48 protein-coding genes and 1 pseudogene (2 of these 49 cut by a window edge) are annotated in these 57671 nt (G+C 43.9%); 25 read left to right on the forward strand and 24 right to left on the reverse strand.

What is annotated here, in order from left to right:
- Both DYH63_RS09580 and DYH63_RS09585 read left to right on the forward strand, forming a co-directional pair.
- A protein-coding gene (locus DYH63_RS09580) for a PQQ-dependent sugar dehydrogenase (RefSeq protein ID WP_116788594.1) crosses the window boundary here: on the forward strand, positions 1 to 199 show its final stretch. The gene continues 986 nt to the left of window position 1, outside the view; 199 of the gene's 1185 nt are visible here — the last part of the coding sequence; its start codon lies off the left edge, out of view; its stop codon occupies positions 197 to 199.
- A 10-nt stretch (positions 200 to 209) separates the two neighbouring features.
- Positions 210 to 1181, forward strand: a complete 972-nt coding sequence (locus DYH63_RS09585; protein WP_116788595.1) for a gluconolaconase — start codon at positions 210 to 212, stop codon at positions 1179 to 1181.
- Positions 1182 to 1375: 194 nt separating this feature from the next.
- On the opposite strand, the gene DYH63_RS09590 is transcribed toward DYH63_RS09585, so the two are convergent.
- The 4 genes from DYH63_RS09590 to glf all read right to left on the reverse strand — a co-directional run bounded on the left by DYH63_RS09590 (position 1376) and on the right by glf (position 6541).
- On the reverse strand, positions 1376 to 1975 hold the full coding sequence (locus DYH63_RS09590; RefSeq protein WP_116790795.1) for a YciE/YciF ferroxidase family protein: 600 nt from the start codon (positions 1973 to 1975) through the stop codon (positions 1376 to 1378).
- Positions 1976 to 2000: 25 nt separating this feature from the next.
- Complete coding sequence (locus DYH63_RS09595; protein ID WP_116788596.1) at positions 2001 to 4157, reverse strand: catalase; 2157 nt, start codon at positions 4155 to 4157, stop codon at positions 2001 to 2003.
- Between the two features lie 135 nt (positions 4158 to 4292).
- Positions 4293 to 5435 carry a hypothetical protein gene (locus tag DYH63_RS09600; protein ID WP_205528305.1) on the reverse strand — a complete coding sequence of 381 codons (1143 nt, stop codon included), beginning with the start codon at positions 5433 to 5435 and terminating at the stop codon, positions 4293 to 4295.
- Positions 5432 to 6541, reverse strand: a complete 1110-nt coding sequence (gene glf / locus DYH63_RS09605; RefSeq protein WP_116788597.1) for a UDP-galactopyranose mutase — start codon at positions 6539 to 6541, stop codon at positions 5432 to 5434. Before glf ends, DYH63_RS09600 begins: the two co-directional genes overlap by 4 nt.
- Here glf and DYH63_RS09610 point away from each other — a divergent pair.
- The 8 genes and pseudogenes from DYH63_RS09610 to DYH63_RS09645 all read left to right on the forward strand — a co-directional run.
- Complete coding sequence (locus tag DYH63_RS09610; RefSeq protein ID WP_116788598.1) at positions 6504 to 7091, forward strand: glycoside hydrolase family 2 TIM barrel-domain containing protein; 588 nt, start codon at positions 6504 to 6506, stop codon at positions 7089 to 7091. The genes glf and DYH63_RS09610 overlap by 38 nt on opposite strands.
- A gap of 199 nt (positions 7092 to 7290) precedes the next feature.
- Positions 7291 to 7872 carry a flavodoxin family protein gene (locus tag DYH63_RS09615; RefSeq protein WP_116788599.1) on the forward strand — a complete coding sequence of 194 codons (582 nt, stop codon included), beginning with the start codon at positions 7291 to 7293 and terminating at the stop codon, positions 7870 to 7872.
- 38 nt (positions 7873 to 7910) lie between these two features.
- Positions 7911 to 8594 carry a DUF421 domain-containing protein gene (locus DYH63_RS09620; protein ID WP_116788600.1) on the forward strand — a complete coding sequence of 228 codons (684 nt, stop codon included), beginning with the start codon at positions 7911 to 7913 and terminating at the stop codon, positions 8592 to 8594.
- A 1-nt stretch (position 8595) separates the two neighbouring features.
- The gene (locus DYH63_RS09625) at positions 8596 to 9264 is read left to right on the forward strand and encodes a DUF421 domain-containing protein (RefSeq protein ID WP_116788601.1); all 669 of its coding nucleotides are present in this window, start codon (positions 8596 to 8598) and stop codon (positions 9262 to 9264) included.
- A 72-nt stretch (positions 9265 to 9336) separates the two neighbouring features.
- The gene (locus tag DYH63_RS09630) at positions 9337 to 11550 is read left to right on the forward strand and encodes a hypothetical protein (protein ID WP_116788602.1); all 2214 of its coding nucleotides are present in this window, start codon (positions 9337 to 9339) and stop codon (positions 11548 to 11550) included.
- A 298-nt stretch (positions 11551 to 11848) separates the two neighbouring features.
- Positions 11849 to 12262 (forward strand): response regulator, encoded by a 414-nt coding sequence (locus DYH63_RS09635; RefSeq protein WP_205528306.1) that lies wholly within the window; start codon positions 11849 to 11851, stop codon positions 12260 to 12262.
- A 25-nt stretch (positions 12263 to 12287) separates the two neighbouring features.
- The gene (locus DYH63_RS09640) at positions 12288 to 13421 is read left to right on the forward strand and encodes a sensor histidine kinase (protein ID WP_116788604.1); all 1134 of its coding nucleotides are present in this window, start codon (positions 12288 to 12290) and stop codon (positions 13419 to 13421) included.
- Positions 13422 to 13718: 297 nt separating this feature from the next.
- Positions 13719 to 13835 (forward strand): annotated as a pseudogene (locus DYH63_RS09645) (helix-turn-helix domain-containing protein); the annotation flags it as partial.
- A gap of 281 nt (positions 13836 to 14116) precedes the next feature.
- Here the strand turns inward: DYH63_RS09645 and DYH63_RS09650 are convergent.
- Together DYH63_RS09650 and DYH63_RS09655 are read right to left on the reverse strand one after the other, a co-directional pair.
- On the reverse strand, positions 14117 to 15097 hold the full coding sequence (locus DYH63_RS09650) for a PorP/SprF family type IX secretion system membrane protein (RefSeq protein WP_116788605.1): 981 nt from the start codon (positions 15095 to 15097) through the stop codon (positions 14117 to 14119).
- 18 nt (positions 15098 to 15115) lie between these two features.
- The gene (locus tag DYH63_RS09655; RefSeq protein WP_116788606.1) at positions 15116 to 23470 is read right to left on the reverse strand and encodes a PKD-like domain-containing protein; all 8355 of its coding nucleotides are present in this window, start codon (positions 23468 to 23470) and stop codon (positions 15116 to 15118) included.
- A gap of 272 nt (positions 23471 to 23742) precedes the next feature.
- On the opposite strand from DYH63_RS09655, the gene DYH63_RS09660 reads away from it, so the two are divergent.
- The 4 genes from DYH63_RS09660 to DYH63_RS09685 all read left to right on the forward strand — a co-directional run bounded on the left by DYH63_RS09660 (position 23743) and on the right by DYH63_RS09685 (position 30601).
- Positions 23743 to 24027, forward strand: coding sequence for a DNA-binding protein (locus DYH63_RS09660; RefSeq protein ID WP_116788607.1), 285 nt, complete (start codon positions 23743 to 23745; stop codon positions 24025 to 24027).
- 1086 nt (positions 24028 to 25113) lie between these two features.
- On the forward strand, positions 25114 to 26433 hold the full coding sequence (locus DYH63_RS09675; protein WP_116788609.1) for a TolC family protein: 1320 nt from the start codon (positions 25114 to 25116) through the stop codon (positions 26431 to 26433).
- 5 nt (positions 26434 to 26438) lie between these two features.
- Positions 26439 to 27497 (forward strand): efflux RND transporter periplasmic adaptor subunit, encoded by a 1059-nt coding sequence (locus DYH63_RS09680; RefSeq protein ID WP_116788610.1) that lies wholly within the window; start codon positions 26439 to 26441, stop codon positions 27495 to 27497.
- Between the two features lie 8 nt (positions 27498 to 27505).
- The gene (locus DYH63_RS09685) at positions 27506 to 30601 is read left to right on the forward strand and encodes an efflux RND transporter permease subunit (protein WP_116788611.1); all 3096 of its coding nucleotides are present in this window, start codon (positions 27506 to 27508) and stop codon (positions 30599 to 30601) included.
- A gap of 77 nt (positions 30602 to 30678) precedes the next feature.
- Here DYH63_RS09685 and DYH63_RS09690 read toward each other — a convergent pair whose 3' ends face one another.
- Both DYH63_RS09690 and DYH63_RS09695 read right to left on the reverse strand, forming a co-directional pair.
- Positions 30679 to 31404, reverse strand: coding sequence for a LytR/AlgR family response regulator transcription factor (locus DYH63_RS09690; RefSeq protein WP_116788612.1), 726 nt, complete (start codon positions 31402 to 31404; stop codon positions 30679 to 30681).
- Positions 31401 to 32480, reverse strand: coding sequence for a sensor histidine kinase (locus DYH63_RS09695; protein ID WP_116788613.1), 1080 nt, complete (start codon positions 32478 to 32480; stop codon positions 31401 to 31403). Before DYH63_RS09695 ends, DYH63_RS09690 begins: the two co-directional genes overlap by 4 nt.
- 268 nt (positions 32481 to 32748) lie before the next feature.
- Between DYH63_RS09695 and DYH63_RS09700 the strand changes: the two genes are divergently transcribed.
- The 3 genes from DYH63_RS09700 to DYH63_RS09710 all read left to right on the forward strand — a co-directional run bounded on the left by DYH63_RS09700 (position 32749) and on the right by DYH63_RS09710 (position 34054).
- A complete protein-coding gene (locus tag DYH63_RS09700) occupies positions 32749 to 33201 on the forward strand; it encodes a hypothetical protein (protein ID WP_116788614.1) in 453 nt (150 codons plus the stop codon).
- Positions 33201 to 33740, forward strand: coding sequence for a DUF6268 family outer membrane beta-barrel protein (locus DYH63_RS09705; RefSeq protein WP_116788615.1), 540 nt, complete (start codon positions 33201 to 33203; stop codon positions 33738 to 33740). The genes DYH63_RS09700 and DYH63_RS09705 overlap by 1 nt, the downstream gene beginning before the upstream one ends.
- A gap of 65 nt (positions 33741 to 33805) precedes the next feature.
- Positions 33806 to 34054 (forward strand): hypothetical protein, encoded by a 249-nt coding sequence (locus tag DYH63_RS09710; protein WP_116788616.1) that lies wholly within the window; start codon positions 33806 to 33808, stop codon positions 34052 to 34054.
- A 156-nt stretch (positions 34055 to 34210) separates the two neighbouring features.
- On the opposite strand, the gene DYH63_RS09715 is transcribed toward DYH63_RS09710, so the two are convergent.
- Positions 34211 to 36169, reverse strand: coding sequence for a heavy metal translocating P-type ATPase (locus tag DYH63_RS09715; RefSeq protein ID WP_116788617.1), 1959 nt, complete (start codon positions 36167 to 36169; stop codon positions 34211 to 34213).
- Positions 36170 to 36483: 314 nt separating this feature from the next.
- On the opposite strand from DYH63_RS09715, the gene DYH63_RS09720 reads away from it, so the two are divergent.
- The 3 genes from DYH63_RS09720 to DYH63_RS09730 all read left to right on the forward strand — a co-directional run bounded on the left by DYH63_RS09720 (position 36484) and on the right by DYH63_RS09730 (position 38113).
- Positions 36484 to 36990 (forward strand): helix-turn-helix transcriptional regulator, encoded by a 507-nt coding sequence (locus DYH63_RS09720; protein WP_116788618.1) that lies wholly within the window; start codon positions 36484 to 36486, stop codon positions 36988 to 36990.
- Between the two features lies 1 nt (position 36991).
- The gene (locus tag DYH63_RS09725) at positions 36992 to 37657 is read left to right on the forward strand and encodes a nucleotidyl transferase AbiEii/AbiGii toxin family protein (protein WP_116788619.1); all 666 of its coding nucleotides are present in this window, start codon (positions 36992 to 36994) and stop codon (positions 37655 to 37657) included.
- Between the two features lie 186 nt (positions 37658 to 37843).
- A complete protein-coding gene (locus tag DYH63_RS09730) occupies positions 37844 to 38113 on the forward strand; it encodes a DNA-binding protein (RefSeq protein WP_116788620.1) in 270 nt (89 codons plus the stop codon).
- A 234-nt stretch (positions 38114 to 38347) separates the two neighbouring features.
- On the opposite strand, the gene DYH63_RS09735 is transcribed toward DYH63_RS09730, so the two are convergent.
- The 4 genes from DYH63_RS09735 to DYH63_RS21625 are packed head-to-tail and all read right to left on the reverse strand — an operon-like array spanning position 38348 to position 40882.
- Positions 38348 to 39931, reverse strand: a complete 1584-nt coding sequence (locus DYH63_RS09735) for a recombinase family protein (RefSeq protein ID WP_116788621.1) — start codon at positions 39929 to 39931, stop codon at positions 38348 to 38350.
- A gap of 21 nt (positions 39932 to 39952) precedes the next feature.
- Complete coding sequence (locus tag DYH63_RS21295; RefSeq protein ID WP_162926983.1) at positions 39953 to 40129, reverse strand: hypothetical protein; 177 nt, start codon at positions 40127 to 40129, stop codon at positions 39953 to 39955.
- 36 nt (positions 40130 to 40165) lie between these two features.
- Positions 40166 to 40444, reverse strand: coding sequence for a hypothetical protein (locus DYH63_RS09740; protein WP_240409090.1), 279 nt, complete (start codon positions 40442 to 40444; stop codon positions 40166 to 40168).
- Positions 40445 to 40447: 3 nt separating this feature from the next.
- Positions 40448 to 40882: a hypothetical protein gene (locus DYH63_RS21625; RefSeq protein WP_240409091.1), complete on the reverse strand. Its 435-nt coding sequence runs from the start codon at positions 40880 to 40882 to the stop codon at positions 40448 to 40450.
- Between DYH63_RS21625 and DYH63_RS09750 the strand changes: the two genes are divergently transcribed.
- Both DYH63_RS09750 and DYH63_RS09755 read left to right on the forward strand, forming a co-directional pair.
- On the forward strand, positions 40883 to 41107 hold the full coding sequence (locus DYH63_RS09750; protein ID WP_205528307.1) for an ankyrin repeat domain-containing protein: 225 nt from the start codon (positions 40883 to 40885) through the stop codon (positions 41105 to 41107). It begins immediately after the preceding gene.
- 7 nt (positions 41108 to 41114) lie between these two features.
- Positions 41115 to 41708 (forward strand): flavodoxin family protein, encoded by a 594-nt coding sequence (locus tag DYH63_RS09755; protein WP_116788624.1) that lies wholly within the window; start codon positions 41115 to 41117, stop codon positions 41706 to 41708.
- Positions 41709 to 41773: 65 nt separating this feature from the next.
- On the opposite strand, the gene DYH63_RS09760 is transcribed toward DYH63_RS09755, so the two are convergent.
- From DYH63_RS09760 to DYH63_RS09770, 3 genes are read right to left on the reverse strand one after another with little or no spacing between them, the layout of a single operon-like run.
- Entirely contained in the window at positions 41774 to 42505 is a 732-nt protein-coding gene (locus DYH63_RS09760) for a DUF72 domain-containing protein (protein WP_116788625.1), read from the reverse strand.
- Positions 42502 to 43233: an endonuclease gene (locus DYH63_RS09765; protein ID WP_116788626.1), complete on the reverse strand. Its 732-nt coding sequence runs from the start codon at positions 43231 to 43233 to the stop codon at positions 42502 to 42504. Before DYH63_RS09765 ends, DYH63_RS09760 begins: the two co-directional genes overlap by 4 nt.
- A 50-nt stretch (positions 43234 to 43283) precedes the next feature.
- Complete coding sequence (locus tag DYH63_RS09770) at positions 43284 to 44225, reverse strand: YihY/virulence factor BrkB family protein (RefSeq protein ID WP_116788627.1); 942 nt, start codon at positions 44223 to 44225, stop codon at positions 43284 to 43286.
- A gap of 191 nt (positions 44226 to 44416) precedes the next feature.
- Between DYH63_RS09770 and DYH63_RS09775 the strand changes: the two genes are divergently transcribed.
- Positions 44417 to 44884, forward strand: a complete 468-nt coding sequence (locus DYH63_RS09775; RefSeq protein ID WP_116788628.1) for a hypothetical protein — start codon at positions 44417 to 44419, stop codon at positions 44882 to 44884.
- 204 nt (positions 44885 to 45088) lie between these two features.
- Here the strand turns inward: DYH63_RS09775 and DYH63_RS09780 are convergent, their stop codons facing one another.
- The 3 genes from DYH63_RS09780 to DYH63_RS09790 all read right to left on the reverse strand — a co-directional run bounded on the left by DYH63_RS09780 (position 45089) and on the right by DYH63_RS09790 (position 47699).
- Positions 45089 to 46246, reverse strand: a complete 1158-nt coding sequence (locus DYH63_RS09780) for a zinc-dependent alcohol dehydrogenase (protein WP_116788629.1) — start codon at positions 46244 to 46246, stop codon at positions 45089 to 45091.
- Between the two features lie 80 nt (positions 46247 to 46326).
- Positions 46327 to 46656, reverse strand: a complete 330-nt coding sequence (locus DYH63_RS09785; protein ID WP_205528308.1) for a hypothetical protein — start codon at positions 46654 to 46656, stop codon at positions 46327 to 46329.
- A 41-nt stretch (positions 46657 to 46697) separates the two neighbouring features.
- Positions 46698 to 47699 carry an SDR family oxidoreductase gene (locus DYH63_RS09790; protein ID WP_116788630.1) on the reverse strand — a complete coding sequence of 334 codons (1002 nt, stop codon included), beginning with the start codon at positions 47697 to 47699 and terminating at the stop codon, positions 46698 to 46700.
- A gap of 337 nt (positions 47700 to 48036) precedes the next feature.
- Between DYH63_RS09790 and DYH63_RS09795 the strand changes: the two genes are divergently transcribed.
- Together DYH63_RS09795 and DYH63_RS09800 are read left to right on the forward strand one after the other, a co-directional pair.
- Positions 48037 to 50319: a PAS domain-containing sensor histidine kinase gene (locus tag DYH63_RS09795; protein ID WP_116788631.1), complete on the forward strand. Its 2283-nt coding sequence runs from the start codon at positions 48037 to 48039 to the stop codon at positions 50317 to 50319.
- A gap of 2 nt (positions 50320 to 50321) precedes the next feature.
- A complete protein-coding gene (locus DYH63_RS09800; protein ID WP_116788632.1) occupies positions 50322 to 50771 on the forward strand; it encodes a response regulator in 450 nt (149 codons plus the stop codon).
- A 203-nt stretch (positions 50772 to 50974) separates the two neighbouring features.
- Here DYH63_RS09800 and DYH63_RS09805 read toward each other — a convergent pair whose 3' ends face one another.
- From DYH63_RS09805 to DYH63_RS09825, 5 genes are all read right to left on the reverse strand, one after another.
- Positions 50975 to 51589 carry an MEDS domain-containing protein gene (locus DYH63_RS09805; RefSeq protein ID WP_116788633.1) on the reverse strand — a complete coding sequence of 205 codons (615 nt, stop codon included), beginning with the start codon at positions 51587 to 51589 and terminating at the stop codon, positions 50975 to 50977.
- Between the two features lie 142 nt (positions 51590 to 51731).
- Entirely contained in the window at positions 51732 to 54317 is a 2586-nt protein-coding gene (gene ligD / locus DYH63_RS09810; protein ID WP_116788634.1) for a DNA ligase D, read from the reverse strand.
- A gap of 6 nt (positions 54318 to 54323) precedes the next feature.
- Positions 54324 to 55109 carry a non-homologous end joining protein Ku gene (ku, locus tag DYH63_RS09815; protein ID WP_116788635.1) on the reverse strand — a complete coding sequence of 262 codons (786 nt, stop codon included), beginning with the start codon at positions 55107 to 55109 and terminating at the stop codon, positions 54324 to 54326.
- Positions 55110 to 55294: 185 nt separating this feature from the next.
- A complete protein-coding gene (locus DYH63_RS09820; RefSeq protein ID WP_116788636.1) occupies positions 55295 to 56899 on the reverse strand; it encodes a PAS domain-containing sensor histidine kinase in 1605 nt (534 codons plus the stop codon).
- Between the two features lie 4 nt (positions 56900 to 56903).
- Positions 56904 to 57671, reverse strand: the 3' portion of a protein-coding gene (locus tag DYH63_RS09825) for a SpoIIE family protein phosphatase (protein WP_116788637.1). It continues 246 nt past the right edge of the window; the window shows 768 of its 1014 coding nt (coding positions 247-1014); the start codon falls outside the window, past its right edge; it ends in the stop codon at positions 56904 to 56906.

Below are 57671 nucleotides of genomic sequence, written 5' to 3' on the forward strand. Positions count from 1 at the left end.
GGATAAGCCTGTAGGGTTTAAGGTCCAAAGGATCAATTTTGAAAACGGCGTTGCTGTAAGTGCTGACGATTTTTTAACCGGCTTCCTTCAGGGCAAGACCCGTTTTGGCCGTCCGGCAGGAGCCGCCATTACCGATGCGGGAGTGGTATACATCTCAGATGATGCCAACGGAGTGCTCTATTGTGTTAAACCCAACTAAGACCTTTATTATGAAAAAAATACTATACTGTTTTTTATTTGCCGGCTGCGCCGCTGTAATACCGTCTGAACCTACGGCACGGCTAGAATTCAGCGCCCCTGATAGTTATCCGGAGGGCATTGCTTATGATAGCATTGCCAACAAATATTATGTGTCTTCTGCGAGGTTAGGTACCATAGGAAGCGTTACATCCGCAGGTGCCTATACTGCACTGTATACAGACCCAACACTTAAATCAAGCTACGGCCTGAAGCTGCATCCTGATGGGAAGAGCCTTTATGCCTGTATTGGCGATGCCAATTACAGCAAGTTCACTTCGCCCGACACCCGTAAAAAGATGGCGAGGCTTATAAGTATTGACATTACAACCGGTAAAAAACTGCAGGATATTGACCTTTCTACTTTAGTGCCCGGCGAACATTTCCCAAACGACCTTATTTTTGACAGCAATCGCAATGCCTATATAACAGACAGCTTTGCGAACGTAATCTACAAGGTGACACCGGAGGGAAAAGCCAACGTGTTTGCTGACAGCCCCCTTTTCAAAACGAAAGGCGTGGGTTTAAACGGTATAGTATTCCACCCCAATGGCTACCTGCTGGCATGCAGTAGCGGTACCGGCGCTGTTTATAAAATAAGCATAAGTAATCCTAAACAAGTACAAAAAGTGAGTACTGACCAGTTTTTTGTTAATGCTGATGGACTTTTACTCACTAATGCTAAAAAGCTTATACTTGTGCAAAATGGCGGTAGTGATAAAATTTATGAGCTGACATCAGAAGATGGATGGTCCAGTGCAAAACTTTCTGCATCTACGCTTGCCGCCGACCGATTTACCTATCCTTCTACAGCGACAAAAGCGATGGATAAAGTTATGGTAATGAATGCCAACTTCAGCGAATTAGTAGACAGCACTTCTGTGCCATCCCAAAAATTTGCAATCCAGCATGCAAGGCTGATGCCACTGCCAAAGAGCAAATAAATTTCTAATAATCCAATTGGATGTCAAGCATGCAGTTGTGGTGCTGGCGGGTTATAGCAACGATCTCAGAAGCTAAACCCATATGCGTGTGCGCTCCTTATAACAGTCTTTGATGTAAATGTGTACTCAAAGCTGATAATACTTTATAAAAAAGCCGCTGTAATTACAGCGGCTTTTTTATAAGCAGTTACTAACTACTCTGCAATATCCTGTTGCAGGGTATTTTCTGCTGCGTCGAAGTTAATAGCACTATACGCGGCATCACTTAGCAACATATCGGCCTCTTTTTCTTCTGCAAGGGTTTGTGTAAGCAATTTAGCCGCGTCATTCTCGCCAAGGGTTTTTGCGAATGCAATCAGCGTACCATAAGTAGCTATCTCATAATGCTCAATTTTTTGCGAGGCAGCGATTATGCCTGCATCACGCACCGGCCCGGGAGCCGTTTCTTCCAGTATGCTGTCGCCTTCTTTTAAAAGCCCGGCCATAGCTTCGCATTTTTTCCCCTCCGCCTTTTCTCCCAAAAGGTCGAAAATGGTTTCCAGGCGTACCACTTGGTTTTTGGTCACGGCAAGGTGCTCTTTAATGGTTGAGGCCAGGTGTGGCGATGTAGCATTGGCTATCATTTTAGGCAGCGCACTAACCAGTGCATTCTCCGCCCAGTAGATATCCTTCAGGGAATCAATGAAGAAGTCTTTAAGTTCTGTAGCTGCATCTCCCGCCGGGCTTACTATTAGACCGGGTTGTTTATCCTGTTCTTTTGCCTTGTTGTTAACCGGCTTTTCTGAATTTTTCATGTCTTTATTTTTAGTATGTTGTTGTTTATACTGTTGCTTCACGTGCCCAGAAACGGTGGTTGGCCATCGCTGTAATAAATTTTGCGGCAAAAGCCTGGTTGTCAACCTCACGGTCGATGATAATGCCGTCGTCTTCGTTATGAATTTTAGAGGCAAAACCGGTTCCCGAAAGCAGGTCCAGGCCGCCTGCCTGTGCACCGATTACTTTACAATGCCTATAGGCATCACTAAGAAAATCCAGCACATCGCTGTCCTGTGAAAGTTCGTTAAGATCGAGTCCGCCGGGAATATAGATAGCGTCAAACAAGACTGATGATGAAGTAAGGAACGTGAAATCGACGGCCAGCTCGCCGCCTGCATCGCCTTTTACGACACCATTATAAGGTGCAATTACGCAGCCTTTAGCGCCCTGCTTAATAAGCGCTTCTTTAATATCCAGGACAGCTTGTTCATCCACGCCATCAGCACAGACAATGGCTACCTTACGCGATTCAATTGTTGGTTTAACAGTGGGGTTGTTAATCATGCTCAGTGCGGAAGATGCTTCAACGGATGAAGGTACCGATTTCGGTTCCTGGTCCCCGCCAAGATTTTCGGGCGATACTCCATGATTCATGGGATGCTCCGGTTTAGCGGGTATAGTTAGCCTTAAGCCCGCAGCCACTTTATTAGCGAGGTCGGTATCAACTTGTGAAAGTATACCCAGCATTCGCACCCTGATGGCGGTGGTTTCTACTTTACCAAGCTCAAAGCGCAATGCTTTTACGATATGGTCTTTTTCAGTTTGTGTCTGGCTGTTATAAAACAATTTTGCCTGGCCAAAATGGTCAGAAAAGCTTTCGCTCCTGCCGCGCACCTTGTGCGCCTCTATTCTTTCATTAAAGCTGGCAAAGCCACCTTCAGCTATCTTTGCCTGGTACGGGCACCCACCACCTAATGAATTTGGTGAATAGCTAACCCTGCCTACATTGATTTCCTGGCGCATATGGCCGTCGCGTTGGTTATTGTGTACCGGTGCTACCGACCTGTTAATGGGGATTTCATGAAAGTTAGGGCTGCCAAGGCGTGACAACTGCGTATCAGTATAAGAAAAGAGCCTCCCTTGTAAAAGTGGGTCGTTTGTGAAATCGATACCCGGCACTATGTGACCTGGGTGAAAAGCGATTTGCTCCGTCTCGGCAAAGAAATTATCCGGGTTACGGTTAAGTACCATTTTACCAATTATAGTTACGGGAACAAGCTCTTCAGGGATAATTTTTGTAGGGTCCAGCAGGTCAAATTCATACTTGTGCTCATCGGCTTCCGGCACTATTTGCACACCAAGTTCCCATTCAGGGAATTTACCCGTATCAATCGCCTCCCAAAGGTCCCGCCTATGGAAATCAGGATCTTTTCCCGAAATCTTCTGAGCCTCATCCCAAACCACGGCATGGGTACCTAATTTTGGTTTCCAGTGGATCTTCACAAAGTGCGACTCATTCTGCTCGTTGATAAAACGGAATGTGTGTACCCCAAAACCTTCCATCATACGGTAGCTTCTAGGTATTGCCCGGTCAGACATCAGCCACATGATCATGTGTGCCGACTCGGGCATCAGTGAGATAAAATCCCAAAACGTATCGTGCGCAGAGGCCGCTTGTGGAATCTCGTTGTGTGGCTCCGGTTTTACGGCATGCACAAGGTCCGGGAATTTAGTGGCATCCTGTATAAAAAATACCGGGATATTGTTGCCCACAAAGTCATAAATACCTTCCTGGGTGTAAAACTTAACCGAGAAGCCGCGTACATCGCGTGCAAGGTCGGTAGAGCCACGCGATCCTGCAACTGTTGAAAAGCGTGCAAAAACCGGTGTTTTAAGGCCTGCTTCCTGCAGGAAGCCAGCTTTGGTAAACTGCGGTATGGGGTTGGTTACTTCAAAGTAGCCGTGTGCGCCGGACCCCCTTGCGTGTACAATGCGTTCCGGGATGCGCTCATGGTCAAAGTGGGTAATTTTTTCTCTGAGGATAAAATCTTCAAGTAAAGATGGCCCACGTTCTCCCGCTTTCAGCGAGTTGTTGTCATCATTAATTTTAACGCCCTGATTGGTAGTCAGAACTTTGTTGGTACCGTCAGATTTGTTGGTGAGCAAATCCTTTTGCTTATCATCCTGATGGTTGATTCCCCTTGCGTTGTTTTGTTCCATTTTTTTTTGCTGTTATAGTATTCCTAAAGGTCAGTATTATATTTTTGTACTCTTCATAATTTTATACTAAAATAAATACTATAAGTCGCTGATAGATTGTCTTGTAAGAGGCTTTGCGTCCGGCGATCAGTACTGTTAGGTGGCTATGAATGAATATTGATTTTCTAATGCAGCCTGAAGAAGGGTGCTACCTTCCCGTATCTTACTGATAACTGGAAAATGCGGTATCCGGTTTTTATTTTCGTCGAGGTCCCATATCCCACAATCATGATATACGTTCAGATCATCCCAGTCAGGCCTGTCCGTTACCGGATAAATACACGCCCCTAACAATGGTATACCTCTTTGCAATGCCTTTATACATTCGTTCGTAACCTCGTCCATCCACAGGGCACGGCCTACGCCAAAATGGCCGGTTTCTGATAAAAAGAGCGGTTTGCCGTAACGCAGGTACGCCATTTCCAGAAGGTCAGCGATACCCGTGCGCCGGGGCACATCGTTCTCAGGCCAGTCAAGCGATCCTATTCCATGGTCCCACTGGCTGTTCCAATAGTAATTAAAGCCAAGTATTTCGAGGTAGTCTTCTTTACCGCCCAATTCGGGGCACATCCGGCCTGCAATAATATCCATTGCCTGAAACTGGTGCCCGTTAAGGTTTTCGATATGCTCAAGATTGGTTTCAAAACCCGGATGTATTTTTATAAGCGGCTCTACTAACACGATCCTGCAATCCGGGTTTATATCTTTAAGCATGCTAATACCTAAAATAGCTGCCCGACATAAATGGTATTTTATATCCCAGCCACTGTTCACTGCAAAGGGTACAGTGCCGCGTACATCGCCTGAATGCCATGACAAAAAACTGATCTCATTGATAGGCACTACGAAAAGTTGTTGCGTTGTAGCGGATTTATGGAATAATGCAAAAGCCTCGCACAGTGCGACAAACCGCAGGTGAAAATGCGGGTGCGTAGGATATATGCCGTCGGGATAGCCGAAATGACACAAATCCCAAATAATCTGGATGCCGTATTCTTCAGCAGCGCTTATCCTATTTTTAACCTCACTAAAATCAAACGCATAGGGTGCTGTCTCCACGGCGCTCCAGCAGATTCCTTCACGCACGGTCGTAATACCCAAGGTAAGCAAATCGCGATAATCTTCCCTGACACGCGCATCATGCTGCGTCACCCTAAGCAGGTTAACCCTTTCCCCAGAACGGTTGATATGGTCGGCACATTCATAGCCTCCCATAAAGAACGACCTGAAGATACTCATATAGCCTCCTGGATTAGGGATTCAGGAGTGGTTTCCAAAGCCTTAAAAAGATCAAGCGCATTTTTAAAAGCCTGGTCCATATTAAAGTACTTGTAGTTGGCCAACCTGCCTACAAAGTATACATCCGTTAACGCCTCAGCATCCGCTTTATATTTTTCATAGATCGTTTGGTTCTTTGCATTGGGCACCGGGTAGTACGGATCTCCTACATCCGTGGTAAATTCTTTTACTACAGTGGTTTTTTCCGATGCCTGATTACCAAAATGCTTATATTCAATAATACGGGTAAAGCCCACTTCATTGCCCGGATAATTCACTACAGAATTCTCCTGGAAAAATTCTGCATCAATTGTTTCTGAGGCAAAGTTAATGGACCTGTATTCTAACTTATCGTCAAGGCTGTGCTTAAACTCGAAGAACCGATCAATTGGCCCGGTATAGAATAGTTTATCATAGCCCTTAACCTGGTCTTTAATATCAAAATAGTCGGTGTTAAGAACCACTTTAATATTAGGGTGGTCTAGAATCGCATCGAAGAGCTTCGTATACCCGCCCTCCGGCAGTGCCTGGTAGGTATCCGAAAAGTAACGGTCGTCATAGTTACTGCGCACCGGTATACGGTCAAGCACCGAGGCGTCCAGCTCTTCGGGGTATTTATCCCACTGCTTTTTAGTGTAATGGCGAAACATCTTTTCGTAGAGTACCGCGCCGACTTTATTAAGTGCCGCTTCTTTTCCGTTGGATGGATTAAGGTAGGGCTCGCGGTTTTCGTCAAGCCAGGTTTTCATCTCCTCCTCAGAATTGATATTGAGGCCGAATATCTTATTTACCGTAGTGATGTTTACCGGTATGGGCAACAAATCACCTTCTACTTTTGCCACGACCTTATGCTCCCAGTTATACCAGTTAGCATACCGGTTTACATAGTCCCATACCTGTTCTTCATTGGTATGAAAAAGATGTGCACCATACTTGGAAACAAGTATGCCGTTTTCATCGATATAATCGTAGCAGTTACCTGCTATGTGATCGCGTTTTTCAATTACCAGTACCTTTTTTCCTATTGCGATGCTGGACCTTATCGGTACACATCCATCGGTTGTTATTTGGAGCCTCTACAATGAAGACTGGGGAGCGCAGGATATTGCGACCAACACTGAGACAAGGGCCTATATTATGAGCATGTACCATTATCTGCAAATAGCCTACCCGCAGTTCCTGGTTGTAGATAATGACGGATGGCGCCATATATCCTATGAGGGCCGCCTAAAGTCTGACCTGCTTACAGTCCATATTTACACAGCTGAATTTGAACGGTGGTCGCAGCTCCTCAACGAACTTGAAAGCGGCAATATGGATACGGTAGCTGCATTTCCACTAACCGTTGGTGACCCATTCTTTTTCAGGAAACAGGTGCCTCTTGTAATTAGTGAGTGGGGCGGTTTCGGATTTGCAGATTATGGTGGCCCACAGGACGATCAGGACAGGTCGTCCAAAATTGCCCTATACAAGAAAGAATTAAGCAAGCATGCGATTGCAGGCGATGTATATACTCAAGCCACGAATATAGAAGATGAAAAGAATGGCCCGATTGATTTTGCAAGTGGCGAATTAAACGTGCCGGAAAACCTGCTTGGCAGTAAAAACCACTTTTAATAATTTGTAGTAAAGCTTTAGGCTTTTTTTGTTAACCGATTCGGTAAAAGATACAACTCAATTCAAGGGAACTCAAAGCTTAGCTAAAGTTTTGATAAATACCGCTGTTAAGCAAACACAACTTTCTAATTTAGATACGCTGATAACAGTAGATCACACATGACCAAAACCTTATAATAACAACATCAAGACTCAAAATATGAAAGCTATAATCTTATTGGGTACTTTAAAAGAAAAAGGAACATCTAACACACAGGTGCTAACTGAATTTGCCGTAAGCTACCTGGAAAAGCAGGACATTGAGTGCGAAATAATCCGCCTTGCTGAGCATAACATTGTAAACGGTACCTATACCGATATGGGTGCCGGAGACGACTGGCCCGGTATTTACGAGAAAGTGGTAGCGGCAGATATACTACTGTTTGCAACGCCTATTTGGTGGAACAGCCATTCTTCTGAATTGCAAAGGGCCATTGAGCGGCTTGATGAAGTATATGATATTATCAACGCAGGTGAAGATTCGCCTCTCGACGGCAAGTTGGGTGGGGTAATAATTACAGGAGACTCCGATGGTGTGGAGCATGTAACCGGCAATATCGCTAATTTTTTCTGCAGCCTCGGTATTACAGTGCCTGCCTATTCGTCGCTGGGAGTTATCTGGGAAGGCCATGGCAAAGACAAAAAAACTACAAAAGCCAACCTTTTGAAATACTATAAGAAAGAGTATGCCCAGGATGCTGAGGCTATGGCCGAATCCTTCGCCAAATTTGCCGGTAAATAAAGTAGCGCATCTAATCCCTAACACATACAGGAAATCCAGTGGCACAGCAAAAAATAGAAGCATTCGATGTAGAGCGCATGCTCTTTGGCGAAGCCGCGCCTGAATTTCTTATCGAAGTTTTTTTCAGGGGGCTTGCGCTATACCTGTTCATGCTGTTCATAGTACGCTTATTAGGCAAGCGTATGGCGGGCGAGCTCACTATAACCGAAATGGTACTGATGATCACTCTTGGTGGATCTGTAGCGGTTGCCATGCAGGTACCGGAAGGCGGCGCACTTATAGGCTTTGTAGTACTTACATGTGCCTTTGTTTTTGAAAGGATTGTAAGCAAACTGACGTTAGCAAGCAAAAATTTTGAAACGGTAAGCCAGGGCAGCGTTTCCATTCTTATCAGGGACGGTGTATTGCAAAAAGATAAGATGAAGGATACCCGCGTGACCAAAGAGCAACTATTTGCCGCGCTGCGCCATGAAAAAGTGCACCAGTTAGGTGAGGTAGAGCGGCTGTACCTTGAGGCTGGCGGTGGTTTTAGTATTTACAAATATAAGAACGATGCACCGGCAGGGCTGGCTGTATATCCTGAAGAAGACACCATTTTAGAGGAAAAGAAAGCAAGTGGAGATATGCAGGCATGTTACGACTGTGGTTTTCTTCTTCCCGTTACAATGAAGGCGGAATGCAATCATTGCCATGGTAATAAATGGGTAAAAGCAATAAACTGACATGAAAAAAGAAGATATTGATATAACCGACTGGGCAAGGATTCTATTTGGTGAGGCGGAACCGCTTTATTTATTAGAGGTAGTTGTTAGGGTTGCAATAGTGTATATTATTATATTAGTTGCTATACGCTTTATGGGTAAGCGCATGTCCTCAGAAATGAGCCGCGCTGATATGGTTGCACGCGTATGCCTTGCAGCAGCAGTGGGCCTGCCGATACAGCGTCCTGGTCGTGGATTGTTAGTCGCCCTCGTAATGGTGATCGTAATTGTAATAGTTGGACGCTGGATAGCTCAATTAGTATTTTACAAACGCGGTATAGAAAAAGTATTCCAAGGCAAGCACGGCATCCTTGTAGAGGACGGCATTATGAATAAAGACTTAATGAAAACAATGTACCTGACAAGGGAGCGCCTTTTCGCTGCACTTAGAAAAGAAGGCATACGGCATCTGGGCGAAGTGAAACGGTTATACATTGAAGCTAATGGAGCATTTTCTTTGGTCGAAAAAAAAGAGCCTAAACCGGGTCTGTGCATAATACCGGATGTGGATGCAGACCTTCATGATAAGCAACAATTTACTACGGAAAAAGTATGTTCGTCGTGTGGCAGGCATGCCTTGGAAAAAGAAAAATGTAATTGTGGTAGTACTACATATGAACACGCCCTGTAAATGTATAATTTGAAGTAACATAGAAATATATAAAACATATAAAAATTAAGCTATAACTTAAAAATTTAAACCATGAAACTGATTTCTCCTTGGGCAGCAACGGCGCAGTCAGATATTAAGAACAGTGCCGTTCTTCTTGAAAAAAGATTTTTAGATTATACTTTTACCCTACACAACGCAGGCAGCTCGGTATGGATCGTAAGTACTGCCGCAAACGGAAGCAAGCTTGGCTTCAGGGCAGCATTTGGCCTCGACTGCGATTTTGAAGTTTTAGAATTAAATGAAAGAGATACGGGTTGTACTCTTTTGCTGCAAACTTCGATTGGGCGATACAAAGTAGCTGTGGATTTTCCCGATACCGAGAATACAATTTTACACTATAAAGCAACTTTTACTCCCGCCATCCCTGTCGTAATTCCTTTTTGGCCAAAGGATATCGTTCCACTTACCGAAAAAGGCAGTATCGAAAATACAACAGCAACCATTCACCTGCACCAGGCGGGCACACGTTCGGGCCTGCTTTTTGCAAGCACATCAAGCCCTAAAAAAGGATCTTTTTTATATTTCCAAAACCTCACTGCGCTATCGGACTACTGCAATGCGACAGAAACCTCCCTTGCCGAAACCGTTGGGGGCGAATGGCCGGAAATCGGATTTAGCCTTCCTGTTAGTAAAGAGAAGGCAATTGCTGCGGCTACCGACTATGTAGTATCTGACGCCTATGTTTTATTTAGCCCTGAAGTTCCTTCAGATGATATTGCTATTTCCAAACAATATCTTAATCATTTAGCGGCAATTTATAGCGTTATACCCAAACCTGATACTAAATACCACGACTGGTTAACGACTTCTAAAACCGCATTAAACGACCTTACGTTTAATAAGGGCTGCTGGACCTATACTAAAGGGCGCCCCTATCTAAATGCATATTTATGCGACTATAAAACGCCTGCAGAAATAATGGTGCAGCTCTCTGTTCTCTATGCCGTACATGAATATGCCCAATGGACCGGCGAAAGTTTTCCTGTGATAGACGAAATTAAAGGCGGCTTACAATCATTTTATGATGATAAGCTAAAAACAATTTCGAGATGGCTGCCATCGCAGCGTGGGGAACTGGACGAATCTGAAGAGCAAAAGAAGGCCATGACCATGGACTCCTGGTACCTGCACCACCCCTTGATGAACCTGTCGAAGCTGGCACTGGATGGCGATAAAGAAGCTAAAGATTTATTGCTTGATTCTATTGATTATGCTATAAAAGTGGCCCATCATTTTAATTATGAGTGGCCGGTGTTTTACAAAATGGACACCCTTGAAACTTTAAAAGCAGAGACGGTGCCCGGCAGCGGCGGCGAGAAAGATGTTGCCGGTGGGTATGCGCACCTTATGATAAACGTATGGAAGGTAACTGGCGAAAAAAAGTATTTAAATGAAGCCCTAAAAGCCGCCAGGAAGTTGCGGGATAGGGGCATGAACATTTTTTACCAGGCTAACAATACGGCTTTTTCTGCACTGGCAATGCTGCGCTTATACAGAGAAACGAAAGAAGAACTCTTTCTGGATATCAGCTACCTGTGCATAGCCGGTATCATGAAAAACGTACAGTTATGGGAATGTAACTATGGAAACGCTGTAAACTTTGATAACTTCTTTGGTATATTTCCTCTTAATGATGCCCCTTACAAAGCGGCTTATGAAGAAATGGAAGTGTATGCTGCCCTCAACGATTATATTAAAGAAGCGGTTGCAATCAAAGCACCCATTTTACCATCAGTAATGCTGCTGCTGCCGGAACTTGTGCGCTATAGTGTAAGCAGGTTGCCCGGTTATTATCCACCACTGTTACCTGAAGATATTCTATCGGACGAAGTAAAAACAGGAGAAGTAGACCCTAAATTATGGATACCTGTGGAAGACCTGCAGGACGGCTGGGAACAACATGGCCAGGTGGGCCAGGAAGTGTACGGCGCCGGTGTGGGATTTGGTGTGGTGCCCAGGCAATATGTAAAAATCGAAGAAGGTGACTTTATACTTTTTACAGATTATCCAATCACTTCTTTCACTAAAGCTAAAGATGGATCGCTGGGCTTTACGATAATTGGCAGTGAGAATTTCACATCGCGCCTTATACTACTGGCTAATGACGATAAAAAGACCCTTCGCAACATAAAGGTTAGCCTTGCCAAAGGAGATAAAGATTCAATCCTAACGTCAGCAAGATCGTCACCAAAATCTGTGGAATACGACGTTACCGGCGGGCAGAAAATTATTTTGAGATTTTGAAAGATCTGAACGAAAGCTTTTGCTTTCTTGTGTCGGTAAGGGTACGACACAGGGAAATCTCTCTATCAAAAAATTTACGCAGACGATAGGTAATAATCTTCACTGTTTATTTGATTTAGAGTTGCATAAATATAATCATCTTTTTATAGTAGAACCGGTAATATGTTTTCATCAAGGATTCGTAATCACATGGACAAAAGTAGAAGCGCTACAAAATTAATTCCAAAGGTTACAAGGTTTGCACAGCTATATTTTTATGTTTAAATTCACGGTCTGTAATACAACAAATACCCTTACCATGAAAAATATTCGTTGCATTATTATTGATGATGACCCTGATGATAGGGAGCTTTTTGAAATTGCGCTGGAAAATTCGGGGCATCCCTTTAACCTGCTACCATTATCCAGTGGTAGTAAAGCATTGGAAATCTTTACAGACATTGAGGCTGGTGATATTCCGGATTATATTTTCCTTGACCTGAACATGCCGTTACTTTCCGGTAAAGAGTGTTTGCAGGAAATAAGAAAGGTTTCTGTACTACATATAACACCGGTAATTATTTACAGTACGTCTTCGTATCATTTAGACATTGCGGAAACTAAAGAATATGGTGCTACTCATTTTCTTACCAAAACGCCCGATGTAGACCGCCTTTCCGTGATCTTAGGTAAACTTTTTAGTAAGACAGCACTTCCGTACGAGTTGAGTTAATTATAATTGCCCTAAACTTAAAAAAATGGATAGCAAGCAGGAGGACATAGTGCCGCAGGTTTTTAAATCTAATGACCAACGCTATTTAAAGATGATCGAAGAGGTGCAGGACTATGCTATCATTCTACTGGATCGCGATGGTACGATACTTAACTGGAATAAAGGGGCCGAGAAAATAAAAGGGTATCCTGAAAAAGAAATAGTAGGCAAAAATTTTAGCTGCTTCTATCTTAAAGAAGACAGGAAAACCGGACTGCCCCAACATCTGATCAAAGAAGCAGCCCTAAATGGAAGGGCTAAACATGAAGGCTGGCGCTTGCGTAAAGATGGGAGTACTTTTTGGGGTTACATTGTTATTACAGCGTTGCACGGAGATAATGAGGAAGTGATTGGTTTCTCTAAAGTTACCCGCGACCTCACGGAACGAAAACTTGCTGAAGACCGCAGGGATCGCGATGCGCGAAATATTGCGCTTCAAAATAAGCAGCTCGAAGAATTTGCTTATATCACATCGCATGACCTTCAGGAACCTGTGCGGAAAATACAGACCTTTGCGAAGCTGCTTGAAAAAAACATATCCGATGAAGGACAGGTACAAAAATACCTGGAGAAGATTAATCTTTCTGCAAACAGGATGGTAACCTTAATTAAAAGTGTACTGGATTACTCCCGCCTTTCACAAACCCAGGAACAATTTATTGATACAGATCTTAACACTGTACTTCAAGCTGTAAAAGAGGATTTTGAGGTTCTATTTACAGAAAAGGACGTGACCATCATTGCCGATGATTTACCTGTAATTAAGGCAATCCCAATACAAATGCACCAGCTTTTCTTTAACCTTATTGGTAATTCTATTAAATTCAATACACATGAACCGCTTATTGAGATCTCAACCGGTAAATTTAAGGATAATGATAAGCATTTTGATTCTGAAACCGAGTATCTTTTATTACAGTTTACTGATAACGGAATTGGGTTTGACCAGAAATACGCCGATCAGGCATTCCAACCTTTTAAAAGGCTGAATTCCGATTACAGTGGTACAGGGATTGGATTGGCTTTGTGTAAAAGGATTGTGGATAATCATAAAGGATATATAGAAGTCAGGAGTGCAGTTAATAAGGGTACAACTTTTGAAATTTATCTTCCTATGTAATTTAAGGCCTGTATATAATTAAAATAAAGAATTAACTTTAATGTAGTTAGTCCAAAGCTGTATCGGCAATATCTACTAAGACGCTTGTTTTAAAAGATTATTTTTGCTAAGAGGAAATGTCTTACATACATCCTCTATAATTATTGAAGGATAGGCCTATAGTAAAAAAACGGCTATAATTTAAATTGAAACTTAGTGAGCGTATAAGGAAGGGTAAATATCTATGGTTCTTCCTACCTGCACTCCCAATAAAATGCTAAATGCAATTGAATGCCACAAAAGGAGGGTGAAGCTTCAAAGACCTGGCTTAAAAGTTTTGAGGTTCGAAAGCTCTTGGGCATTTCTGCCGGCACGCTACAAAATCTTAGGGTTAATGGCACATTACCCTATACAAAAATAGGTGGCCTCATATAATATAAATATGAAGATATACTTAGACTGATGGATAAAAATACTACTGATGAGAAAGTAATTCCCTATATTTTTATATTAAATGTAGCATTTCATATTTCAAATCATTAAATCTGCATCAGTTACCGCTCAAATTAAATGTAAACAATTCGGTGAGCATGTATTTGAGGCTGAGAACATTATAATAATTCAGTTACGCTTACAAATAAAGGGTGTCGGACTGCCACCCAATAAAAGCACAACAGAATGTCACCTTTGCAATCAAAACAATTCCCTGGCAATTTTTAAAAATAATCGGGGCAGCCCTGGCATTTCTTCTCCCAATCAAATTGGTAAAGCAGCGAAAATTCATGCACGCCACCATTACGCCCCATACTATTTGTAATAACATCATAAGAATAGCCAATTTTAAAATGCTCGTACTGAACACCAAAATAAGGGTTTATGGATGTTAGTAAAGGTGCATTTGGATTATTCCTCGCCGGGTTTGTTGCGGCAATCACGCCAAAGAAAAAGCGTTCAAAAATAAGCCCTGCGCCCAAGTCAAAACGATTAAATTTTGATTGTTGCATATAATTTGCAGTTATTAGCAACTTTGAATCAAATGGGAAAAATGAATTGGAGACTTCGGTTTCAAATCCTCCATTAATTGAAAAGAACATATCCAGCGGCAAGTTACCAGCCATTGTAAACGAAATATTTGGCTTGTTAAGGTGGCGTAACGAACCCCCAATCCAACAATCTTCATTATTGAATAAAAAGCCTGCGCCAACATCGAAATACCCAACTTTATTATTTAAAGCCAATGGATCTGAACTTGTAGGATCTATTGTACCGCTACCTATGTTAATCTGGTCTTCAAGCACCATGTTCTGAAATCCATACGACTTGCTTCCGTATCCCACCTCAAGTGCAGGGTGAAAATACCAGTAGTCCGATATCTGTACGCGGTAGGTGTAGCTGGCATTAACCTGAGAAAGGCTGTAGTTGGTAAATGATTCACGCTGGCTCAGGAAGTTGACTCCAAAACCACTGTTCATATCTTCTGACCAGGTATTGAGGAAGGCATAGTCGCTATTAATTTTTAGTTTGGCATCTGGCCATTGGCTGCGGTGCACAACTCCGGCACTTGTGGTTTCCATAAAGGCGGTAAATGCCGGGTTAATAGTTTGGGGTACCATAAAATACTGTGTGAATATTGGGTCCTGTGCCTGCACCGTTAACGCGGTTATTATGAATAATATAGTGATTGTAAGCTTTTTCATGATGTAGATTGGGGATGGTTATTTGATAAGTACGAATGGGCCGTTAAACTCGATGACCTGGCCATAAAAAGTTTCGGCTTTGATGCGGTAATAAAAGTTACCGTTTTCCGACGGGTTTCCTTTTATATAACCGCTCCATCCTGTTATTACTTCACCTTTTTCAGAATATAACAGCGCTCCCCATGTATCAAAAACATTCAATTCAATTGATTTCAAACCTCTGTGTACAGCTTTAAACGTATCATTCATGCCATCGGCATTGGGTGTAAAAGCATTTGGTACCATTACATCATATCCTTTTGTAACCACCAAAGTTATACGGTAGGTATCATTGCACCCGTAAGGATAGACTACATGGAGGGTCACCGTGTAAGTCCCTTCATTTAGATAAGTATGTGAAGGGCTAATTTCGCTGGAACTCCCGCCGTCACCAAAATCCCAGCCGACTTCCAAGTAATCACCTGTGGATACGTTATCAAACTGGACAGGATCTGATATTGAGTATTCCTGATAGGTAGTAAACGCGTAGGAACCTGCCGTAAAATTAGCCTCGCCAAGTTGTTCTGTTTGTACTTCAAAAGTGGATGTAGCAGTACATCCTTTAGAATCAGTAGCCGTTACAATCACAGTACCATTTTGGTCGGTATTCATAAGTTGGCCAAAAGCTCCCGAAACTGTTCCGCTACTCCAGGTATACTGGAAAGGTGGTACCCCACCCGCTGCTTGTGCTGTATTAGTTTGCCTAACATAATGGGTATCGCAGTTATGTACAACATTGCTGGTTATATTAAGCACTATCGGTGCCGGCCGTGTTATGGTATAAGTGCCTGAAACAGTACAGCCAGAAGCATCGGTAATAGTAACTGAATACGTGCCGGAAGTAATGGCGGACAGGTCTTCTATAGTCTGGCCGTTAGACCAGTTATACGTGTAGGGTAACGTTCCACCGGCTACTAACAGGTCTATAGCACCGCTTGTAGTGTCATTACAATCCAATGCATGGGTAAGGTTTGCTGCTACCGTAAGCGCAGCAGGTTCTATAATAGTAAACGTACGGATGATCTGGCAGGGTGTGCCATCTGTAATGGTAGCGGTGTATGTGCCGGGCCCTAAATTATTACGTTGCGTTCCGGCTGTCGAGCCATCGCTCCAAACCAATGTAACGGGCGCAATACCACCGGTAAGATTAAGGGTTATACTTCCGTCGTTTGCTCCATGGCATGAAACGTTGGCAAATACAGGCTCAACTTTAAACACCGGTGCTTCGGGTATGGGTACAGCAATCATTTTGACACAATTGCTGGCATCGGTTACTGTAATGGTATAAATGGCTGCTGCAAGGTTATCCTGATAGGTTCCCGTTGCAAGGTTGCTCCAGTCGGCAGTGTATGGTGGGTTCCCTCCAATAATGTTAAGCGATATCGAGGCATTGTTGGCGCCATAGCAAGTAATCGGCGTAGTTGTAGGTGTAATTATTATTTCAGGCTGCTGTGTAACGTTTACCGATAGCGGTATTGTACACCCGTTAGCATCAGTAACAATAAGGTTATAGGCACCCGCAACAATAGTTATTACATCTTCGGAAGATGCCGTAAAGCCATTAGGGCCAGTCCACGCAAAGGTGTAGCTGCCGGAACCGTTAGCAATACCTCCTGTAACGGTAACATCAATAGCCCCGGTAGCGGCACCAAAACATAATACATTTACCTGGGTTTGACTTATCGCCAATGCTGTTGGCTGAGTAAGTGTAAAACTTTGAGCCGGGGCACTACAGCCGTTACTGTCGGCCATAGTAACAGCGTAGGTACCAATAGAAAGCCCGCTAAGATTTTGGGTCGATGCGGTAAAGCCATTCGGGCCTGTCCAGGCATAGGTGTAGACTGCTGTCCCGCCGGAAGGTGTAATGTTTATAGTACCATTAGTCCCCCCAAAACAGCTTATTTGGTAACCATTAAATGCCGACATGGCCCCTGTAAAAGTTACCTGCTGTGGTTCGGTAATCGTAAAGTTTTGTGTCAGAGGGCAGGCGTTTGTAGTGTCAAAAATAGTAACAGTATACACGCCGGGTGCCAGTGCGGCAATGTCTTCGGTAGTAGCGGTAAATCCGTCTGGCCCCGTCCAGCTGTATGTATAGGTAGGATAACCACCAGTTACTGTTAAATTAATACTGCCATCGTTTGCACCATTACAGCTTATATTGAAACCGTTGAAATTTGAAATAATGCTGTTGCTTATGGCAAGGCCAGTTGCTGGCTGTGTTACCTCTACCCCATTTATATACTTAATCGTGCCGTTAGCATCGGTTACACGTATATTATACGTTCCGGCAGGCAGGTTGTCAAAAACATAATTTAATGCTGTAAGATTGTCTGCACTCTCTACAACAGTACCATCTGGCAGCAATATGGCATAGTCAAAAGGCGCGATAGATACTGTGGTAACCGCCACCTCAACCACTCCGGTAGACTGGCCATAGCAGTTAACATTTATGTGGCTGGCTGTAACCTCGGCAATAACCAGCGGCATCGGTTCGGCAATAAGTACTGTTATCGAAATAGTACTGCATAAGCCATCGGCTATTACAACAGTATAGGTACCGGGGCCAAGATTGGCTACGTTTTGGCTTGAAGCCATAAAACCATTAGGTCCCGTCCATGAATAGGTATAGTTTCCTGACCCGCCCGTAGGCGAAAGGTTAATAAACGCATCATTAGCACCAGCCGAACTGATCTGGAAGCCATTGTAATTTGATACGGTATGGGTTACTGTGAACACCGGGTTAACTGTTACTGTCAGAGTAAAGCTTGCCCCGTTACAGTTGCCCTGCGGTGAAAGAGGCGTTATGGTATATGTTGCAGTTTGAACCGAAGCTGTAGCATTGTTGAGCGTTCCTGTTATGATGCTTTGTGCAGTACCGGCCGTTCCACCGGTTATAGTACCCGTTGGTGCGTTCCAGTTAAATACCGTACCGTTAGGGAAAATAGTTGCCGTAGTGGCGGGATCAAAACTGAAAGCCGTACCGCTGCATAGTGTTATTGAACCATTAGGTATAATAGCAGTCGGATTTATAGTAACAGCAACATTAAAAGGTACTCCGTCGCAACCGTTATAATGCGGTGTAATTGTATAGGTTGCTATTACAGCAGTGTTGGTTGTATTAACCAACGTTTGGTTCAGGCTGGTTTGCGGAGTACTTTGTGCTGACCCTCCGGTAAATCCGCTTCCGGTTGGTGCGGTCCAGGTGAAAGTTACCCCCGCAGGCATATTATTGCCGCCGGTATTAGAAGGTATATAATTTAGTGCAGTACCACTACAAGTGCTTATTTGGGGCGTACCGTTCACAAAAGGGACTGGCGTTACAGTTATACTGTATGCCGTAGTTGCTCCTGGACAGGCTGAAAGGTCAGATGTTGTGGCTGAAGCGGTATAGATAACTGTAATTGGGGCATTGGTAGTATTTACCAGTGTTTGCACCGGGATGGAAGTCGTACCATTTGTTGCTACCCCTGTAATACCTGCCGGCTGTGTTGCCGTCCAGCTTATTGTTGTATTTGGGGTGGCACTACTAAGGTTAACCGTTGTGGTGGCATTGCCTGAACAAATGGTTTGGCCTGTTTGAGAAAAAATTACCGAAGGTGCCGGGTTAACGGTAATGGTAAAGGTTTGCGGGACACCGTTGCAGCCATTGATTTCAGGGATAACTGTTACAGTAGCCGTTACCGGCGTGGTACCACTATTTAAGGCTGTAAAAGTTGGTATAGACCCGGATCCGCTTGTGGCAAGCCCTATAGATGCAGTACTGTTTGTCCAGTTAAATGTTGTCCCGGTTATTGTTCCGGTAAAGTTTATTGCAGCAGTAGCAGACTGGTTACATACAGTCTGGCTGTTTACAGCTGCCACTGTTGGTGTAGGCGCGACTGTAAGGGTTACATCAAAACTGCTTCCTGTACAGCCGTTCGCTATAGGGGTTACAACATAAGTTATTGTAACCGTTGCAGTAGTTGTATTGGTAATAGTGCCCGATATAGCAGCGCTGTTAGTGCCTGCTCCCAAACCAGATACGCCCGGAGGGCCTGTTGGAGCTGCCCAACTATACACTGTGCCTGAAGGCACTGTACCGTTAACACCATCTGCTGGTGTGATGGTAAAAGAAGTACCACTACAGCTGTTTTGGGTTATATTGTTGATAACCGGTTTCGGGTTTACCGTAACGGTAACGGTAAATGTATTTCCGGTACAGGTCTGGCTACCTGAAGTCCATTTTGGCGTCACGGTATACGTAGCGGTTTGTATAGTATTGGTATTGTTTGTTAGGGTTCCACCTATACCTAGTGCATCGGTACCTGATAGCCCTCCCGCTACACCAGGACTTACCACAGGCATGCCCCACGAATATGTAGTGCCTGCCGGTACTATATTTCCACTGCCATTAGCGGGAGTTATTGTAAACGTGCCTTCACTACAAGTAGTTGCTGTTTGTGCCGTTACTGAAGGTTTAGGGTTTACTGTAATAGTAACGCTGAACGGTAGGCCGCTGCATCCGTTAGCTACCGGTGTAACAGTGTAAACCACTGTTACCGGCGCATTAGTAGTATTTACCAGTGTCTGCCCTATACCATTCTGAGGTGTAGTTTGATTGGCTTCCCCTGTAATATTTGCATTGGCAGGTACCGTCCAGGTGTACTGCGTGCCTGTAGGGATTGTATTCCCGATAGTACCCGGAGTGATACTAACTGTATCACCACTACAAATTGTGGCTGTTTCGTTGCTTGTAATTACAGGTTTTTGGTTAAGCACAATTGCTGCGGCACTTGTGGTAAGCACGCTGCATCCGCCACCGGGAAAGGTAATGACTGCATAATAATATAATGTGCCCATAGTTGACGGTGGCAGATAGGTAGTTGTGGTAGCACCCGAAATGGCTGTACCACCTGCGGTGCTGTTTGCTGTATTGCTGTACCACTGGTACGCAGGTGTACCGGTACCATTTTGATATGCAATAGAAAGTTGCGCCGGGCTTTGCCCTTCGCAAAGGGTTTGCGACTGCGGCTGCGATGTAACAATTGGAGCTGCAATAACGGTGACCTGTGCTGTGGCACTGGCAGCGTTACAACCCGAAACACCTGTAGCTACCACGCAGTAATAATACGTTGTGCCAACTGTTGTGGTAGGTGGTGTATATGTTGCTGCTGTAGCACTTGAGATAGCAGTACCTGTTGTGTTATTGTTTGCAGTGCTTGCATACCATTGATATGTTAATGTACTCCCTCCCGTAGCTGTAATTGTTAGCGCAGATGCTGTACCGCCTGCGCAAAGCGTTTGTGTAGACAGCGGATTCTGCGATATAACTGGCGGGTTGGTAAGGCTTATGGCTGCAATATTGGTAAAGCTGCTGCAGGAAACGCCGTTTATAGTGCTGGTATCTACCCGGCGGTACCAGGTATTTTGGGTAAGAATTGGTGGATTATAGTTGGCAGTCGTAGCACCTGCTAGATTTGTAAAGGTACTATTATCTACTGATGATTGCCACTGGTAGCTGATAGTACCTCCACCTGTGGCCGCTGTGCCGCTAAGTGCGGTAGGGTCGCCACCGGAACAAATTTGCTGGTCACTTCCTATAGTTCCCGCTGTTATGGTATTTATATATATGCTTACAAAATTGCCTGTTACAGTACACGCCTCCCCGTTAAGGGTTGAGGTTACTTTCCTCCTGTACCAAGTATTTTGTGTAAGTACGGGTGGATCATAAGTAGCCAAAGTAGCCCCGGAAATATCACTATATCCTGATGTTGCATTTGCTGTAGAACTTTCCCACTGATAGGTAATCGTACCGGCACCCGTGGCAGCCGCTGCTACCGTAAATGCGGAAGGATCTGTGCCGCTACAAACGGTCTGGTCGCTCGCTATAGCACCGGGATTAATTGTATTACGGTACACAATTACCTGGTCTGTAGCAGTACAGGCGCTGCTACCATTTCCTGTACTTACGGTAAGGGTATATGTTGTAGTTACAGATGGGTTTGCAGTTGGGTTAGCAATGTTAGCATTTGAAAGCCCTGCACTTGGTAACCAGCTATAGTTTAGCGTAGCGCCCACCCCGGCAGTGCCCGATCCTGTAAGTTGTAAGGTTTCGCCGGCACAAAGGGTTTCATCAGCACCGGCATTAGCGGTTACGCCAGGTGTAACGGTAAAGGTTTCGTTATCAGTAGTAGTACCACATTCATTGGTAACGGCAAGGCTAACCGTATAGGATCCCGCAGTGGTATATGAAATGGCAGGTGGTACTACCCCGGTATAGGATGATGGTGTACCGCCTATAAAACTCCACACGTATGTAAGCGGTGTTTGAGCAGCACAATTAGTCACCGTAGCTGTAGGTGATATGGTTGCCGATGTACCCCCGCAAATATTAGCGATGGCCGCTATAGCCACCGTAGGCGGAGCTTTTACAGTTACGGTTTGCGTCGCGGTTTGGTTACCGCAAGAATTATGTGCCGTAAGGGTTACGGTGTACGTCCCGGGATTGGGGAAGTTAAACGACGGGTTGGCAGACGTATTTGTAGTGCCTCCTGTAAAATAGTTGTAGCTATTGCCGGGAGAGGTTCCGCAGTTGGAAGCTGTATAATTTACAGCCCAATTGTATGTAACATTACAGGCACTTGCTGTAGGCGTAGTATTGGTTGCCTGCGCTGTAAGCGCCCCACAACCCACTGTATTATTTAGCGTAAAAGATGCAGACGCGAGCGGCGCTTCGATGCAAATAGTTTTTACAACTTCATCATCAATGCCACATCGATTACCTGATTTCATTTTAATGGTATACGTGCCAGCCTGTGTAAACTTAATACATAAATTCGTACTTCCTGTTAACCATGAAGATGGGTCGGCAGGATCTAGTGCCATACCTAATGAACCACTAGTAATTGTATAATTTGTGTTGGGTATAATTGTCCATAAAATTGGAGCACCATTACTGCAATCACCATTTGCTGCATCGATGCTGTTTGAGTTTACTGTAGCATTTGTAAAACATGTTGTGGTATTAATACATGCGATTGTATTTTGCATTGTAAAATCAGCATCAGGGCGTGTTGAAATATAAATAGGCACCACTGATACCTGTGATTGGGAGCAAGGGTTTCTAGCTACTATCGTGGCAGAAAATGAATTTTGAAATCCTGGTAAATTTGATCCACAGGACGTTGCATTATAAATATGCGAAACTTCGGCCGGGGGTGGATGGTTGAAAATTTGAGGGTTTAAAGGGTCATCGCTGAAAGTGACGGTATATGTGGTTCCATTGGCGTTGTTAGCCGTATTGTTTATTGGAAAAGTAAGTGTATCATTATTTGGATTACCAGTAATACAAATGTCGGTATTTCCCGGATTACCAAGACTTACGGCGGGATTTGATCCTACAAAAACCTTATATATTTTGGTAATCGAACAATTATTATCGCCATCAATAGTGAAAGTTAATGTCCATAAACCTACCTGATACAAATGGCCTATTGGAGACGAGAAAGTTGCACTATTATAGTCAGCAGTTCCATCACCCCAGTCTATTGTATAATTTGTGTTTGAAGCTTGTGTTGATGACCCATTTCCGAAATTGAGTGTAGATGGACTGTTAACGCAGTTTTTAAACGTGGTATACCCATTAAAATTACTTGAATTACTTCCTAAAAGCATTGGATCAGGCAATTGTTTTACGGCAACATTATGTGTCACTGAGTTACTACATCCTGTAGCTGAATTTGTAACAGTTAATGTGATGGTGAATGTCTGGTTTCCGTTGCCTGGGTTAAGTATAAATATATGGGAAGGATTGATGTTGGTAGCTGTATTATTGGTTCCAGAATCCGGGTTGTCAAAATTCCATGAGTAATCGATATTAGTACCTGTTGTGGATTGATTTGTAAATGTTAATGCCTGATTAGCGCAGTTTATTGTTGTTGGCGCTGTAAAAGCTGCCACTGGTGGTGCTACCACCGTAATTACTGCTGAGTTGTTTATAATTATAGGTGAACCCGCTGTTTCGGCCACTGTGGTAAGGTTATAAGTAAACTGTCCAGTTGCATTTGTAGGTGCATTTACTGTAGCAATACCGGCTCCGTTAGACACTGCAGTAAGAGGGTTCCCGCCATTGATGGTATAACTAAACGTGTATGGCGCATTACCCCCACTTCCGGTAAATGTAAGTTGAGGCTGTGCACCGTTAAGGCACACGGTATTACTTCCTGTAATAGTAGCATTTACAGCTACAATTTTATTTTTTGTTAGTTCTACGCCATGTATCGAAACTGGATTAGCTTGTAATGACTGCGCAAATAGAAGTATAAAAATAAGGATTAGCTTGTAGCTTTGTTTCATACGGTGTAAATTGTTGGTTGGGCAAATATATTACAAAAATGTATTGTTAAAATTTTCTTAAAAGGGCGTGAAGGTAGTCTCTTATATTAAGTATTGCAATACCTATTACTAGGTATTTTACAGATAATTAAATACTTAAAAAGTTATGCCCTTGGTGGAACCCTGCAATAATGTGATAGTAGAGACTTTTAATTCCAAATCAATCCATAGCAAGACTATTTAAAAACAACCTCCTACAGAATAATAGCTTTATTTCCTTAAAATTATGAGTTATGAACGAGCAGATCACAAAAGATGACCTTATCCAGTTTGGCAGGATGCTGGTTAACGAGATAAGTATTATGGTAAAGGGAGATTATAATCGGGAGAAAGATACTTCCGATCCTGAATGGCTTAAAAGCCGAGGGGCAAGGAAATTATTGGATATTTCCGCCGGATCGCTCCAGAACCTTCGCATTACCGGGAAGGTGCGCTACAAAAAAGTTATGGGTTCGTACTACTATAATAAGGCCGACCTTTTAGGACTATTTAATGATGTTTCGTCAAAAGATAGTTAGTTGATGTTTTCTCATAATCAATGTGAACTGTCCTCTTTATGTCGAATCACCACCATAAGCAAAATTGCACCACTAAGTGCATACCTACGAATATTTAAAAGGCAATAATTGATGGCTATTTTCAATTCTCTGTGTAAATATTTTTTATAAGTTTGCATCTCTAACAGTTTTATGAAATAACAACTGTAAATCAACACTTTAAACTTAGGTGTAAATTCGGTGCAACTTTTTTTCGGCCACTAAAAATATAGGTTTATAAGGGTTTTCGAATCAGGTTCGATTTTTGGCAAAACCTGGCTTAAGAGTAAGGAGGTGCGTAAACTCTTGGACATATTAAAAGGCACGCTCCAAGACCTACACATAAATGGTACTTTACCCTATAGCAAAATTGGAAGACTACTTACTATAAATATTGCGATATCCTCAAACTGATAAGCGATAAAAAGAGGTCAGATGACACCCGAGAACTAATTTCAAATATGAGGTAAGTCTGTGAAGAAATCACTAAATCCTCTTTGAAATTACCGTTAAAATTCATGCGTGAGTTATTCTGTGCAAGAGTTAAAATTCAGGCACATCTAATTCTTTTACAAGTATTTACGAGTAGGTTGTCGGACTACCACTCCTACTCAAACAACAATTAAACGCCCTATAACTATTTATTATTTATAAATTTTTAATGAAGACCACGCTGTAAAAAATATCCAACGCGACCATCAGGAGCGCCTACTATCCTACTGGGAGCGTTTTAAGAAGCAAGGCGTGCCGAGAAAAGAACCTAGCCGACACAAAACCCGAACTTTCTGGAAAGCATATCTAATCTAAATAACTTTAGTCCCTTTAAAAAGAATATCCAGTGTCCAACTATAAAAGGAGATTTCGAATCCCCAGCTTATAAATGCTTTTTGCTCCTACCTGCTCAGGTACAACAGAAAGCTGCGAAGTGCATGGTATAAAAGTTTCTAAAATCGAATATACGTCGCAGGCACCAGTTGGTATAAGAACGGGGGGAATTGGTATAATTTCCAAAACCAGCCTTATAAAAACGGGTATTTTGGCACTCATAATGACCAGAGTACCGAATTTATGAGCAAAAAAATCATCACACTTCTTCTTATTGCTGTATCCTGCCAGCTCTATGCACAGGAAACCTGGCAGCTAAGGCAGTGTATCGAATACGGCCTTGAACACAACCGTAACAATGCGATTTATGCCAATCAGAAACGCGCCGCCGACGCACGCGCACGGGAAGCGCTGGCCGACTACCTACCGCGCATCAGCCTGACCTCCACGCTTGACAACAATCTCAAGCTGCAGCAAACCGTGATACCGGCAGGGATATTCGGTGACCAGGACCTAAGGGTCAGCCTTACCAAGAAATTTGCCAGCAATGCGACGGCGCAGGTAGACCAGGTACTCTACGACCAGGCACTCCTTACCGGGCTTAGGGCGAACAAATACAACCGGCAGCAGGCAGCACTCAACCTCCAGCAATCCCGGGAGGCCATCATATACAACATTACCGCCGCCTACCTGGACATCTTTGTGTACCGCCAGCAGCTGGAACTCCTTCACTACAACCTTGAAACCTACCAGGGGCAGATAAATGTGCTCCAATTACAGGTGGACAAAGGCGTAACGCTACAAAAAGACCTGGATAAGGTACAGGTGGATTATAACAACACCCGCTCCCAGCAGCGCGTAGCCCAAAGCAACCTGGAACTGGCGCACAATGAGCTTAAATTCGAAATGGGCTACCCCTTCGATACCCCCTTAAAGGTGGATACCGCTGCACCGGCGAACCCTGCTATAGAAAAGGATGTAGCATTCTCCCCCGAAGCCCGTATCGATTACCGCCTGGCTGCGCTGGATGTGCGGTTGAAGGAACTACAGCAAAAGAGCATCCGGGCCGGGGCACTCCCTACCCTTTCTGCCTACGCACGTTATGGGGCCGTGGGGTTTGGCGACCACCTGGACCAGGCCTACCGCGATCTCAACCCTTTTTCGGCCGTAGGCCTAAAGCTGACCATACCACTGCTGGACTTTTACAGGCGCAACGCCCGCTACCGCCAGGCAGAGGTGGAGCGCCTCAATGCCGAGGAAAATCTTACCCTTTCCGAAGGGCGCTACAGGATGGAATTTGACAACGCACAGGCCAAGCTCCTGCAGGCGCAATCCAATGTAGAGAACGACCAGCGCAACGTTACCCTCGCCCAGTCTGTACTTACCGTTACTGACCTGCAGTTTAAAAAGGGAACAACCGACCTGACCGACTGGCTCACGACACAAAACGCCTTGAAGCAGTCCCAGAACAGTTACCTTAGTTCACTCTATACCTATTACCTGGCGCGCATCGACCTTGAAAAAGCTGCCGGCACATTGCAAAATTTTTACAATTCATTATAAGCACCATGAAAAAGAAAGTACTGCTTGCCCTGATGGTAATTGGCCTTACGGCACTTATAGTTATCCGGCTGGTTTCCAACAAGAATACTATAGACAAACGCAACCAACCGGGAACTGAAGTGGCCAAAGGCATCCCGGTAACCGTGGCAACTGCCGTTGAAGAAACCCTAAGCACCGAACTGGTAAAAACCGGTACACTGGCGCCCTTCCGCCAGGCCACCGTACTTGCAACGGCCAGCGGAAAATTGCTGCGCCTGGATTTTGAGCTGGGTACCCCGGTACAGGAAGGGCAGCTGCTGGGGCGTATTGATACGCAACTTTTGCAGCTTGACCTTGAAAAATCGGAATCTGCCGCCCAAAAGCTCAGGCGTGACCTGCAGACGTACAGTGAACTCCTGGAAGGCAACGCCGCAACCCGCGAAAAGGTTGAGGAGGTCCGCCAAAGCTACAACGAGGCGGCCAACCGCTCCTCTCAGCTGCGCCGTCAGATAGCTGATGCTTCCCTGAAGGCTCCCATTAGTGGTGTTATTGCCTCAAGGCCGGTAGAGCAGGGTGTCTTTGTCGCCTCCGGAAGCGAGGTGGCGACCATTGTCAACCTCTCCCGTGTCAAGGTAACGGTAAACCTGACCGAGGCGGAAGTGTACCAGGTTAGCGCGGGCCAAAAAATACTACTGCAAACTGACGTTTACCCCGGCAGGGAGTGGCAGGGCACCCTATCGTACATCAGCCCGCAGGCCGACGCAGCACACAATTACGCTGTAGAGATCTCCGCCGAAAACAACCGGGAGGCCCCACTGCGCTCCGGCACGTTCGTCAGGGTGGATTTCGCCGGAAGAGCGCCGCAGAAAATGCTGCTCATCCCTAGGGAAGCACTCCTGGAATCCACGCGTGATGCCTCGGTATATGTAATCCAGGCCGGCAAAGCGGTGCTGCGCCCCGTAAAGGCAGGCTCCGATTATGGCGGCCGCGTAGCCATAATCGAAGGGCTTAAGCCGGGTGAGCAGGTCGTGACCTCGGGGCAGATCAATCTGCAAAGCGGAACGCCGGTAACCATCTCAAAATAATTTAAGCCATGTCTATAACCGAAATTGCCATAAAGCGGCCCTTGCTGCTCATTGTAATCTTTACCGTGCTGGTGCTCTTCGGGGTGCAGTGCTACCTGAGCCTCAACTACAACCTGCTGCCCAAAATCGAGGTACCCACCGTATCGGTAAGCACCCTATATCCCGGGGCTTCCGCCTCGGAAGTCCAGGTATCGGTAACCAAAAAGCTGGAGGATGCCTTTGCGGCTGTGGAAGGCCTTGACCAGATGAATTCCACTTCCCAGGAAAGCGTCTCGCAAATTACCCTCCAGTTTAAAAGCGGCACCAACCTCGAAGAGGCAGAACGCGCCGTGCAGCGTAAGGCCGACCAGGCCCTGAATGACCTGCCCGATACTTCCGAGAGGCCCCAGGTGAATAAGGTCAACCTGGAAGAAACCCCCGTGATAAAAGCCGGGGTAACCGCCGCCATGCCCCCAAGGGAACTTTATGATTTTGTGGATACCCAGCTGCGCCCCCTGTTGCAAAACGTGGCAGGTGTGGGGCAGGTAATTATTATCGGTGGCGAACAGCGCGAGGTTCAGGTGCAGATCAACCGGGAACGCCTTCAGCAATACGGGCTTTCCCTCTCGCAGGTAACACAGGCGGTAAATAATGCCAACCTCTCCTTCCCTGCCGGCAGCATAGAAACACCCTCCCGACAGCTTTCCATACGTTACGATGCCAACCTGAAGTCCCTGGAAGAATTGCGCCGCCTCGCGGTGGCTACGGGAAAAGACGGCAGTATGATTTACCTTTCCGATGTGGCTGAGGTTGCCGATGGGACGGCAAAGACGACGGCGATCAACCACATTAACGGCATCCCATCCATAGGGATACAGATCATAAAGCAAAACGATGCCAACGCTGTTGATGTAAGCCACCTGGTCAAACAGGCGCTACAGTCTATGGAAAGCCAATATGGCGCGCGTAAACTGCACTTTGCCATCTCTTCGGACCAGAGCGTCTATACCCTGGAATCGGCCGATGCGGTAATGCACGACCTGGTACTGGCGGTAGCCATCGTGGGGATTGTAATGCTGGCCTTCCTTCACAGCCTGCGCAGTTCGCTGTTTGTACTGGTAGCACTCCCCTCGTCGATCATACCTACCTTCATCGCGATGTACCTTCTGGGTTTTTCCCTTAACCTGATGACCCTTATGGCCATGTCACTGGTCGTTGGGATATTGGTCGATGACTCTATTGTGGTGCTTGAGAATATTTACAGGCACCTGGAAATGGGCACCGATAAACGGACCGCTGCCCTAAAGGGCCGTAACGAGATCGGCTTTACCGCACTGGCCATAACCCTTGTGGATGTCGTGGTATTCCTGCCCCTGGCCCTGGCCGGGGGAATGATCGGCTCCATCCTCCGGGAATTCTCCCTGGTCGTGGTGATCTCGACCCTGATGAGCCTGTTTGTATCCTTTACCATCACTCCCCTATTGGCAAGCCGCTTTGGGCGTGTGGAGCATCTAAACAAGGCAACCTTGTGGGGACGCGCAAACCTGGGCTTTGAGCAGTTCCTGGACCGCATTAAGGAAGATTACGGCACACTGCTGAAAATCGCGTTGGGCAAAAAAAGGTGGGTGCTCTCAGCCACACTACTGCTCCTTATCGGTTCCATTGCCCTGGTGCCTACAGGATTTATTGGGGCGGCGTTCATACCGGCTACCGACCAGGGCGACCTGGTGATCAACCTCGAACTGGAGCCTACCGCACCAATTTACCGTACCAACCTGATGGCCCAGAAAGCCGAAAAGATACTGCTGTCCCAACCCCAGGTAAAGCAGGCTTTTTCAAGTATCGGTTTTGTAAGTGGCAGCGTCTCGGGAGCCGCCTCTAATGCCAACCTGGCGGAGATAACCATAACCCTGGTCGACAAAAAGCAGCGTAACCAAAGTGCCGAAGAATTCGGTATTGCCATGCAGCGCAGGCTGAGCAGTGTGCTACCGGGGGTAAAGATAACCGCTTCCGCCATATCCATAACCGGAAATGTCAACAGTGCCCCGGTACAGATCGCCATTAAGGGTACGGATATAACACAGGTACGACAGGTCGCGGAAGCCTACAGGAGTGTTGTCGCCTCCATACCGGGCACTAAATTTGTAAAACTTTCCGTAAAGAACCCTAAGCCCGAGGTAGCGATACAGCTCGACCGTGAGAAAATGGCGCTCCTGGGGCTCAACGCCGCACAGGTGGGTGCTACCCTGCAAAATGCGTTCAGCGGCAGTGACCAGAGCCTATTCCGCCAGGGGGGCAATGAATACGACATACTGGTGCGCCTGGACCATTTTAACCGTTCCGATATAAGTAATGTACGCAACATGCCCTTTGTGAACACGCTGGGACAAACGGTAACACTGGGACAATTTGCAACAGTGGGCGAAGTGCTGGGTGAGACCACCCTGCAGCGTATCAACAGGCTAAACGCCATCACCGTGCAGGCCAATGTTGCCGGCCGGCCTTCCGGTACCGTTACCGATGAGATCAGGTCCAAAGCAGCCTCGGTCAAAATTCCCGAGGGCATCGCCGTCAGCTACCTTGGGGACGCCAAGAACCAGGGTGATGCCTTTGGAAGCCTGGGCCTGGCACTGCTTACCGCCATCATCCTGGTTTACCTGATCATGGTGGCACTGTATGAGAATGCGGTGTACCCCTTTGTCGTGCTTTTTTCAATCCCCGTGGCGCTCGTGGGTGCGCTCCTTGCACTGGCCCTGACCATGGAAACCCTGAACATATTTACCATCATAGGGATGATCATGCTCCTGGGGCTGGTATCCAAGAATGCAATACTGATTGTCGATTTCACCAACCACCTGAGGGATGAAGGGCATAACGTTCGCCAGGCTTTAGTGGAGGCCGGTAAAGAACGTTTACGCCCGATCCTGATGACCACACTCGCCATGATACTTGGCATGCTCCCCATCGCCATTGCCAGCGGTGCCGGCTCTGAAATTAAGAACGGCATGGCATGGGTAATTATCGGCGGGCTCACAAGTTCCATGGTGCTTACCTTATTTGTGGTGCCCAGCATGTACCTGATCATCGACAACCTGCTCACGGCACTAAAACGCCCCAAACCCTGACCCCTTTTACCGTCCTCTATAGAAAGGGAAAGCCAGCCGATAACGGCTGGCTTTTCTGATTTAAAGCGGCTCCCACCTTACGGTTCCGGGTTGAGCGCACCGCCGGTGTATTTGCTGAAAAACTCTTTCTTGTAGACCTCCCCCAACGGGATCTCCGATTCGCCGAGGTAAATGGTATGATGGTCAAAAGAATCGATATAATCCCTGTTGATCAGGTAGGATTTACTCACGCGCATAAAAATATGCTGCGCTATTCTCTGGTGGATGTTCTTCAGGTTCATCGCTGTGATCAGCTTTTGCGTTCTGGTATGGATTACCACATAATCTTTTAAACCCTCGATGTAACGGATGTCGGCGTAGGCGATCCGGTGGAAGCGTCGCTCGGATTTAATAACAAGGTAATCCTCACTATTGCCCTCAACAGTGCTTTTTTCGGTAGCCTCGGAAAGCAGCCCTGCATAAGCTGCCGCTTTTTTTATCGTCCGCTCCAGCCTGCCTTTCTCCACCGGCTTCAAAAGGTAATCGATCGCATCCAGCTCATAGCTCCTGAGCGCGTATTGCGGATAGGCAGTAGTGAAAACAATAAGGCTTTCACCGGAAACCTGGGCAGCAAATTCCAGGCCGTTGACCATCGGCATTTCAATATCCAGGAACATCAGGTCTACACGGTGCTCCCTCATATAACCAAGTGCTGCCGGTGCGTTGGAAAAGGTGCCCAGGATCTCAAGGTCTGAAACTTCCCGTATAAGGGCCTCCATCTCCGCGCGGGCAAGCGGCTCATCGTCAATAATGATACAATTCATATTGGAATATTTAAAATAACGGTATATTCTTTTTCGGTAGTGCTGATATCCAGCCTGTAGCCCGTGCCATACAACAGGCTGAGGCGCCTTTTTATATTGGGCAGGCCCAGCCCGCTGCTGCCTTCCCCGGGCGCAACATAGTCCACACTTTTTGAATTGCGGCAGGTAAATTCCAGCCGCTCGCCCTTTACCTCCACGCTCATACAGATATAGGAGGGGCTATCACTGATGTCCACACTGTGCTTTACCGCATTTTCGGCAAAAGTGGTAAAAAGGTTGGGGGGTATAAGCAGGGTGCCCAGCAATTTTGGGTCTGCCATAGATGTAATGTTTACCGAGAGATTGTCCCGGCGAAGCTTCTCCAGATCCATGAAGTTGGACAGAAAATTTATTTCAGAACGCAAAGGCGTACCGGGTTCATTATTGTCATAAAGCTGGTAACGCAAAAATTCCGATAGCTTCATGATCACCATAGTTGCCTTTTCAGGGTTGCTGCGCACCAGCGCCTTGATCCCGTTGAGCATATTAAAGAGGAAGTGCGGGTTGATCTGGTTGCGAAGCTCGCTAAGCTCCATCGACAAGGTCAGGTTGCTCAGTTCGGTAATCCGCTGGTTATCGGTTTTCCAGCGTTCAAAAAGCGAAAATGCTGTGGTCATCAGTATAATAGGCATCACTATGATGATCCCCTCATAAAATCCGGTATCATCAGCCGCCTGTTGCCGCACTTCTGCTATCCTTAAGGGATCAAGGTACTTGGTAAGGACGCCTGACATAAGGAACAGGCCCAGGCTGACCAGCAGCAGCAAAAAGAGAAAGTACAGCGCGTACTGTCCACGGAAAAAAAACCGGGGTACCAGTACGTACATATTAATGTAAAACATGGCGATGAAGGAGATGTGCACACACAGCAGCCTTAGTAGCTTTACAGTGCCGCTGTACTCCTTAAGCCAGTTCGAAAAAAAGATAATGCCCAGTAAAATGACCCACAGCAATATATGGCGCAGTACCTTATAACGGGACTCAAAAAGCAGGTCAATCGCCCTTTTATCCCGGATCTGTGGGGTAGCTTGTTGCATCGTGGTAATGGTATTAATGATTCTTTAAAGCAAATATAGGGGATTATCCCGCCGGGGCGTTTACTATTATACCAACCCCCCTGTTCGTTCTACCAAATTTACCATGCAGCCCGTTTAGTCTAATTTGTAAGGGGTTTGGTATAAATTTTAAATACCGCTTTCAGATAATCCCTTCTTTTGTTACGGGAAGGCCTGGGATATCTATAGGGTACCTTGGGGCATTGCCATGAGAACGAGACGCTTTATGACCATAAATTAACACGACCCTATGAAGATTCTTAAAAAAACACTATTAGCCTGTTGTGCACTTGTGCCCTCTTTAGCAAGTTTCGCCCAAACCGCTACCGACAGCATCCCAAAAAGAGCCATCGCTTATGCAGCGGACAAATTCCCGATTGCCCGTGCCCTGAACATTGAGTTCACGCACACGGCACCCTACAATTTTTCACCGGAGCAGCGCGGTACCGCCATGCCCGATGGGCGCGTAAACGGACTGAACCTGGCGAAAGTAAGCGCTAACATCAACTTTATAAAAAAAAGGAGCTGGATGCTGGGAGCCACCCTAAGTTATAAATACCTTAATTCGGAAGCAGCACTCACCTCCCCACAACCGGGGAGAAAAGGCTGTTACAGGAAGATTTCCACTATCAGTTTACCACGATTAATTTTATATACTTTACACGCATCTTTAAAAAAACCACCATATTTACCTCTAGCCTGATGCTGGACGGCAGTGATAAGCATTTCGAGAGGTTTAAAGGTATCCTTACCGGAACGATGGTGCTCAAGGCAAATGCAAAAACCAAAATGACCGTTGGCCTGCTGGGGAACATCGACCCTACCGCACAAACCCCCATCATCCCAACCTTTGGCTACGAACATCATTTTAATAATGGGTTCATCATTGACATCAACCTGCCTAAAAGCCTTATGCTGCGTAAAAATGTATTCAGCAATGGAAGGGTTTCCCTGGGTACCGAACTGGACCAGACTTCCTTTTATTTGTATAACCTGGATACAACCGGCCGCAGGTATGAATTCAGGCAGCTCGATATCAATTCCGGGCTCCTGTACGAGCACATGGTGGCCAACTATTTTATCATCACGGCGAAAACCGGGATCAAGCTAAGCCCTAACGGAAGGATCTTTGAAAAAAGTGGCTCATTTGCCGACCCCGTTTTTGAAATTAAAAACGACCCGTCCTTTTACTTTAACTTTGGTGTATCCTTCAATCCGTTTGCTAAATACAAAAAGAGATAACACCCTTTACAACGGTTGCTTCATAAGCCCTCGTAAAATAAATAAGCCCAACACAAGCACATACTATGGAAGGTACCGTTTACCATATCAATGCGGATAAGGCACGCTATTCACTCTACATAAGTGGCGACCTGTTTCTGATTTTCGAGCCCATTGGCCATTGTGAGCTGCTAAGGGGTGATATTATCAGGACGACGCCGGAGCGACTGGGTGAGGCCTCACTCTATAATATATCTACCAACTGCCAGTTTGATGCCTACCTGGAGAATCTTGTTTCCGGGGAACGTGCCGCAAAGCGCGAATGCCTGCTCTAAGTGGCACTACCAACTCATTGCTCTCTTACTACGATACGTTCCTCTAACTGTATGTTGACAATGTTAGCGCAGCTAAAAAATAACATCAAGGTTAATTATAATTCTGAAAAGCTCCAGTTTTATACAAGCAGGAGCTTTTAAATTTATATTGAGGAGCTATTTCAACTTCATTTTCTGTATCCTTACTGCGTTAAGTATAGCCAGCAACGCCACACCCACATCAGCAATAACAGCCTCCCATAAATTTGCAATACCACCTGCCCCAAGTACTAACACAACTACCTTAACAACCATGGCTATAGTAATGTTTTGCCATACTACCTGTTTAGTAATCTTGCCCACCCTTATGGCAGCAATAATTTTAGAGGGCTGGTCGTTCTGGATCACAATATCTGCGGTTTCAATAGTGGCATCACTGCCCAGGCCTCCCATAGCAATACCTGCATCTGCAAGGGCAACTACCGGCGCATCATTTACACCATCGCCCACAAAGGCTATCCGGCTACCGGAATCTTTTAATGCCTGCACCTTCTCTACTTTCCCTTCAGGCAGCAAGTCTCCATAAGCTTGGTCAATACCCAATGTTTTAGCAACCTTATCTACTACCGCCTGCTTATCGCCCGATAACATAACGGTTTGTATATTTAGCTTGTGCATTTGGTCGATTGCTTCTTTGGCATCGTCTTTAATTTCATCTGCAATGGTTATATAACCCGCATAATTGCCATCTATAGCCAATACTACCACGGTATCTATCAAACTATTTATTTCCTCCGGATACGATATATCATATTTTTTGAGCAGTTTTGCATTACCCGCATGTATGATCTTTCCATCCACTTTACCCACCAACCCGTGGCCTGAAATTTCTTCTACACCTTCTGCTTTTAGCCCTAACTCTTTACCTACATGGTCTACCACTGCCCGCGCTATAGGGTGTGTAGAGCTTTTTTCCAGAGCGGCTGCATGGTTTACCAACTCTGTTTTATCTATTCCCACAGCTACAACTTCCTGAACTTTAAACACTCCTTTTGTAAGCGTACCGGTTTTATCCATAATAACCACATTAATCGTGGTCATTACATCTAAAAAGTTAGAGCCTTTAAACAGGATACCGTTTCTGGAAGCCAGTCCTATACCGCCAAAATAGCCCAGCGGAATAGAAACCACTAAGGCACACGGGCAACTTATAACAAGAAATACCAGTGCCCGGTAAAACCAGTCATGAAAATTGTAAGGGTTAATAAAAAAATAGGGTACAAAACAAACCAGTAAAGCCAGGGCAAATACAATAGGGGTATAAATTTTGGCAAAACGGCTTATAAAAAGCTGTGTTTGCGATTTGCGTGCCGTAGCATCCTGCACCATCTCTAATATCTTGCTAAGCTTACTATCTGTAAAAAGCGAGGCAACTTCTACTTCTGTCACCTTATCAAGATTAATCATACCGGCATATACAGCCTCCCCTTTTCGTTTGGTATCAGGTTTGCTTTCGCCTGTAAGGGCTGCAGTGTTAAAGGTTCCGGCATCTGAAAGAAGGACGCCGTCGAGTGCTACTTTTTCACCGGACTTAACCTCTATAGTCTCGCTAACTTTAATCTCTTTAGGGTTTACGACCACCGTTTTTCCGTCCCTTTTAACGGTAACTTTATCAGGCCTTATATCGAGCAACGCTTTAATACTTCGTTTAGCCCTGTCTACGGCTGCATCCTGAAACCACTCACCTATCGAATAAAATACCATTACTGCTACCCCTTCGCTATACGACCCAATGCTAAAGGCACCAATTGTTGCAACGCTCATCAGGAAAAATTCATTAAAAAAATCAAAGCGCTTTGCCTTACGCCAGGCCATGCCCAGTACGTTATAACCCGCTAGCAAAAATGCCACAGAAAAAATGATCAGGTTAACTGGAAATGGCGGTTGGTAAGAAAATCCAAATTCGAGGGTCAGCATAACGGCCAGGATAGCAAATGCAGTAAGTAGCGGCCAGTGGCTTACCCATCCCCCGGCTTCAGAATCCTCGTTTATATCCAATTTTTCTTCATCATGCTCATTTATGATCTTTTGATCATTTAATAGTGAAGTTGTTGGACTTAGCTTATCTTCTTTCATAGTGCTTAACTTTAAAATAGAATATTACCCTACTGGTAAACAAACGTTTATATAATGTGATTTCATAGATATCCTAAGCAGGTATCGGAAGATAAAGTAAAGCTATTATTGATTTTCATTACTATAAAAAGAAGTTAATTTAGTGATCTGGGTCCTGCTCTGAATACAACCTATAATTCACGGTGATTAGTAACCAAATAATAAATTGTATAAAAAACAGAAGTAGCAATATTGACAGTCACTTCTGTACTTAAAAATTAACAGTATCCAAGATAGGGATTGCGCAAGTAAGCAAAAATGCTTACATTTGAATTATGAACCCACAATTTGAGAAATATAAAGGTATCCATCCCGGTGCTATACTTGAACGTGAACTCAAAAAAAGAGACCTTGCGCAACGCCCTTTTGCCTTATCAATTGGGATTGCCCCCCAGTCATTTAACCAAATTATTAAAACTAAGAGGCCCTTACCGATATCTGCCGCTCTAAAGATAGAAAGAGCCCTTAACTTGGAAGAGGGCGCTTTAGCCTTATTGCAAACCTATTATGATATCAGTGTTGAAAAAATGAAAAACTCATTTCATCCGAAACCTAATTTAATACACTTACGAAAAAGCCTGTTTTGGGATACCGCTATTGACACAATAGATTGGGAAAAACAATCAAAAGCGGTAATTGAAAGAATTTTTGAACGGGGAAATTTAACTGAGAAGAAAGAAATCATACGTTTTTATGGCTCTTCCAAGATCCGTGCTATAATCTTCGCGCCATCAGCTAAAGCAAAACTTACAAGAGGTATACAAATTAAACCAATACTATAGGATGATATATTGGAAAACTGTAAATGATCTGCTTCGGGAAACTTTACTGCTCCTAATGCGTTCAAAAGAATTAGATGAATTTCGCCTTGTAGGTGGCACTGCACTAAGCCTGCAGTTAGGTCACAGAATGTCAGTAGATATAGACCTTTTCACTGACACTGAGTACGGTTCAATGGATTTTAAAAGCATTGAAAGTTTTCTAGAAGCAAACTTCTCCTACGTCGATAAAGGATTTGGGGACGTTATCGGAATGGGAAAATCCTATCTCGTAGGATCAGATGTAAACGACACAATCAAGCTTGACCTTTATTACACTACAGATCCGTTTATAGAACCGCCATTGATAATAGAAGAGATTAGGATGGCAACCCTAAATGAGATCATAGCCATGAAAGTGGATGTTATCCAGCGTACCGGCCGTAAGAAAGATTTTTGGGACCTTTATGAAGTACTATCAAAATATAGTATAAAGGATATGATAGCACTCCATAAAAGCCGGTATAAATATTCACATGATGAAGTTTTGATACGAGGCAACTTTGTGAATTTTAGTGAAGCAGACGATGATTTCGAACCTATTTGTCTCCGCGGCAATTATTGGGAATTCATTAAGGAAGATATTATCAACGCAATCGAAAAGGAATATAAGACTATGCGTAAAAATTAAAGGAGAGTAAATTCTGTATCGTAACATCACAATGGAAGCTCCCATATTTATATCGGCACTTTATTTTTGACGTGATATTGCAGTAGACTACAAGTTCCAAGAAATGAAATCTGATGCCCTATTGCATATATTTCCTTTTTGCATCATTACATTGACAGCAATTATTCGTAAGCTAATAGTAGTGTTATGAAAGAGCCATTTACGAAAGAAGATCTTTGGCAATTCGCCTCGGAAATTATTCGTGAAGTAACAAAAATCAATAACCCGCTGACCAATCAATCTGAAGTCATAAGTGACGAGTGGTTGAAAAGCAAAGCTGTCCGCAAGATATTGGATATTTCCGCCGGATCGCTCCGGAACCTTCGTATTACCTGCAAATTGCGCTACAAAAAAGTTATGGGCTCGTACTACTATAATAAGGCCGACCTTTTAGGACTATTTAACGATGTTTCGTAAAAAGATAGTTAGTTGATTTTGCTTCGCATAATTAATGTGAACTCCCCTCCTTATTTCGAATCTCCACCATCAGCAAAATTGCAATATTAAAAAGGCAATAATTGATGGCTATTTTCAATTCTGCGCGTAAATATTTTTTATAAGTTTGCATTATAACAGTTTTATGAAATAACAACTGTAAATCAACACTTTACAACTTAGGTGCAAATCAGGTGCAAGTTTTAATTGCATGCTTTAAAATATAGGTTTTACAAGGGTTTTCGAAGCAGGTTCGATTCCCGGCGACTCCACTTGACCGGAAAGGTACGCAGATTTTTGTCCTTTCCGGTTTTTTATTGAATATAAGTCGTTGTTTATCAAATAGATAAGCCGGGCTGCTTCATTGAGCTTAGGTGTTCGATAATCTTTCCCGTCAAAAACGATTTTTTCGGGATATATCGAACCTATCAGCTCTCTTTTCTTACTTACTGGCAAAGTGCTATAGTACGTATCCAACCTTGAAAGCGTGCTAATTGCCTTATCCATAAGCTTTTCCACCTGCATCTGCGAGGGCTTATTAGCGCCTATGGTGTTCAATAATCTTTCGGCCTTCTTGATTTCATTTTCCGCTTCTTCTTTTAAAGCTTTATAATCCTCCGCATCTATCACGTCTGCCAGCAGCAGGTTCCGTGCTTTGGAAATTTTTTGGCTTAGCCTGTCAATATCGTCAGAGATTCTTTTGCGTTGGTCATTTTCCGGCTTTGTAAATTCTGAAAAAAGCTTTCCGACAATCACCTTATACAATTCTTTGATTGCAGGATGCGGTACAAATTTCCTCAATTCACGCTCAAAAAGCTCATTCAGCTCGTCGGCGCGATAGCGATACCTGCATCCTGGCTGGCAGTGGTAATACGGATAGTGTCTAGTCTTGCCTTTTGAGGAACTGGCTGTAAGCATACCGCCGCAATGTGGGCATTGCAGAAATCCACGCAGCGGAAAATTCTCGTCAGCCTCGATTTTTGACCTTGAACGTACCTTTCGTTTCTTGCCATCCAGTACATCCTGAACTTCATAAAAAAGGTACTCGGACAAAATCGGATCATGTGTTCCCTTTACAAACCGTTCTTCCTCATCTTTGTAGGCAGGTACATAAATTAATCCGCAGTATATCGGATTGCGCACCATCGTATAAAAAACGGAACTTCCGCATTTTAATCCCATACGGTTCACTTCCTTCCTGATCTGGTCGGCTGGCTTAACGCCTCTTGCTAACTCTTCGAAAGCCCACCGTATATAGGTCGCATGTGGCTCAACTATCCCAAAATATTTCTTTCCGTCTTCAGTAATCTTATTTTTATACCCAATTGGTGCAATTCCTAATGCCCTTCCCTCCTTCTTGGCACGGCGCATGCCATGAAATACGTTAAGCGCCCTGCGGTCATTTTCCACCTCAGGGGTGGCAAGGTAAAGGGCCAGCATTATTTTGTTTTCCGGAATGCTGAAATCCAGTGGCTGCTCGATAGCCTGGGGCTCAACTCCGAATTTTCTAAGGATGTTGATCATTTGGTAGGCATCGCCGGCGTTCCTGCTGAACCTGTCCCACTTGGTGAACAGCACGACATCCGAGCGTCGCTTCTCTCTTTTTAGGATTTCAAGGTATTTGATCCATTCCGGACGGTTAAAGCTTTTTGCGGAATGGTCTTCCAAAATCACATTTTGGACGCTTATGTCATTATTCTCGCAATACTTGCGGAGCATATCTTCCTGATTACGCTGCGAATAGCCTTTATCCGCCTGTTCGTCAGTACTTACCCTTATATATAAATCGGCATTTTTCATAGTCTCAAGTAAAGCTGCAATTTAAGAATTTTGAGCCGGATAGAGGTACAATGACACCGACTCATTTGCCATTTTGTATAAAAATTTCAATATGATAAACAGCTGCTCATCAGCAACTTCCATACCACCTTGTCGCAGTATTTTCTTCGCTTGTTCAGTTGGGATAAATCCCGCCTCCGCTTTTAATCTCCTTCTCATGGCTGAACTGTTAAAGTAAAAAAGCCCTCGCGGGCTTTAAGTATTCAGGAAAAAAATCTTGCTGGGTAGATTTTTCTTTTTTGAGGCTTCGTAACGCAGGTAGCCATAAGCATCCAGCTCCTGCATGCACTTGCTGTAAGTACGTAACGCAGAAACCTTTGCAATTGCCATAATCTCATGGCTGTACGCCCGATATGGGTTTAGAGATCCCCTGTCAGTGCTGTACTGCACCAGGGCAGCAAATATCCCGATATGGGTAGTGCTCACGCGCTGGTCATTCACGCTTCTGTGGAAAAAAGCTGACAGGGGATTCATGATTTACATTTTTTGCGCCTTCCTGCGCTGTTTTTGTCCCCCTTCCTCACCAGGGCTGTCCTCGGCAGAAGCCGACTGGGCCTTTTTGGCATCCTGCTTCTGGGAGGTTCCTTCCTTTTCAGACTGCTGCTGCTCTTTTGCCTGCCTTGTATCAATGCGTTTGTGTTCGGCATCGTAAACAGTAAGGGTCTTAAATTGAGGGCTTGCTTCTATATACTGCTTTACCTCCTGGCCATCCTTGATGAACGTGGCGGACTGCCTGTTGCCTTTTTTCAGTGAATTAAGGAGGTCTTCCTTGTGGGAAGGATTTCCAAGCTCCTTGATTGGGTGTTTGGAGATTACCGCATCTAAATCATAACCGTAATTTTCATGGTAATGCTTCTGGCGGAAATTGCCATTGGAATCAGCATCTTTAAAATCCAGCTGTACCCTGCGCAATTGCTTATTGCTAATGGCGCTGATGTAAACGCAATGCACGGCAACGGCGGCACCGCCCTTATGTTTGCCGTGATGTTTGGCCGCAACGATATTATCGAAACGTTGATAGACAACGACGCCGACGTAAATCTTAAGGACAAGCGCGGACTTGATGTACTGGATATTGCCTTCCAGCAGGGAAACAAGGCAGCCTTGGATGCCCTTCAAAAAATTAAAGCCGCTTAGTAGCTGTATGAAAGCACTTATTTTACTGGGCACCCTTAAAGAAAAGGGTCCATCTAACACGGCTATACTGAGCGAATTTGCCATAAGCTACCTGCAAAAAGAAAATATTGAATGTGAGGTGGTACGCCTTGCTGAGCACAACATCCTGCCAGGCTCATACATCACCCTCGATGCGCAGGATGATTTTGCGGGTATTTATGAAAAGATACTCGGCGCCGACATCCTGATTTTTGCGACCCCCATATGGTGGAACAGCCATTCATCAGAATTGCAACGCATAATAGAGAGGCTCGACGAGGTATACCATATTGTGGAATCGGGCAAGCCCTCTCCGCTTTACGGAAAGCTGGGCGGGGTGATTATAACGGGAGATTCTGACGGCGCAGAGCACATAACCGGCAACATCGCCAACTTTTTTACCTGCATAGGTGTCACAGTACCTGCCTATGCCTCACTGGGTGTTATATGGGAAGGCCACACTAAAGGAAAGACCACACCAAGGGCGGAACTGTTGAAATATTATGAAAAAAAGTATGGGCAGGATGCCGAAAATATGGCTAAATCATTTTCCAGGCTGGGCAACTTACAAAAGAAGAATTAAAACTTAGCAGGGTTTTCCTTTGCGCCAAGGCACATTCAGGCCGTTACCGTGCAAAAATAGGAGCTTTAGTACTCATCATTTAGCCTTTTTGCCTGCAGAGCGTTAATAATACCAGCAGTCGATGCTGTATTATTAAAATAGATATAAATCTGCTTAAAATTTTTACGTACAACCTCATTGTACATATCTGCAATTTGTTCTTCCGTATATTCCGAATAAAACAGCCTGGGGTTGCCATGCATCCGCACATAGCCCTTTTGGTTGGTTTTTATTACAGCAGTAGGTAATTTGGGGTAATTCACACTGCAAAAACTAATATTGTTGCTCTCCAGTATGTCCATGACATCTTCCCTCCACCAACTTTCATTCCTGAACTCGACAACATTAGTAAATTCAGGATTAACAGCCGCAATAATGGCCTCCAGGCGTTCCGGGCTGTAGGTAAAGCTTGGCGGCAACTGAAAAAGCACACACCCCAATTTGTCCTTGAGACCTTCGCGCGCCACCTGATAAAACTTCTCAATATCATCCTTACAATCTTCCATCCTTTTAATGTGGGTAATTGTTTTTGGGATTTTAATACTGAAAAGAAAACCATTAGGTGCTTTTTCATACCAGGCTTCCAGGCTTTTTAGCGTAGGGAAGTGGTAAAATGTAGCATTGAGCTCATACGTATTGAAATAGTTACAATAATAGTCAAACCATTTCTTTTTGGGTAAACCTTCCGGAAAAAAAAGGGGCTGCCAAGATGCGGTAGCATAACTGGAACATCCTATATGTACAGTTGTTTTTTTCATGCGTAAAGTTCCTGGCAATTGGTACAGAAGAAACTGCGGCGCTTTTTGGTCCCGGTATATTCTTTGTGCATAGGCAGTTCGCAGCGTTTACATGTTTTTTTGGTATGGGCCAGCCAGTGCTTTTTCAGGGTACCTTCGTTTTTCCACTTCAAAAAATCAAAGCTATACTCCCTTGCCTGTTCTGCAATTTCTTTGAGTTTTTCATCCGGTATATTCCCGCTACGTGATTCCGGATGCACGTGCACCCTGTATAATACCTCGTTTTTTATAATATTGCCCACACCCGAAAAAATATCCTGTTCTAATAAAGCATCGCATATCATCATATCAGGCTTATGGCTGAGTTTTTCCAGGGCGGCTTTTTCATCCCATTGCTCGTGCATCACATCGGCAGACCAGTCATAATGGGAATTAATGTCACCTTCTAAAATTTTAACGCCAGCAGTATAAATGTTGATTTCCCCGTTATTAAAAGTCAGGCCCAACCGAAGCTTGGCCTCTTTTGTTTCGTTAATTCGGTAGGTGCCAAATAGTAAAAAATGGACGCGTACGGTAAACCCTTTAAAGCACAGTAACAGGTGCTTGCCCCAGGTTTTAATGTCAAGAAGTCTTTTGTTTTCCAATAACGACATGTCTATTGCAGCATTGCCTAAAGCGGCAATGACTTTATGGCCTGTAAATGCTACCATATTTTCTTTAGCAATTATTATACTTGGACCTTCAGGCATACTTGCTTGGATTTAGATTTTATTTTTCATGTACTTTGGATGCTGTCAAATCAGGAGTTGCTTTCCCTGGCTACATTGGCCTGTGGCTGCTCTGTTTCTTTTTCCTCAACATATACCGCATACTCAGCAGGCAATATCCTCTCCCCTTTAAATGCGGCATAGGCACGCGTAAATTCGGCACTGATAAACAGGATGGCTGCGGAATAATATACCCAAAGTAGTATGACGATTAGTGAACCTGCAGCGCCGTAAGTAGAGGCCGTTCCTGACGAGGTGATATACAAGCCAATAATATACCGGCCCAAAAGGAAAAGCAGCGTAGTAAACACAGCCCCCGCCCTTACATCCCTCCATTTAACCTTAGCATCGGGCAGCACTTTATAAATGACTGCGAAAATCAGGCTCAGCACGACCAGGTTTACAATCAGGCTAAGAATGGTAAAGAAAATTACAGATACATCCGGCAGCCACTGCTTCAGCATCCCGTTAAATACACTTAGTGCCCCGTTTACCACCAGTGATACGATAAGCAAAAAGCCCAGGCCAACAATCAGTGAACCTGATAGCAGCCTGTCTTTGATGAGTTTCACCCATCCTTTTTTGGGTTTGGCCTTTACCTTCCATATCATGTTTATCGAATCCTGGATCTCTCCAAAAACGGTTGTAGCACCTATTATCAGGGTAGCCGCGCTTATTATGAGCGACAGGTTCGTATCGCCGGAAAGTTCCATATTGCGGATAATTTTTTGTATCTGTGCCGCAGCCTCATTGCCCACAAGGCCGTTGAGTTCTTTAAATACAGTCCCCTCAATAGCATCTTTCCCAAAAAAGACCCCGGCCAGTGATATTATAAGCAATAGTAAGGGAGCCATGGAAAACAAGGTATAATAAGCAAGAGAAGCACTCAGCTTAAGCCCTTTGTCTTCCATAAATCCTTTCACAGTGTCCTGCAATACTCCTATACTGTCTTTCAAAGTTTTTTTTACATTCATTAAAATCCATCTTTAATCATAATTTTTAAAATTACATAAGAATATCTGTATACTGAAGTATTTTAAGATTTTGAATGCTTATTTAATCTATAAAGTACTTAGTGCATGCTAATATTATTGTAACCTGTACTTAAGACAACTTAAAAATAAATAACTTAGACATAGTAGATTAACGCTCTAATATAAATTACATGAAAACTGCAGAAAAAATAATCATTGCAGGCATTGTGGGTACCACCGTTATGACCCTGTACAGCTACCTAAAGGCAAAAAAAGAAAAGCAGGAATATGTAGAACCGGTTTTAATCAACAAACTGGTGGACAAATCCCGAAACCTACCTGAAGTTGAGGATAATGACAGCCATCCTCTAGGTTGGGGATTACATTATGCAACAGGTATTGCATTTATGGCGGCCTATTATTTATTATGGAAAAAAGTACTGAAAAAGCCAACGCTATCACGCATAACAATAACCGGAGTGACAAGTGGTATCGTAGGGATTGCCGTCTGGAAACTGCTCTTTACCCAACATGATAACCCACCGCACAACTACAGGTACGGCTATTACAAGCAGCTCCTGATAGCACACATTGTGTTTTCTTTTGCGGGAATAGCTACCTACAAAGCATTGGGCCATTCACAAAAATCAGTTAGCTAATATCCGGCCTGTACGCAGGTTCCCCAGGCTGGTAGTAATACCTTGTACAATAATGAAATTTCACTCGACTTCAAACAAGTATATGTCTATTTTGATAACGATGTGAAAGGGTATGCCGCTTTAAATGCCTTACGCCTAAAGGAATTTCCCGAAAAAATAAAACAGCCTTCGATTGGAAGGCTGTTTACATATATTTATTTGAATTTAAGGCTTTAACACTACTTTTACGCAATTGTCTTCTTTCTTATTAAAAATGTCGTACATCTTGGCCGCATCACTAAGCGGTACTTTGTGCGTAATTATATCTTCGAGCACTACCTTGCCGGTTGCAACCAATTCAATAAGATGGTCGATATAATTGTGTACAGGAGCTTGCCCACCTTTAATCTGGATGCCCTTATCAAACCATTGATGCAGCGGGAAGTTGTCATAAGGCGAACCATATACTCCCAGCACCGTTACCACACCGCCACGCCTAACTGCATCGAGGCAGCGTTCCAGTACGCGCATGGTTCCCACTTCACCCTGTATCACGTTCAGCGCTTTCGTCCACACGCCATGGTCAGCTTCCATACCCACCGCGTCCACACACACATCGGCACCGTAGCCACCGGTCATTTGGCGGATTTTTTCAACCGCATCGCCATCATTGTAATTAATCGTTTCAACGTTAGCCGCTTGTTTCGCCTTGGCAAGCCTGTAGTCCTGTATGTCTACAATAATAACACGTCCGGCACCTTTTAACCATGCTGATTTGGCGGCCATAATGCCTACCGGTCCGGCACCCCATATTACTACCGTTTCGCCTCCTTTAAGCCCTGCCCAGTCAATGCCGCTCCAGCCCGTAGGAAATATATCGGTTAGGAATAGTACCTGCTCGTCCGTTAGGTTGTCCGGCACCTTGCGTGGCCCGTAATCGGCATAGGGTACGCGCACATATTCAGCCTGGCCGCCACTGTAGCCGCCGTACAAATCGGTATAGCCAAACAGGCCTCCCCCTTTGCCCTTAAGTAAACCACCTTCAGGCCCGTAATGTTCCGGGTTGGAATTTTCGCAATGTGTGGGGAGGCTCATGTTGCAAAAATGGCAGGTGCCACATGAAATTGGGAAAGGTACTACTACTCTATCTCCAACCTTTAAGTTGGTTATGCCTGAACCTACCTCCTCTACAATGCCCATGAATTCATGGCCTAAAACCAGCGGCTTCGGCTGCGGAAACAGCCCATTGTAAATATGCAGGTCGCTGCCACAAATGGCAGTGGAGGTAACTTTTAATACCACATCGCGTGGGTCTTCAATCTTAGGGTCTTCAACGGTGTCCACCCTAATGTCTTTGGGTTTGTGAAATACTGCTGCTTTCATAGTTGGTGTTGATTTTTATTTTGATAAAGGCTCATTGCCGGTGTTGTTTTGGAGAAATGACGTTTGGTATCTCACCGCTCTTAAACTGTAATATCTGTTTCAGGCTCCGCATAATCGCTTATAGGGTGCGCTTCAGCGGGATGGTTTTCAATGCCTTTTGAATGTTTGTGCTTGTTGTCGTGCCCTTCGGTCTTTACAATTTTGTTATACACGCCAAGCAGCAGAAATGGTGCCGCCCACTGACCTACAAACAGTGCTGACTTATCTTTACCAAGGCACTTTAGCGTGGCAGACGCTGCCATAGAACCTACAGCAGCCCACAAGAACAGGTCTGACGGCAGTTTTGAAGTCTGGTTTTCAATGGCCTTTGCAACAGGTCCTTCAGAATGATCGTTTTGAATAACTGACATAATAATTTAGTTTTTAGTTTATAAATGATATTGTATAAGTTTTACGGTTGACCGCCCCCACCGGCAGCGCCATATATTTGTCCGGTTGCATAACTTGCATCATTTGCTGCCAGCTGTACATAAATGGAAGCGAGTTCTGCCGGTTGCCCTGGCCTCCCCATAGGGGTATCACCACCAAACTGGGTAAGCTTTTCCATGGTAGCACCTCCGCTGACCTGAAGTGGTGTCCATATAGGCCCTGGTGCCACGCCATTTACACGGATGCCTTTCGGCCCCAACTGCTTTGCAAGCGAACGTATGTAATTGGTAGTTGCGGCTTTGGTTTGGGCGTAATCAAAGAGTTCCGGGCTTGGATCCTGTGCCTGTACAGAAGTTGTTCCAATTATAGAAGCACCGGCTTTTAAATGCGGTAATGCGGCCTTTAAGATCCAAAAAGGTGCATAGATATTGGTTTTCATCGTAGCGTCAAACGCCTCCGAAGTAATGTCCATAATGGATTCCTGGGTTTGCTGGCGTGCAGCATTGTTTACTACAATATCAAGCCCACCGAGCCCTTTTACTGCTTCTTCTACAAGCTTTTTACAAAAGGCCTCATCGCGCAAATCGCCGGGAATAGCAATAGCCTTACGGCCTTCAGCCTTAATAAGCTTTATTACTTCCTGTGCATCTTCTTCCTCATTAGGATAGTAATTGATCGCCACATCTGCACCCTCACGTGCGTAGGCTATCGCAGCTGCCCTGCCCATACCGGAATCGCCACCTGTAATAAGTGCTTTGCGGCCTTTAAGGCGCCCCGAGCCTTTATAGCTTTTTTCGCCATGATCGGGCAATGGATTCATCTTACCAGCCAGTCCCGGCCATGTTTGGGTTTGCGGCTTAAAAGGCGGCCGCGGGTATTTTGTGGTAGGATCTTCTCCTGCGTTAGACGGAGTATAATCGTTGTCAAGGCCATTTGCTACTACAGGGCTAACAACTGTGGTAGCCAGCACGGCACCGATACTTCCTAATGCCTTTCGACGGCTCATAGTATTGTCATTATTCATAATATGCTATTTTAGTTTCTTAGATTTCTAAAGATACCCATCCTGTAGAAGGCACTTATATAAAACGGGGTTAAAGGTTTGATAAACTTAACCTTACCGGTTTATCGGGATAATTCCTATAAAAAATTCAATCGCACCGGGGAGATATGTGATTCTATATCAAGCAAGACATAGCTTTGTGCTACAGATACTCAGTTGCACAATTAACATGTGATAATTACTATTCGTTTCTGGGCTCAACTATAGCAGAAAGTAAAATATGCTAACGTTGCGAACTTGCCCTTGTTTTATTACCTTAGCATAGGTTTCAACATTGCAACCTAAATATGACTTAACAATGGAGTTGACAGAAAATAAAGTACTCTTCCAAACTATCTTTGATTCTGCTTCAAACAGCATCATTGTTTTGAAATCAATTTATAATTTAGAGGGCAACGCAGAAGATTTCTCAATACAGCTTTGTAACAGTTCCGCCCGTAAGTGGCTTGGTACTATTGATTATAGTGACAAGCGTTACAGCGAGGTTTTTCCGGGGGCTAAGCAAACTGGTATCCTGGACAAATTAATAGCGGTAGCCCAAACTGGTATTACTGCTAATTTTGAAAGTCAATACCCGGGTGAAGTTCATTTATACTGGTTTCGTTTTACGGTAGTGAAACAGGCGGATTTGCTGGTGGTAACAAGCGAAGATATTACAGAGCATAAGCTTGCTGAAATAACCCTCAAGAATGCCTTAGATGTATCTGAAAGGCAACAGCGCCTGTATAACTCAATTACAAATAACACGCCCGACCTTGTTTATGTTTTCGACCTTAACTATAAGTTTACATATGCCAATAAGGCGCTTTTGAACATGTGGGGGAAAAAGGCTGAAGAAGCCATAGGATATGGTTTGCGGGATAATGGTTACGAAGAGTGGCATGCTGCCATGCATGAACGTGAGATAGACGAAATAATAGCCAATAAAAAATCGATACGCGGAACCGTTTCTTTTCCGCATGCCGAATTAGGCAGCCGTGTCTATGACTATATCCTGGTACCGGTATTAAATAAAGACGGACAGGTAGAGGCCATTGCCGGGACAACCCGTGATATTACTGAACTAAAACAGACAGAGGGAAAGCTTCAGCAAAGTGAAACCCGCTTTAGGGGTATGATTCAGCAAACGCCGGCCCCAACATTAGTTTTAATGGGAGACGACCTGATTGTAGAGCAGATCAATACGTCCATGCTCCAGATGATTGGGTTTGGAAAAGAAATAATCGGTACGCCTTTGCTTGAAAACATGCCGGAATTAACCAACCAGTATATTTGGGAACAGGTAATAAAGGTATACAAGGAAGGTATTCCTTTTGACCAGACAGAAGTAGCGGTTTCGCATAAGCGGACCGGCGTTATGAAAGACTATTTTTATAATATCGCGTATCGCCCCTTAAGGGAAGATGGAAAAATTATAGGTATGATACAGGTAGCAATCGATGTTACCGAACAGGTTACTGCGCGAAAAAAACTGGAACGAAGCGAAAGCCGTTTTCGGGCATTGGTCAATGCTTCATCAGATATGGTCTATAGTATGAACGCCGACTGGACCATCATGCGCAACCTCGAAGGACGTGGTTTCCTTGCCGACATAAGTGAACCGATGACAAACTGGATTGAAAAACATATTTATTCAGCTGACATCGGCACGGTTCAAAATGCTATTGCTAATGCGGTTTCCGGAAAAAATATTCTCGAACTTGAACATCGTGTCCTTACAGCGAACAGTACTTTAGGATGGATTTTTTCAAGGGCAGTACCGATACTGGATGAGCAGGGAAATATTTTAGAATGGTTTGGTTCAGCAGCCGATATTACCACACAAAAAACAATTACTGAAAAACCAGAAAGCCTTGTGGCAGAGCGTACAAAGGAGCTACAACGCTCTAACGAAGACCTGCAGCAGTTTGCACACGTAGCTTCCCACGACCTTAAAGAGCCTGTACGAAAAATAAAAACTTTTACCAGCAGGCTGGAACATCATCTTGAAGGTACGATAGATGAAACTGCGGCCCGTTTTATGGACAGGATACATGTGGCAACAGACCGGATGTTCTCTATGATTGATGGCGTATTGGCATACTCTACCACTAATGCTGTGCACCAAAAGCCAACTAAAGTTGACTTAAATGAAGTGTTGAAAAATATAGAGACTGATCTGGAAGTTGCTTTACAAAAGGCAAATGGCACAATTCAATATCAAAATCTCCCTACACTTGAAGGTTCTGACGTGTTGCTTTATCAACTCTTTTATAACCTTATTAATAATTCACTTAAGTTTGCTAAGCCAGACATACCTGCACACATTACAATCTCTTCGGAAACAGATACTGCTGGTTTTGCCAGGATTCAACTAAATGATAACGGAATTGGCTTTGAACCGCTTTACGCCGAAAGAATATTTGAAACTTTTACACGCCTTAATCCAAAAGATCAATTTGAGGGCACCGGCTTGGGATTATCGCTTTGCAAGAAAATCGTTGAACGCCACGGCGGCAGTATCAGTGCCAACGGCGCGTCGGGCGAGGGAGCCTCATTTGTTATCACACTGCCTTTAAAACAAAAAGATTCAGGAATATAGAGATGGGACAAAAAGTAATATTGTTAGCGGATGATGACAGCGATGACAGGGAAATGTTTCATGAAGCCCTTGAACTCGTTGATAACAACATTTCATGTTATAGCACTCTAAATGGTAGTGAGCTATTAGAAAAAATACACACTCTGGAAAAAGCACCAAACTTAATTTTTCTCGATATGAATATGCCCGTAATGAACGGTTGGCAATGTCTGGAAATCTTAAAACGTGACGAGCGTTACAGGGATATACCGGTAATTATTATTTCCACTTCATCACATCAAAAAGATATGGAGACTTCCATACAATTAGGTGCCGTTTGTTATTTGGTTAAACCCAATGATTTTAGGGATTTGATAGAAGTACTGAAAGTATTCACCGAAAATCTATGCACCGGAATTAAGAACGCTATTGCTAACCTTCAATTAAGCAATCCTAAAATCATTTTTACTTAGGCATTAAACTATTAGTCTGCTATTCTTCCTACTCCTTTTGATTGTTTTGCGTCACAATTACCAAGATGTGCGTACACTCACTGGAAAGTATCATTTCTTTGCAGGTACTATTTTGGAACTGATCCCGATACAAAACTTTACACATAATAAAATATGCCAAGTGAGAAATAAAGAAAAGTTTTAAGATTTCAGCGGTCTGGTTACTAATTCCGAAAACCTGCCATTACTGCCGATGCCTCTATGTAGTGTGGGTTTTTGTTGATTTTTCCATCTTTAATAACGTAAGGATGGGTAAGCAATACCTCAGCAAGTGTGTCCTGACTAAAATTGCTGATATCGTACATACAGATTAGTGAACATGGATGTTTCGGTGTAAGTATATTTAAACTGGCCTCATAAGCAACGAGCTCGTCTGTTCCAGGAAGATTTTTAAGCGCCCACACCATATCTCCACAAGCCCTGACACTTTCGTATCCTGCTCTTGATGCCGATACTAAAGTATTTTCCAACATAGTATACATTTTTTCCGCAGCAAATTTGCCGTCCTTAATGTAAGTATTTTCAGAAGCTAATACTTCCAGTTGGCCGCTCGCAAGCTTCTGCGCAATGGATATTCCATTGTCAGTCAGGCAACGGCAATGTTCCCCATGACGATTGCTTTCAAGAATATTAATTACCTTGTCATTCACTGACAAACCCTCCATGATATATGGAATAATCACTTCGTATTGCTGTTCCCTGGAATCAAAAAAACCGCAAATATGCATTGGCGACATTAATGTTTCTCCGCATACCGAAAAAGGTGTTTGCTCGTTCATGGCCCAAATTTACGCAATTAATCTTCTGCAACAAGCACGCCATATCTTGAAATTTGCAGCATAACTCTCATATAGGTTTCATTCCGATGGTTAAATTCTTTTTCTTACTGGGTGGAGTTATCCCCTTTAAATTGTTCCTTAATTAACCATCTGAAAGTTTACTAAGCACTGCTTTTAAATCAATAGCATCATCAAAAAAGTCCTTCCATAAATCATCTTTCTCTACTACCCTTTCTGGCAATGTTTTAATATTGTATTTTTTTATATCAAACTTACTATCCAGTTCTTTCCAGTCTAATGGCGTGCTGACAGTAGCACCTTCGCGTGGGCGCAAAGAGTAGGCACAAGCCATGGTTTTTCCCTTGCCATTTTGTAGAAAATCTAGATATACTTTCCCTATACGTTTTTTGGGCATACGCTCCAGGCTGGTGATATCCGGTAGTGCGCTATGAACCGCATGGCTAATCAGGTGGGAAAATTCACGTGTTTGGTCGTATGTATATTGAGGTTTTACAGGTATAAATATATGCAGCCCTTTACCTCCTGAGGTTTTCAGGTATCCTTTAATATTAAGTTTGTCCAATACTTCCTTTACTTTCTTTGCAGTGTTAATGAGGTCTTTTACCGAGGCTTCATTCGGGTCAAGGTCAAAAATGATGTAATCCGGGTTATTAATGCTTCCGATACGGCTGCTCCAGGGGTTTATTTCTATACACCCGAGGTTAGCCATATAGATCAGCGTTTCCTTATCATTGCAGATTAAGTATTCTATTGATTCTCCATCAGCGGAAGACTTTAGTTTTCGCGTTTTAACCCATTTCGGTGCTTTACCTGCCATATCTTTTTGGAAAAATCCTTCATTTTTAATGCCGTCAGGATTGCGCCTTAACGATTGCGGCCTGTCCTGAATGTACCTTAATACATAATCCGCCATTGCATCATAGTAGGCGATTACATCGCCTTTAGTATACCCCTCTTTAGGCCAAAACACTTTATCGGGATTGGTTATGGCTACTTTATCGGTATCAAAACCCTGTGAAGTGTGCGCTTCTTTTTGCGTTGTTTGGGTGACATCTTTAACCATCTTATCGGTTTTGGTTGGTAACTCACGCGTTACTGCTTTTGCCTTTTTATCGCTCCTGAGTGCAATGAATACCGGGTGGCGGAGGCTGCCCGCCTCTGTCCATTCAGAATACTTAACCTGCGCTACAAGTTCAGGTTTTACCCAATGTATGTTAGGCTCTTTTGGCTTCGTTGTAAAAGGATTAGTTTTTATCTCTAATTTCTTTAATACCCCATGAAGCTCGTGTAATGAAGTTTCATTAAAACCTGTCCCCACTTTCCCGGAATAGATAAATTTATCTCCTTCGTAATATCCTAATAACAATGCGCCAAACCCGCTACGTGAACCCTTTGGCTCGGTATAGCCGCCAATGACCATTTCCTGTTCTTTGGTTACTTTAATCTTTAGCCAGTCTTTGGAGCGTTTATTCACATGGTAAAGCGAATCAACCTTTTTAGCGATTAACCCTTCACCGCCTTGTTTGGTAACTTTTTCTAGTGCCTGAGTACCTTTACCTACAGTATGTTTTGAATAGATTATATCCTCCTGCCTGGGTAGTAAAGCCTCCAGTATTCGTTTTCTGTTTAACAACGGCAATGAGGTTAGGTCATACCCGTTGAAGTACAAGATATCAAACACATAGCATTTCAGCTTTCCTCTCTCGGGGTTATCCTCATAATCCTGCAACCATTGAAAATGGCTTTTCCCTTTTGAGTCTTCTACCACAATCTCACCGTCCAGTATCATGGTGTCGGTAATCGTTTCAAACGAGGCAACCAATGGCACATACTTTGCATTGAATGACAACCCGTTACGAGACATCAGTTCAACCTTACCTTTATTGATCTGTATCAATGCCCTGTAACCGTCGTATTTGTTTTCAAACAGCCATTCATCATTGTCAAATACACTGTCGGTCAAAGTAGCAAGTTGCGGTTTCCATTCTTTAGGGAACGTTTTCCTGTTTTTTGCACCGGCTACATCATCTGCTGTAAAAGATGGCGCGGAGGTACTTTTCTTTGTAGTTTCAAGGATGTTATTGGTATCCCCACTTTTAGTTGTTGTGGCTTTTTTACCGCTTTCCCAGGTATTGGAGGCTTTATCTTTTGCAATTTGTATAAGTGTACGCCCGGTTAGTACCGAATGCTGGTCAAACTCTTTTTTGTCGGCAAAATCATCCTTGCCTTTCATAAGCAGCCATTCCTCTTTTTTACCGCTCATACGTACCAAGTGGTACGATCCTTTTAGTTTTTTGCCCTGCATAACGACTTTGATATTGCCGTCAGCGTGCATTTTTTTTATCATTTTTTTGCTCTCCGCCAGTGTATCAGCTCCTTCAGCCAAATAAGTACCGGTGTCCCATACCATAACGGTGCCACCGCCATATTGTCCTTTAGGTATGGTACCTTCAAAGTCAATATAGTCCATAGGGTGATCCTCTACGTGCATGGCGAGCCTTTTGACCGATTGGTCTGCACTTGGGCCTTTAGGCACTGCCCAGCTTACCAATACCCCGTCGATTTCCAGCCGCCAGTCAAAATGCAGGTGAGAAGCCTCGTGCTTCTGTACCACGAAGTGCAGTGCCTCACCCGCTTTTTTAATTTTACCTTTGGGTTCTGCTGTCTTCTTAAAATCCCGCTTTTTATTGTATTCTGATAATTTCATGGCAGCTTAGTTTTTAATGGCGGCAAGGCTGGCTTTTAACTGTTCCAGTAAATCATCCTTAGCTTCAGGGGTTTTCTTCCTCCTGCGCGGTGCAGGTGCTTTTGCTCCTGGTTTAGCCGAAGCTTTTTTCTTGATCATTTTAATCAGTTCGGCCTTATAGGTATCCTTATATTTTGAAGGGTCAAAAGTATCAGTCAGCTGGTCAATAATGTTGATGGCCATATCCAGTTCTTTCTTGACAATCTTTATATCAGAAGGAATTAATCCTGCTTCTTCAGGATCTCGGAGTTCATCCTCAAAACGTATCTGAATCAGTAGTATGGCATCCTCCTCCACCTTCAATATTCCAAGGTGTTCGGTGGTACGCATAACAAATTTGCACAGCCCAACTTTACCGGACTTGCGGAGTGCTTCGCGTAAAAGCGCATACACCTTTTTAGCGTCTTTAGACGGCTCAGTTATATACGGTTTTTCAAGGTATTTAGAAGGGATTTCATCTTCTTTTATGAACTCAAAAATATCAAGTGATTGTGTTTTTTCAGGGGCCGCTTTGGCAAAGTCGTCCTTATCAAGAATTACATAATCGCCGTTCTCCTTGCGGTAACCTTTGGCTATGTCCTCCCAAGGTACCTCTTTGCCATCTTTTTTACATACCCGGACGTACTGTATGGCACATTTGTCTTTTTTACGCACCATGTCCAGGGCGATGCGATGGGTTTGGGTACCGCTGTATATTTTTATAGGGATATGCACCAGGCCAAAGCTGATGCTGCCTTTCCACAATGCTTTCATAGTTTTGATTTTAAATTCTTTATGAATTTAAAAATAATGAAAGGCATTTCATAGCTATTTAATACTACTTTGTGTAAAAGTCACAATAGAAAAATAAACTAAATACATTTTTTGAAGCGATAAATTACAATAAATGTTAAATTGATACACTATGTAATCATTACTTTTTAAGAATTAATTCTCTATTATTTTGATGCAGGCAGGTAAATTGAAATTGACGTACCATTGTTAACACCTGTATCAATCTCTATCTTACCAGAATGATTTTCAACAATTTTTTTGCATAATGCAAGCCCTATACCGGTGCCGGGATACTCATTTTGGCTGTGGAGTCTTTTAAAAATGGTGAAAACCTTGCCTATATGATGAGGCTCAATACCTATACCATTATCTTTTACCGTAATTTTATAAAATGATGCTGCATCTTCACTAACCCTGCTAATTGTCACATTTATGATGGGCTTACTTGTATTAAACTTTAGTGAATTACTGATTAAATTATAAAAAAGCTGACTCAATTGAACAGGACTCCCCATAACGGTAGGCAGGTCTTCTGCATTGATTTCCGCGCCTTTTTCTCTTATTGTAAATTCAAGGTCATTCTTTACCTCTTCTATAATCTTGTTCAGGTCAGTTTGGGTAAACAATTCCGGTTTTACGGCCAGTCTTGAATATCCTAACACATCTTTAATAAGTTGCGACATACGTTCGGCAGCGCCACTTATCTTCGAAAAATAAAAGTCCTGTTTTTCTTCATCCTTACGATTATGTTGGGAAAGTGATATAAAATTCCTGATTTTTCGCAACGGCTCCTGCAGGTCGTGGCTCGCTATATAAGCAAACTGCTCAAGCTCTTTATTTTTCAGTTGAAGTTCATCATTATATTCCTTTAGTTTTTGCTGCGCCTCCCTCAGTTCTTTATTATCCTTCAGGGTCTCTTCAACAAGCTTTTGTGCATGGATGTTTATCATGCTTATGATCCAGCCGGTCGAATTTTCTTTCTCATCAGTATTAGGAACGATATATACCTGGTACCAAACCGGTGAAGATGCTGTAAATAACCTTGCCTGGATAGATTGTACCGACTGTTTTTTCTTGGCTACGCTCCATGCCTTAATTACTGATTCTGCATCATCTGCATAAAACAACTTGTGAATAATAGCCGGCGAAAACTCCTTTACGGTAGTGCCTAAAAGGTTTTCTGCGCTTTTATTGGTTACAAAAATCTTATCTGATTTTGAAACGGAAAATACAATAAACGGTAAGGTATCAGTTAATTGCCTGTAATTATTTTCGCTTTCAGTTACTTTGTCTGCAAGCTCAATTAGTTGTATATTCTTTTTCCTTATTTCATCGTATGCTGAAAGTGGCGCCTCTTTTTTAAAATATTCTATAAATGAACTGATCCTTAATTCTGAAAGGATTCCGGAATATGGAACCTTGGCAGCAAGTATAATTTTATAGTCTCCTTGCTCAGCACTTGTAATAATATCCTTTACAAGACGCTTTGCATAATTAAACGCCTCAGGGTTGCAACCCGCAAGGTCTATTTTATCGTGCAGTACGGCTGTTATTTCTTTCTTACCGCCATTTAAAGAATTAATGCCTAATACAAGATACGATTCCAGACCGCTTGCAATAGCACAGCGTGCAATTTCAGATACAGCCGTGGCAAATCGGGTTTGGGAAGATGCCATAAGCCCACATAGCTCCGCCAGCTTGATACTGCGCTTGTGCGCCAGTATCAGGTCCATCTCATTATCCAGCCTTATGCTTATAATCTCTTTCATAATTTTATAAATTTACCTTGGCTACCAGTACAGACATATCATCAGTACCGCGTGCGTGGTCCTTATAAAGCGTACCTGCTATGGTATTTGGCGAATGTTTTAACAATCCTGGCATACCGGTTAAGTTCCACCGCCCCCTTAACCCGTCAGAATGCATAACGAGCGTCTGGTATTTATTAAGCTCAAAAACAGATTCCGTTAGTGTACGGGGTATATTTAGCCCCACAATGCCATTGTATGGAGTATAATTTTTGCTCTCAAGCCCGGTGTAAATAGAAGTGGCAATATTACCGATACCGCAGAGATGCCATTTTTGTGCCTTTAGGTCTAAAAACACAATAGTGGCTACAAGTCCCCGCGTTTTCTTAACTTCATGATGTATGTATTGTAAAATGGCGACCAAACTTTTTTCGCGACATTCTTTAAACGCTGTTATCGCTAAGGCAACGGCATCATGTGCATGTTCACCATGACCCAGCCCATCGCCTAAAAAAAAGTATACACCATTGTTAGCATACTTTACCGCATATCCGTCGCCACATACAGATTCTCCTGGCATGTTTACCTGTACAGCGGCAACGTGCACAGGCTCTTTCCTGAAAATTTCATTTTGCGCATCTTTATAAATCTTACTATGCGCAACAGTACCCCAGCCCTTTAACGTGTAAATAGATGATTCAGAACTAAGACGTTCAATAGCGCCCAGCCCCTGCCCCAGTGTTTGTGAGGTGGATGCACCATCCCTCATCATTTGTGGCAGGTTGTGTATACC

It is taken from the genome of Flavobacterium psychrotrophum (assembly GCF_003403075.1).
GTDB lineage: Bacteria > Bacteroidota > Bacteroidia > Flavobacteriales > Flavobacteriaceae > Flavobacterium > Flavobacterium psychrotrophum.

Coding starts and splice junctions, on each gene's coding strand:
- DYH63_RS09585 (WP_116788595.1), top strand. CDS start 210: ATGAAAAAAATACTATACTGTTTTTTATTTGCCGGCTGCGCCGCTGTA.
- DYH63_RS09590 (WP_116790795.1), bottom strand. CDS start 1,975: ATGAAAAATTCAGAAAAGCCGGTTAACAACAAGGCAAAAGAACAGGAT.
- DYH63_RS09595 (WP_116788596.1), bottom strand. CDS start 4,157: ATGGAACAAAACAACGCAAGGGGAATCAACCATCAGGATGATAAGCAA.
- DYH63_RS09600 (WP_205528305.1), bottom strand. CDS start 5,435: ATGAGTATCTTCAGGTCGTTCTTTATGGGAGGCTATGAATGTGCCGAC.
- DYH63_RS09610 (WP_116788598.1), top strand. CDS start 6,504: ATGCTGGACCTTATCGGTACACATCCATCGGTTGTTATTTGGAGCCTC.
- DYH63_RS09615 (WP_116788599.1), top strand. CDS start 7,291: ATGAAAGCTATAATCTTATTGGGTACTTTAAAAGAAAAAGGAACATCT.
- DYH63_RS09625 (WP_116788601.1), top strand. CDS start 8,596: ATGAAAAAAGAAGATATTGATATAACCGACTGGGCAAGGATTCTATTT.
- DYH63_RS09630 (WP_116788602.1), top strand. CDS start 9,337: ATGAAACTGATTTCTCCTTGGGCAGCAACGGCGCAGTCAGATATTAAG.
- DYH63_RS09635 (WP_205528306.1), top strand. CDS start 11,849: ATGAAAAATATTCGTTGCATTATTATTGATGATGACCCTGATGATAGG.
- DYH63_RS09640 (WP_116788604.1), top strand. CDS start 12,288: ATGGATAGCAAGCAGGAGGACATAGTGCCGCAGGTTTTTAAATCTAAT.
- DYH63_RS09650 (WP_116788605.1), bottom strand. CDS start 15,097: ATGAAAAAGCTTACAATCACTATATTATTCATAATAACCGCGTTAACG.
- DYH63_RS09655 (WP_116788606.1), bottom strand. CDS start 23,470: ATGAAACAAAGCTACAAGCTAATCCTTATTTTTATACTTCTATTTGCG.
- DYH63_RS09660 (WP_116788607.1), top strand. CDS start 23,743: ATGAACGAGCAGATCACAAAAGATGACCTTATCCAGTTTGGCAGGATG.
- DYH63_RS09675 (WP_116788609.1), top strand. CDS start 25,114: ATGAGCAAAAAAATCATCACACTTCTTCTTATTGCTGTATCCTGCCAG.
- DYH63_RS09680 (WP_116788610.1), top strand. CDS start 26,439: ATGAAAAAGAAAGTACTGCTTGCCCTGATGGTAATTGGCCTTACGGCA.
- DYH63_RS09685 (WP_116788611.1), top strand. CDS start 27,506: ATGTCTATAACCGAAATTGCCATAAAGCGGCCCTTGCTGCTCATTGTA.
- DYH63_RS09690 (WP_116788612.1), bottom strand. CDS start 31,404: ATGAATTGTATCATTATTGACGATGAGCCGCTTGCCCGCGCGGAGATG.
- DYH63_RS09695 (WP_116788613.1), bottom strand. CDS start 32,480: ATGCAACAAGCTACCCCACAGATCCGGGATAAAAGGGCGATTGACCTG.
- DYH63_RS09700 (WP_116788614.1), top strand. CDS start 32,749: ATGAAGATTCTTAAAAAAACACTATTAGCCTGTTGTGCACTTGTGCCC.
- DYH63_RS09705 (WP_116788615.1), top strand. CDS start 33,201: ATGCTGGACGGCAGTGATAAGCATTTCGAGAGGTTTAAAGGTATCCTT.
- DYH63_RS09710 (WP_116788616.1), top strand. CDS start 33,806: ATGGAAGGTACCGTTTACCATATCAATGCGGATAAGGCACGCTATTCA.
- DYH63_RS09715 (WP_116788617.1), bottom strand. CDS start 36,169: ATGAAAGAAGATAAGCTAAGTCCAACAACTTCACTATTAAATGATCAA.
- DYH63_RS09720 (WP_116788618.1), top strand. CDS start 36,484: ATGAACCCACAATTTGAGAAATATAAAGGTATCCATCCCGGTGCTATA.
- DYH63_RS09725 (WP_116788619.1), top strand. CDS start 36,992: ATGATATATTGGAAAACTGTAAATGATCTGCTTCGGGAAACTTTACTG.
- DYH63_RS09730 (WP_116788620.1), top strand. CDS start 37,844: ATGAAAGAGCCATTTACGAAAGAAGATCTTTGGCAATTCGCCTCGGAA.
- DYH63_RS09735 (WP_116788621.1), bottom strand. CDS start 39,931: ATGAAAAATGCCGATTTATATATAAGGGTAAGTACTGACGAACAGGCG.
- DYH63_RS21295 (WP_162926983.1), bottom strand. CDS start 40,129: ATGAGAAGGAGATTAAAAGCGGAGGCGGGATTTATCCCAACTGAACAA.
- DYH63_RS09740 (WP_240409090.1), bottom strand. CDS start 40,444: ATGAATCCCCTGTCAGCTTTTTTCCACAGAAGCGTGAATGACCAGCGC.
- DYH63_RS09755 (WP_116788624.1), top strand. CDS start 41,115: ATGAAAGCACTTATTTTACTGGGCACCCTTAAAGAAAAGGGTCCATCT.
- DYH63_RS09760 (WP_116788625.1), bottom strand. CDS start 42,505: ATGAAAAAAACAACTGTACATATAGGATGTTCCAGTTATGCTACCGCA.
- DYH63_RS09765 (WP_116788626.1), bottom strand. CDS start 43,233: ATGCCTGAAGGTCCAAGTATAATAATTGCTAAAGAAAATATGGTAGCA.
- DYH63_RS09770 (WP_116788627.1), bottom strand. CDS start 44,225: ATGAATGTAAAAAAAACTTTGAAAGACAGTATAGGAGTATTGCAGGAC.
- DYH63_RS09775 (WP_116788628.1), top strand. CDS start 44,417: ATGAAAACTGCAGAAAAAATAATCATTGCAGGCATTGTGGGTACCACC.
- DYH63_RS09780 (WP_116788629.1), bottom strand. CDS start 46,246: ATGAAAGCAGCAGTATTTCACAAACCCAAAGACATTAGGGTGGACACC.
- DYH63_RS09785 (WP_205528308.1), bottom strand. CDS start 46,656: ATGTCAGTTATTCAAAACGATCATTCTGAAGGACCTGTTGCAAAGGCC.
- DYH63_RS09790 (WP_116788630.1), bottom strand. CDS start 47,699: ATGAATAATGACAATACTATGAGCCGTCGAAAGGCATTAGGAAGTATC.
- DYH63_RS09795 (WP_116788631.1), top strand. CDS start 48,037: ATGGAGTTGACAGAAAATAAAGTACTCTTCCAAACTATCTTTGATTCT.
- DYH63_RS09800 (WP_116788632.1), top strand. CDS start 50,322: ATGGGACAAAAAGTAATATTGTTAGCGGATGATGACAGCGATGACAGG.
- DYH63_RS09805 (WP_116788633.1), bottom strand. CDS start 51,589: ATGAACGAGCAAACACCTTTTTCGGTATGCGGAGAAACATTAATGTCG.
- ligD (WP_116788634.1), bottom strand. CDS start 54,317: ATGAAATTATCAGAATACAATAAAAAGCGGGATTTTAAGAAGACAGCA.
- ku (WP_116788635.1), bottom strand. CDS start 55,109: ATGAAAGCATTGTGGAAAGGCAGCATCAGCTTTGGCCTGGTGCATATC.
- DYH63_RS09820 (WP_116788636.1), bottom strand. CDS start 56,899: ATGAAAGAGATTATAAGCATAAGGCTGGATAATGAGATGGACCTGATA.